The sequence below is a fragment of the Pseudoalteromonas sp. genome, from assembly GCF_036960685.1.
Lineage (GTDB): Bacteria > Pseudomonadota > Gammaproteobacteria > Enterobacterales > Alteromonadaceae > Pseudoalteromonas.
On sequence record NZ_JBALXK010000005.1, the window covers coordinates 57,672 to 115,342 of the forward strand.

At 41.4% G+C, this 57,671-nt stretch carries 52 protein-coding genes and 2 tRNA genes (2 of these 54 cut by a window edge); 21 read left to right on the top strand and 33 right to left on the bottom strand.

Annotation, left to right across the window (positions count from 1 at the left end):
- The 3 genes from V7783_RS06440 to V7783_RS06450 form a co-directional block, all read right to left on the bottom strand.
- Positions 1–350 carry the start of a DUF3472 domain-containing protein gene (locus V7783_RS06440; RefSeq protein ID WP_335678024.1) on the bottom strand. It extends 943 nt beyond the left edge of the window, so the window shows 350 of its 1,293 coding nt (coding positions 1–350); the start codon lies at positions 348–350; its stop codon lies beyond the left edge, outside the window.
- Between the two features lie 53 nt (positions 351–403).
- A complete protein-coding gene (locus tag V7783_RS06445) occupies positions 404–3,241 on the bottom strand; it encodes a TonB-dependent receptor (protein ID WP_335678025.1) in 2,838 nt (945 codons plus the stop codon).
- A gap of 96 nt (positions 3,242–3,337) precedes the next feature.
- Complete coding sequence (locus tag V7783_RS06450) at positions 3,338–4,711, bottom strand: Gfo/Idh/MocA family protein (protein WP_335678026.1); 1,374 nt, start codon at positions 4,709–4,711, stop codon at positions 3,338–3,340.
- A 264-nt stretch (positions 4,712–4,975) separates the two neighbouring features.
- Here V7783_RS06450 and agaR point away from each other — a divergent pair, with 264 nt between their 5' ends.
- From agaR to V7783_RS06485, 7 genes are all read left to right on the top strand, one after another.
- Entirely contained in the window at positions 4,976–5,746 is a 771-nt protein-coding gene (gene agaR, locus V7783_RS06455; protein WP_335678027.1) for a transcriptional repressor AgaR, read from the top strand.
- 46 nt (positions 5,747–5,792) lie between these two features.
- Entirely contained in the window at positions 5,793–7,076 is a 1,284-nt protein-coding gene (locus V7783_RS06460; RefSeq protein ID WP_335678028.1) for a D-tagatose-bisphosphate aldolase, class II, non-catalytic subunit, read from the top strand.
- 17 nt (positions 7,077–7,093) lie between these two features.
- Positions 7,094–8,230, top strand: coding sequence for an SIS domain-containing protein (locus tag V7783_RS06465; RefSeq protein ID WP_335678029.1), 1,137 nt, complete (start codon positions 7,094–7,096; stop codon positions 8,228–8,230).
- Positions 8,223–9,152: an ROK family protein gene (locus V7783_RS06470; protein WP_335678030.1), complete on the top strand. Its 930-nt coding sequence runs from the start codon at positions 8,223–8,225 to the stop codon at positions 9,150–9,152. Before V7783_RS06465 ends, V7783_RS06470 begins: the two co-directional genes overlap by 8 nt.
- Complete coding sequence (gene nagA / locus V7783_RS06475; RefSeq protein ID WP_335678031.1) at positions 9,149–10,321, top strand: N-acetylglucosamine-6-phosphate deacetylase; 1,173 nt, start codon at positions 9,149–9,151, stop codon at positions 10,319–10,321. Before V7783_RS06470 ends, nagA begins: the two co-directional genes overlap by 4 nt.
- A 145-nt stretch (positions 10,322–10,466) precedes the next feature.
- Positions 10,467–12,551: an elongation factor G gene (fusA, locus tag V7783_RS06480; protein WP_335678032.1), complete on the top strand. Its 2,085-nt coding sequence runs from the start codon at positions 10,467–10,469 to the stop codon at positions 12,549–12,551.
- A gap of 412 nt (positions 12,552–12,963) precedes the next feature.
- Positions 12,964–13,395 (top strand): hypothetical protein, encoded by a 432-nt coding sequence (locus V7783_RS06485; RefSeq protein WP_335678033.1) that lies wholly within the window; start codon positions 12,964–12,966, stop codon positions 13,393–13,395.
- Positions 13,396–13,476: 81 nt separating this feature from the next.
- On the opposite strand, the gene V7783_RS06490 is transcribed toward V7783_RS06485, so the two are convergent.
- The 12 genes from V7783_RS06490 to V7783_RS06545 form a co-directional block, all read right to left on the bottom strand.
- Complete coding sequence (locus V7783_RS06490; protein ID WP_335678034.1) at positions 13,477–16,224, bottom strand: ExeM/NucH family extracellular endonuclease; 2,748 nt, start codon at positions 16,222–16,224, stop codon at positions 13,477–13,479.
- A 135-nt stretch (positions 16,225–16,359) separates the two neighbouring features.
- A complete protein-coding gene (gene hemB, locus V7783_RS06495; protein WP_335678035.1) occupies positions 16,360–17,370 on the bottom strand; it encodes a porphobilinogen synthase in 1,011 nt (336 codons plus the stop codon).
- 9 nt (positions 17,371–17,379) lie between these two features.
- Positions 17,380–19,230: a sensor domain-containing diguanylate cyclase gene (locus tag V7783_RS06500; RefSeq protein ID WP_335678036.1), complete on the bottom strand. Its 1,851-nt coding sequence runs from the start codon at positions 19,228–19,230 to the stop codon at positions 17,380–17,382.
- 2 nt (positions 19,231–19,232) lie between these two features.
- Positions 19,233–20,015: a TatD family hydrolase gene (locus tag V7783_RS06505; RefSeq protein ID WP_335678037.1), complete on the bottom strand. Its 783-nt coding sequence runs from the start codon at positions 20,013–20,015 to the stop codon at positions 19,233–19,235.
- Positions 20,015–20,545 carry a hypothetical protein gene (locus V7783_RS06510; protein WP_335678038.1) on the bottom strand — a complete coding sequence of 177 codons (531 nt, stop codon included), beginning with the start codon at positions 20,543–20,545 and terminating at the stop codon, positions 20,015–20,017. The genes V7783_RS06505 and V7783_RS06510 overlap by 1 nt, the downstream gene beginning before the upstream one ends.
- On the bottom strand, positions 20,546–21,289 hold the full coding sequence (gene tatC / locus V7783_RS06515) for a twin-arginine translocase subunit TatC (protein ID WP_335678039.1): 744 nt from the start codon (positions 21,287–21,289) through the stop codon (positions 20,546–20,548).
- 47 nt (positions 21,290–21,336) lie between these two features.
- Entirely contained in the window at positions 21,337–21,669 is a 333-nt protein-coding gene (gene tatB, locus V7783_RS06520; RefSeq protein ID WP_335678040.1) for a Sec-independent protein translocase protein TatB, read from the bottom strand.
- 5 nt (positions 21,670–21,674) lie between these two features.
- Positions 21,675–21,914: a Sec-independent protein translocase subunit TatA gene (tatA, locus tag V7783_RS06525; protein ID WP_064666784.1), complete on the bottom strand. Its 240-nt coding sequence runs from the start codon at positions 21,912–21,914 to the stop codon at positions 21,675–21,677.
- A gap of 67 nt (positions 21,915–21,981) precedes the next feature.
- Positions 21,982–23,589 (bottom strand): ubiquinone biosynthesis regulatory protein kinase UbiB, encoded by a 1,608-nt coding sequence (ubiB, locus tag V7783_RS06530; protein ID WP_335678041.1) that lies wholly within the window; start codon positions 23,587–23,589, stop codon positions 21,982–21,984.
- Between the two features lie 17 nt (positions 23,590–23,606).
- Positions 23,607–24,212 (bottom strand): ubiquinone biosynthesis accessory factor UbiJ, encoded by a 606-nt coding sequence (locus V7783_RS06535; RefSeq protein ID WP_335678042.1) that lies wholly within the window; start codon positions 24,210–24,212, stop codon positions 23,607–23,609.
- Positions 24,213–24,252: 40 nt separating this feature from the next.
- Positions 24,253–25,008: a bifunctional demethylmenaquinone methyltransferase/2-methoxy-6-polyprenyl-1,4-benzoquinol methylase UbiE gene (gene ubiE / locus V7783_RS06540; protein ID WP_335678043.1), complete on the bottom strand. Its 756-nt coding sequence runs from the start codon at positions 25,006–25,008 to the stop codon at positions 24,253–24,255.
- A 102-nt stretch (positions 25,009–25,110) separates the two neighbouring features.
- Complete coding sequence (locus V7783_RS06545; RefSeq protein WP_335678108.1) at positions 25,111–26,097, bottom strand: GGDEF domain-containing protein; 987 nt, start codon at positions 26,095–26,097, stop codon at positions 25,111–25,113.
- A 355-nt stretch (positions 26,098–26,452) separates the two neighbouring features.
- Between V7783_RS06545 and V7783_RS06550 the strand changes: the two genes are divergently transcribed.
- Together V7783_RS06550 and V7783_RS06555 are read left to right on the top strand one after the other, a co-directional pair.
- Complete coding sequence (locus V7783_RS06550) at positions 26,453–28,231, top strand: DUF885 domain-containing protein (RefSeq protein ID WP_335678044.1); 1,779 nt, start codon at positions 26,453–26,455, stop codon at positions 28,229–28,231.
- Positions 28,232–28,411: 180 nt separating this feature from the next.
- Positions 28,412–29,893, top strand: coding sequence for an FMN-binding glutamate synthase family protein (locus V7783_RS06555; RefSeq protein WP_335678045.1), 1,482 nt, complete (start codon positions 28,412–28,414; stop codon positions 29,891–29,893).
- A gap of 88 nt (positions 29,894–29,981) precedes the next feature.
- Here the strand turns inward: V7783_RS06555 and mtnK are convergent, their stop codons facing one another.
- Positions 29,982–31,199, bottom strand: coding sequence for an S-methyl-5-thioribose kinase (gene mtnK / locus V7783_RS06560; protein ID WP_335678046.1), 1,218 nt, complete (start codon positions 31,197–31,199; stop codon positions 29,982–29,984).
- A 132-nt stretch (positions 31,200–31,331) separates the two neighbouring features.
- Between mtnK and mtnA the strand changes: the two genes are divergently transcribed.
- Entirely contained in the window at positions 31,332–32,357 is a 1,026-nt protein-coding gene (gene mtnA / locus V7783_RS06565; RefSeq protein WP_335678047.1) for an S-methyl-5-thioribose-1-phosphate isomerase, read from the top strand.
- Here the strand turns inward: mtnA and V7783_RS06570 are convergent.
- From V7783_RS06570 to V7783_RS06585, 4 genes are read right to left on the bottom strand one after another with little or no spacing between them, the layout of a single operon-like run.
- Positions 32,354–32,692, bottom strand: coding sequence for a gamma-glutamylcyclotransferase family protein (locus V7783_RS06570; protein WP_335678048.1), 339 nt, complete (start codon positions 32,690–32,692; stop codon positions 32,354–32,356). The two genes, mtnA and V7783_RS06570, sit on opposite strands and share 4 nt — an antisense overlap.
- A gap of 13 nt (positions 32,693–32,705) precedes the next feature.
- Positions 32,706–33,248, bottom strand: a complete 543-nt coding sequence (locus tag V7783_RS06575) for a 1,2-dihydroxy-3-keto-5-methylthiopentene dioxygenase (protein WP_335678049.1) — start codon at positions 33,246–33,248, stop codon at positions 32,706–32,708.
- Complete coding sequence (gene mtnC / locus V7783_RS06580) at positions 33,245–33,931, bottom strand: acireductone synthase (protein ID WP_335678050.1); 687 nt, start codon at positions 33,929–33,931, stop codon at positions 33,245–33,247. The genes V7783_RS06575 and mtnC overlap by 4 nt, the downstream gene beginning before the upstream one ends.
- Entirely contained in the window at positions 33,928–34,545 is a 618-nt protein-coding gene (locus V7783_RS06585) for a methylthioribulose 1-phosphate dehydratase (RefSeq protein WP_335678051.1), read from the bottom strand. The genes mtnC and V7783_RS06585 overlap by 4 nt, the downstream gene beginning before the upstream one ends.
- 90 nt (positions 34,546–34,635) lie before the next feature.
- On the opposite strand from V7783_RS06585, the gene V7783_RS06590 reads away from it, so the two are divergent.
- Both V7783_RS06590 and V7783_RS06595 read left to right on the top strand, forming a co-directional pair.
- Positions 34,636–35,778: a methionine aminotransferase gene (locus V7783_RS06590; protein ID WP_335678052.1), complete on the top strand. Its 1,143-nt coding sequence runs from the start codon at positions 34,636–34,638 to the stop codon at positions 35,776–35,778.
- Positions 35,766–36,542, top strand: coding sequence for an amidohydrolase (locus tag V7783_RS06595; protein WP_335678053.1), 777 nt, complete (start codon positions 35,766–35,768; stop codon positions 36,540–36,542). The genes V7783_RS06590 and V7783_RS06595 overlap by 13 nt, the downstream gene beginning before the upstream one ends.
- Before the next feature lie 21 nt (positions 36,543–36,563).
- Here the strand turns inward: V7783_RS06595 and V7783_RS06600 are convergent, their stop codons facing one another.
- The 4 genes from V7783_RS06600 to V7783_RS06615 all read right to left on the bottom strand — a co-directional run bounded on the left by V7783_RS06600 (position 36,564) and on the right by V7783_RS06615 (position 38,310).
- Entirely contained in the window at positions 36,564–37,130 is a 567-nt protein-coding gene (locus tag V7783_RS06600; protein ID WP_442961347.1) for a sugar O-acetyltransferase, read from the bottom strand.
- Positions 37,131–37,723: 593 nt separating this feature from the next.
- A tRNA-Ser gene (locus V7783_RS06605) sits at positions 37,724–37,816 on the bottom strand.
- A 51-nt stretch (positions 37,817–37,867) separates the two neighbouring features.
- A tRNA-Ser gene (locus V7783_RS06610) sits at positions 37,868–37,958 on the bottom strand.
- 211 nt (positions 37,959–38,169) lie between these two features.
- Positions 38,170–38,310 carry a hypothetical protein gene (locus tag V7783_RS06615; RefSeq protein WP_167542975.1) on the bottom strand — a complete coding sequence of 47 codons (141 nt, stop codon included), beginning with the start codon at positions 38,308–38,310 and terminating at the stop codon, positions 38,170–38,172.
- A gap of 322 nt (positions 38,311–38,632) precedes the next feature.
- On the opposite strand from V7783_RS06615, the gene V7783_RS06620 reads away from it, so the two are divergent.
- Positions 38,633–39,487 carry a diacylglycerol/lipid kinase family protein gene (locus tag V7783_RS06620; protein ID WP_335678054.1) on the top strand — a complete coding sequence of 285 codons (855 nt, stop codon included), beginning with the start codon at positions 38,633–38,635 and terminating at the stop codon, positions 39,485–39,487.
- 72 nt (positions 39,488–39,559) lie between these two features.
- On the opposite strand, the gene V7783_RS06625 is transcribed toward V7783_RS06620, so the two are convergent.
- Positions 39,560–40,495, bottom strand: coding sequence for a DMT family transporter (locus tag V7783_RS06625; RefSeq protein WP_335678055.1), 936 nt, complete (start codon positions 40,493–40,495; stop codon positions 39,560–39,562).
- A 128-nt stretch (positions 40,496–40,623) separates the two neighbouring features.
- Between V7783_RS06625 and V7783_RS06630 the strand changes: the two genes are divergently transcribed.
- Entirely contained in the window at positions 40,624–42,066 is a 1,443-nt protein-coding gene (locus V7783_RS06630) for an aminotransferase-like domain-containing protein (protein WP_335678056.1), read from the top strand.
- 50 nt (positions 42,067–42,116) lie between these two features.
- On the opposite strand, the gene V7783_RS06635 is transcribed toward V7783_RS06630, so the two are convergent.
- Positions 42,117–42,914, bottom strand: coding sequence for a YggN family protein (locus tag V7783_RS06635; RefSeq protein WP_335678057.1), 798 nt, complete (start codon positions 42,912–42,914; stop codon positions 42,117–42,119).
- 407 nt (positions 42,915–43,321) lie between these two features.
- Between V7783_RS06635 and V7783_RS06640 the strand changes: the two genes are divergently transcribed.
- Positions 43,322–43,510, top strand: a complete 189-nt coding sequence (locus V7783_RS06640) for a PA3496 family putative envelope integrity protein (protein WP_335678058.1) — start codon at positions 43,322–43,324, stop codon at positions 43,508–43,510.
- A gap of 42 nt (positions 43,511–43,552) precedes the next feature.
- Here V7783_RS06640 and V7783_RS06645 read toward each other — a convergent pair whose 3' ends face one another.
- A complete protein-coding gene (locus V7783_RS06645; protein ID WP_335678059.1) occupies positions 43,553–44,050 on the bottom strand; it encodes a glutathione peroxidase in 498 nt (165 codons plus the stop codon).
- A gap of 67 nt (positions 44,051–44,117) precedes the next feature.
- A complete protein-coding gene (locus V7783_RS06650; RefSeq protein ID WP_335678060.1) occupies positions 44,118–44,984 on the bottom strand; it encodes a LysR family transcriptional regulator in 867 nt (288 codons plus the stop codon).
- Positions 44,985–45,150: 166 nt separating this feature from the next.
- Here V7783_RS06650 and V7783_RS06655 point away from each other — a divergent pair, with 166 nt between their 5' ends.
- On the top strand, positions 45,151–46,305 hold the full coding sequence (locus tag V7783_RS06655) for an iron-containing alcohol dehydrogenase (protein WP_335678061.1): 1,155 nt from the start codon (positions 45,151–45,153) through the stop codon (positions 46,303–46,305).
- Here the strand turns inward: V7783_RS06655 and V7783_RS06660 are convergent, their stop codons facing one another.
- From V7783_RS06660 to V7783_RS06670, 3 genes are all read right to left on the bottom strand, one after another.
- Positions 46,306–46,605, bottom strand: a complete 300-nt coding sequence (locus tag V7783_RS06660) for an AzlD domain-containing protein (RefSeq protein WP_335678062.1) — start codon at positions 46,603–46,605, stop codon at positions 46,306–46,308.
- A complete protein-coding gene (locus V7783_RS06665; RefSeq protein WP_335678110.1) occupies positions 46,602–47,264 on the bottom strand; it encodes an AzlC family ABC transporter permease in 663 nt (220 codons plus the stop codon). The genes V7783_RS06660 and V7783_RS06665 overlap by 4 nt, the downstream gene beginning before the upstream one ends.
- A gap of 114 nt (positions 47,265–47,378) precedes the next feature.
- Positions 47,379–48,230: an AraC family transcriptional regulator gene (locus V7783_RS06670; protein ID WP_335678063.1), complete on the bottom strand. Its 852-nt coding sequence runs from the start codon at positions 48,228–48,230 to the stop codon at positions 47,379–47,381.
- Between the two features lie 197 nt (positions 48,231–48,427).
- Between V7783_RS06670 and V7783_RS06675 the strand changes: the two genes are divergently transcribed.
- The gene (locus V7783_RS06675) at positions 48,428–49,084 is read left to right on the top strand and encodes a cytochrome b/b6 domain-containing protein (RefSeq protein WP_335678111.1); all 657 of its coding nucleotides are present in this window, start codon (positions 48,428–48,430) and stop codon (positions 49,082–49,084) included.
- Between the two features lie 63 nt (positions 49,085–49,147).
- On the opposite strand, the gene V7783_RS06680 is transcribed toward V7783_RS06675, so the two are convergent.
- Together V7783_RS06680 and V7783_RS06685 are read right to left on the bottom strand one after the other, a co-directional pair.
- Positions 49,148–49,600, bottom strand: coding sequence for a c-type cytochrome (locus tag V7783_RS06680; RefSeq protein WP_335678064.1), 453 nt, complete (start codon positions 49,598–49,600; stop codon positions 49,148–49,150).
- Positions 49,601–49,724: 124 nt separating this feature from the next.
- Positions 49,725–50,195: a DUF2721 domain-containing protein gene (locus V7783_RS06685; RefSeq protein WP_064666812.1), complete on the bottom strand. Its 471-nt coding sequence runs from the start codon at positions 50,193–50,195 to the stop codon at positions 49,725–49,727.
- Between the two features lie 240 nt (positions 50,196–50,435).
- Between V7783_RS06685 and V7783_RS06690 the strand changes: the two genes are divergently transcribed.
- The 4 genes from V7783_RS06690 to V7783_RS06705 form a co-directional block, all read left to right on the top strand.
- A complete protein-coding gene (locus V7783_RS06690) occupies positions 50,436–54,491 on the top strand; it encodes a S8 family serine peptidase (RefSeq protein ID WP_335678065.1) in 4,056 nt (1,351 codons plus the stop codon).
- Positions 54,492–54,646: 155 nt separating this feature from the next.
- Positions 54,647–56,839, top strand: a complete 2,193-nt coding sequence (locus V7783_RS06695) for a S9 family peptidase (RefSeq protein ID WP_335678066.1) — start codon at positions 54,647–54,649, stop codon at positions 56,837–56,839.
- Positions 56,840–57,107: 268 nt separating this feature from the next.
- Entirely contained in the window at positions 57,108–57,479 is a 372-nt protein-coding gene (locus V7783_RS06700; protein WP_335678067.1) for a DUF4870 domain-containing protein, read from the top strand.
- Between the two features lie 65 nt (positions 57,480–57,544).
- Positions 57,545–57,671: the 5' portion of a YqaA family protein gene (locus V7783_RS06705; protein ID WP_335678068.1), read on the top strand. Its footprint extends 308 nt past the window's final position; only the first 127 of its 435 coding nucleotides appear in the window; the start codon lies at positions 57,545–57,547; its stop codon lies off the right edge, out of view.

A 57,671-nucleotide genomic window follows, 5' to 3' on the forward strand; every position in this document is an offset into this window, starting at 1 on the left:
TTAAATATGCCAAGATCAATATCTTGAAACTGCTGGTTTTTAAGCGTGATTATTTGGCTTTGCTGGTGGTAATCAACTCTAATTTTACTAATGCCGGTTGCTACTTTAGCACGTAGCTTTAAATTAAATGAGCTGTTGCTAGGTAAGTAAAAATAGTGGCTAATTGGTGTGCTTGCACTGTGCCAGTTTTGAATGCCTGAGTCGGTTATAAGGGTTTTATTTTCTTCAATGCTACTTTGTGTTGCGCTATTGCCGTAGCTGGCAATGAAATACTCAGTATGAGTATTGGCACTAGTTAATGGGGCGAAAAGTAGCCAAATAAAGAGGTTGATGATTAGTAATAATTTCATTATTCACTCTAATAAAAAAGCGCCGTTAAACGGCGCAAGCAGGAGGGGGATAGTTAAAATGAAGCTGAAAAACCAAGGCTTAACGAGCGACCATAGCGAGCTAAACGACGGATCTGTTCTTCGTTTTTCACATATGACCACTGTCTTTCATTAGTTAAATTAGTGACGCTTAAGTCTAAACGTATTTTTTCGCTAATATTGTAGCTGGCACTAAAATCATACTGACCATAATCAGCTGCCCATTCAGGACCACCCCAAGCATCAGGATAAACTAAATAATCATCGCGCCAGTTATAAGCTATACGCGTTTGAAATGCTTCTTTTTCATAGTAAATAACGGCGTTATATGAGTGTTCAGACATACCAACAAACGGGAGATCATTTAGTTCATCATCGTCATAGCTACTGTCTGTGAAGGTGTAATTTATTTGCACGCCTAAACCATCAAATGGCGCAGGTAAAATATCGTCAAATGATTGTTGATAGGCAGTTTCAAAGCCTAAAATTTCTGCGCCACTTTCTGAAGTTGGTGAAATCTTTGTGAATGTAGGACCTTCAATTTCAACACCATCTTTAAAATAGTTACCTACTTGCGTAGTACCAACACGGCCACGAGCAATCACAGACTCAATATCTTTATAGTAAGCGGCGAAGGTCAGTGCACCATAATCAGAAAAATACCATTCAATCGTTGTATCAAACTGGTTGGCTCTTAATGGCTTAATACCAGGGTTAGATGCATGGTATTCAGAGCTATTGAAATCTAGATAACTGTATGGAGAGAGGTAATCTAAATTGGGCCGAGTGATCACTTTGGCGGCACTAAAGCGATAAAGTAAATCATCACGTAAATTCAGCTTAAAATTTAAACTTGGCAAAACGTCTGTGTAACTTTCTTCTGTGGTTGCACGGGTGTAGTAGTCTTCAATTTCACCATCAACACGGTAGCTCAACGCACCATCTTTTTCGGTTACATTGTAGCGAACATTATCAACATCAAACGTATAGCCATCAGAAGAAACATCGGTTTGGATCACCCTTACGCCCATGTTAAGTGCGAAAGGCAGCTTACCTAAGTCTCCTTGTAAATTCGTTTCAATAAAAGCGGCTAAGGTTTGCTCTGTTAAGGCAAACGAATCATTTGGGCTACTCTTAGCGGTGATCTTATCTTGTGCAGCTTGTGGGTTAATTGACTCATAAAAAGCATATAATTTGTCGTAATCAAAACTTGCCCATGGGTCAGGGTGTTTACCTGGCTCACCGTCTAAGAAGTTATCAAAGTTTGCTGGCACTAATACATCTGCAGGTAAGCGAAATAAATTTAAGCCGCCAAGTTCTTCAACACTGGAGTCATCAAAACTAGGGTATTCTGAGTTTTTAAAATACGCTCCGCCATTACTGAACATTGAAGCATTTTTAGATTTAAATACGCTACGCTCTTTGGTTTGTTTACCGTAGTGCAGACCAAATTGCACATCTTTCACCAACTCAAAAGTAGGGATGTAAGTTGCTGCTAGGCGTATTTCTTCGATTTTGTCTTTAACATCGGTGCCGTAGTTGTAGCTATAGTGCGCACCAAAAGGCTGCTCGGCACTAAGAGCTGGAGTCATGGTTACATCGGGCAGCATATTACTACCTGTTTGGTCGATTGTAATACCATCAACAAAACCGCGCGCTACAATGAAGCGATTATTACCATTGCTCACATTTTTAGCTTGTGACTGTGAAATATCTAAATCAAATGTGAGAGTTTCTGTGGCATACCAAACGGTATTAAAGCCCCATTGCCAAGTATCCGTATTACGTGGCACAGATACATTAAGTAGTTCTGCCATGGCACCATCAACTAGCTCTACATAATTTACATTGCCATCGTCATTGAACTTCACTTCGCCAATCGCTGGGATCCCGGGGGTATGCGATTCATCAAAAGTAACAAATGAAATTTGATATTGCTCACCATTGGTCTCGTACTGTGAATACATGCTGTCAAAGTTTACATCTACACTATCTGAAGGTCGCCATTGCAATGCCAAGCTTGCACCAAGTCGTTCACGAGTATCTTGCCAGTTTGAATAGCGTACGTAGCCTGGAATAACCGACGGATATGATTGCTCGTTATCTTCCAAAGTACCGTTACCATTACTATCAATGGGAATACGTACATCCACATTCTCGTCAGGATCATAAAAACCTTCACCTTCGTATGAATCGGCACGTTGTGTTCGTTCAGAATAAACGGCAGTGAAGAGCGCACCAAAAGTATCATCAAAAAAGGTGTCGCTAATTAAAAATGAAGCTTGCGGGTTAGTGTCGCCAGTGCGTTCTTCGTAAATTCCTTTGGCACTGCCTGATAAGGTAAAACCATCTAAATCAAGAGGCTTACGAGTTTTAATATTGATAACCGAACCAATGCCACCTTCTTGGGTTTTACTTTGTGGAGATTTATATACTTCAAGGGACTGCACTATTTCGGGGGCGATTAAATCAAAATTAAAGTTACGGCTAGAATGCTCTGATGCCATGCGTCGGCCATTAACGGTGGTAACGTTGTAGTCACCACCTAAACCTCGCACGGTAACATTTTGGCCCTCGCCGCCGTTACGGGTAATTGCAATCCCCGTCATCCGTTGCAATGCCTCGGCAATGTTTTGGTCGGGAAACTTACCGATATCTTCAGCAACGATAGCATCCATAACCCCCACAGCTTGTTGTTTTAAATACAGGGATTCTTTAATACTCGAGCGAACACCTCTAACTTCAATTACTTCGACTTGCCCTGCTTCGGCTTCTTTTTCTTTTTTTTTGTCTTCATCAGCTGCCAGCGAGGTGCCACTGAAGATGGCGCTCATAGACAAAAACAGTGTGGACAGTTTTAGTTGTGCTTTCATAATAGTTACCTGTATTTTACTTGTTGATGGTTGTTTTTTTATTGAGTTATTGCCACGCGTGTTGAGTGTATTTTTCTCCAACACGCGTGAGGTTAATTACGAAATAATGCCAAGTGGTTTTGCTTGCTGCCAAAGACCACGGGTGAAATCTGGGAAGTCTTTGCTGTTACTTCTATCGGCTACAGAATCAACAGATAGCGGGAAAACAGCTGACCATGCGGCTGCGTCATACACATCTTGATCAAGTGGTTCGCCATTGCGTAGGCAAAAAATAATCCGCCAAAACATCAAGAAGTCCATGCCACCATGGCCGCCGTTGCGTTCAGCCTCAGCGCCCATTTTTTGCCAGAGCGGATGATCGTATTTGTTATACCAATCAGCCATGTCGTAATCCCACTCGTGATAGCTTTTACTGCCACCTTGCTCAAGTGCGATCCTATTTGGAAAGCCAGCAAACACACCGTTAGTGCCTTGAATTAAGTTATGACGAGAATAAGGACGTGGGGTGGTGGTATCGTGTTGCACCATAATGCTGCGACCTTTAACCGTTTTAATAATGCTGGTATTCATATCACCCGCAATATAGTTAAGTTTGTTGCGGCTATGATCTGCGGGGAATTCTTTTTTAGCGTAGGCTGCACGGCCTAATGATGGCGAGCTCATCGAGCTTATATAGTCAAAACGATCGCCACGATTGATATTCATATATTGTGAAACAGGGCCTAAGCCATGAGTTGGGTATAAATTACCATTAACCGCTGCATGCCATGGTGTACGCCAAGAACCTGTTTTATGGTCAATTTCTTTCATTTGCCAGCGTAGCTCATGGATATATGCTGCTTCACCATGGAGTAATTCACCAAAAACGCCTTGGCGAACCATATTAAGAACCATTAATTCGTCGCGTCCGTAGCAAACATTTTCCAACATCATGCAGTTTTTCTGAGTTCGCTCAGAGGTGTTTACTAGTTGCCATGCTTCTTCAACGGTCACTGCTGCTGGTACTTCAACAAAAGCATGCTTGCCGCTTTCCATGGTATCGACAGCCATCGGCGTATGCCACTGCCATGGTGTTGAAATAATAACAATATCAATATCTTGTCTCTCTAGCATACGGCGGTAATCGTGATCGTTTTTGCCATAGGTATCTGGCTTTTTAAAGCCTTTATCAACCACTATTTTTACTGCTCGCTCTACAACGGCTTGATGGGTGTCGCAAATTGCTTTGATTTCAACGCCGTCTAAATGACAAAAATGTTTAACTGCACCAACACCTCGTTCACCCACACCAATAAATCCGACTCTAACCACATCCATTTTAGGTACAGTTAAACCTAGTGTTGAACGTCCTTGTGTCGCTGTTTTTAGCATTGAGTTGGCATTGGTTGTGGAGGCACAACCTAACGCTGCGCTAGTTGCTGCAATTGCGGCCATTGATTGAAGAAATCGTCTGCGGTTTAGATCGCCCATGATAGTGCCCTTATGTGTTGATTATTTGTAAATTTGTTTTCACAGGCTTTTATTTGTACACGTAAGAAAATGGCAATGCAAGATAAAAATCTTTCGTTTGCTTTCGTTTGTTTCTGTGCTTAATTATTTTTATATTTTAATTTCATTTATTTCATATGTTTATTGTGTTTATTGACGGTTTGATATGAAATGTAAAAAAATTGAATTGAAAGTAAACGAAAGCTGCGTACAATGAATGAAAGTTAATTATGAAAGAGAGCGGGCATGCTTAACACTATCGAAAGACGACATGAAATTGTGCAATTGGTTTTCAAGCAAGAACGTGTTCAGGTTCCTGAGCTTGCTCAGCTGTTTGGTGTATCAACTGTAACTATTCGCAATGATCTTAATGAGCTCGATGAAAAAGGCTTGTTAGTCCGCTCCCGTGGCGGAGCTGTGGCGAGTAATCGGCTAACTCAAGAGTTGTCATTAAAAGAAAAACATGATGCTAATCGTGGCATTAAGGAACGATTAGGAAAGTTTGCCGCAAGCCTAATTAAGGATGGTGAATCGATTATTCTAGATTCAGGGACCACGACCGAAGAAGTCGCTAAAAATTTAACCAACCATCATGGTGTTGTAGTGATGACGAATGGCTTGAACGTCGCACATTCTTTGCTCAACGCGCCTTCTGTGGAAGTGCTAATGACAGGAGGCACTTTACGTAAAAAATCACTGTCTTTTTATGGTCGCCAAGCCGAGCAGCACTTGCAGCAATATCACTTTGATAAGTTGATTTTAGGTGTGGATGGTTTTGAAAAAGATATCGGTATTACCACGCATTTTGAACTTGAGGCCTTGTTAAATCGAGTGATGTGCGAAGTATCACGAGAGATCATAGTTGTCACCGACTCGAGTAAATTCAATCGAAAAGGGGTGCATAAAATAATTTCTGCCAGTGAAGTAAATACAGTTGTGACAGACAGCGGTATTCCAGCCGATATTAAAACCGCTCTCGAAAGTGCGGGTGTCCAGCTACACATAATCGACCTTTAATTTTCCATAGTAATTATACAAAGACTAATCAATATAGAGGCTTGCAATGACAATATTACAGCAATTAATCGCAGCGAATAAACGAGGTGATAAACAGGGGATTTATGCCGTTTGTTCGGCGCACCCATTGGTGCTCGAAGCCGCCATATTGCAAGCCAAGCAAGACAATAGTTACTTGTTAATTGAAGCGACTGCGAATCAGGTCAATCAGTTTGGTGGTTATACCACAATGCTACCAGCAGACTTTATGGCATTTGTCCAAAGGCTTGCAACAGAGCAAGCATTTGCTACTGATAAGCTGATCCTCGGAGGTGACCACTTAGGCCCAGTGTGTTGGTGCGATGAAAACGCAGTAGTGGCAATGCAAAAGGCAGAACAACTAATCGCCAGTTATGTAGCGGCAGGATTCAAAAAAATTCATTTAGATACCAGTATGCGTTGTGCTGATGATGAGTTGATATTAGCTGATGAGACGGTAGCAACGAGAGCCGCACAGCTGTGTGCAGTAGCTGAAAAAACTGCGCTGGATGCTTTTGGCCACAGCGATTTAGTTTATGTAATTGGTACTGAAGTGCCACCACCAGGTGGAGCCGATGAACACATTGATACGCTCGCGGTGACAGAAACTAACCATGTAGCGAGTACATTGGCGCTGCATCATGATGCATTTTTACAGCTTGGCTTATCAGCTGCTTGGCAACGTGTAATTGGCTTAGTTGTTCAGCCGGGTGTTGAATTTGATAATACCCAAGTATTTGATTATGACAGTAGTAAAGCTCAGCAGTTAAAACACTATATACAAACAGTGGATAGAATTGCTTTTGAAGCACATTCAACTGATTACCAAACCCCAATTGCCTATAAACAATTAGTGAATGACCATTTTGCGATTCTCAAAGTAGGCCCTGAGCTCACCTTTGCTTTGCGTGAGGCGTTATTTGCATTAAGTCATATTGAAGATGCGTTGGTTGATACTGAGCAATGCTCACATTTACGTACAGTTATTGATGCTGATATGCAGCAATTTCCAAAGAATTGGCAACGTTTTTATCAAGTTGATAGTTCATTGCAGAAGCTATATCGACGCTTTAGTTTTAGCGATCGAATTCGTTATTACTGGGGACAGCAAGGAAATCAAAATGCGGTTGAAACGTTATTCAGCAATCTGCAAAAACAGCCGATCCCGTTACCGCTATTAAGCCAATACATGCCATTGCAGTATCTGGCTGTACGGAATCAATCAGTACAAAACAGTCCTAAATCTTTGGTACTTCATCACATAATGCAAGTAACCAGCCGCTACGCAGATGCGTGCTTTAAACAACAATAGACGTAGGTGAGGTAGTTATGTCGAATTATTTAGCAATTGATGATTCTCTTTTAGAAGCTAGAAATAGTTTATGGACCGCAAAAGAAATTTTGCAACAGCCAGCTTGCTGGCGAGAAACGCTCAAGATAGTCAATGCGGCGCGTTTGCAGCTAGATACCTGGTTAGCAACGATATTAGATCAAGCAAATGCGCAAATAATTTTTACAGGCGCAGGTACGTCTGCTTATGTTGGTGAGGCGGTGGTTGGCTATTTAAATCAGCAGCTAGATATCAGTTGCCGCAGCGTAAGCAGTACTGAGCTAGTTGCCTGTCCACAGCAGTATTTACAACAAAATAGGGCCACTTTACTCGTGTCGTTTGCGCGCTCAGGTAATAGCCCCGAAAGTGTTGCAGCTGTTGATGTGGTAAATAATTATGTAAAGCAATGTGCGCACCTTTTCATTACCTGTAATCCCGAAGGCGCGCTGAATCAGCAAGCGCCAGAACACAAAAATTGTTTTTCGTTACTTATGCCATCACAAGCGCTCGATCAAAGCTTTGCAATGACCAGCAGTTTTACTTCGATGCTGATAGCAAGTATTGCGGTGTTTAGTGAAGCAGATAATGCAGTATCTATAATGGCTGACTGTGTTGAGAAAGATATCCCGCAACAGCTCGCTCAGTTAAAAGCATTAGCTGAATTACCTATGCAGCGCTTAGTGTATTTAGGTGCAGGGTCACTAAAAGGTTATGCGCAAGAAGCCGCTTTAAAGCTGTTAGAACTAAGTTCAGGCCAAGTGATGGGTTACTTTGAGTCGCCGTTGGGTTTTCGCCATGGACCAAAGTCACTGGTTGATGAAAAAACCTTAATTGTTTTGTTTGGCTCAAATAATAGCTATACCAAACAATACGATAAAGACTTATTGAATGAGTTAAACGGTGATAACCAAGCGCTTGCTGTAAAAGCATTAGTTGTGCCGCAGGAAGTGCAGACACAGCAGTTAGATGATGTTTTTTATGGTTTGTATTATATGGTATGCGCGCAAGTAATCTCTTTTTATAAAGCATGGCAATTGGGTATTACAGTTGATAATCCGTGCCCAACAGGAGAGGTCAATCGCGTAGTACAAGGTGTGACTATTTACCCGTTCACACAAGGTGATATTAATGACTGAGCAGTACATTTATGGCATTGATATTGGCGGTAGTAAAATTGAACTTGCCGTGTTTGACGCTACCTTAAAGCAGCTTGAATCATCACGAATTGCGACTCCACAAACTAGCTATCAAGATTTCTTAAATGCATTAGTGAATATGATTTTAAGCGCTGATCACAAGTATCAATGCCAAGGTGCGGTAGGCATTGGTATGCCAGGAATTATTAACGCAAACCAGCAAGTGTTATCGGCGAATGTACCCCATGCAACCGGACATAATGCCGCGCAAGATTTAGCTGAGCTTATTAATCGCCCTGTAGCTATTGAAAATGATTGCCGTTGCTTTGCATTATCAGAAGCACAAAGTAACGTAGGTATAAAGCATACACGAGTGTTTGGTGCAATTATAGGCACTGGCGCTGGTGGTGGATTATGTATTGAAGGTAAGCTCTATAAAAGTGCTCAAGGTATTGCAGGTGAGTATGGACACTACGCACTGTCTGCCGTGTTACAGCAAAAGTATCAACTGCCTATTTTAAAGTGCGGCTGTGGCTTAACGGGTTGTGTTGAAAGTTATATTGCAGGTCCTGGTTTAGCAAAAATTTATCAGCATTTTTCTGGCGAAGTACTGACTACGTTTGAAATCGTTGAAGGGCTTAGAAAAGGTGATGTGTTATGCCAACAAAGCTTCGCCTGTTATGTTGATTTGATCGGCAGTACGTTTGCAGCAATCATTATGGCCTACGATCCTGAAGTGATCGTGATTGGCGGTGGTATGTCGTTAGTAAGCGAGCTAATGGATAAGCTTGAGCAAGCAATAACACCGTACGTTTTTACAGGTATTCGGGTGCCAAAAATTGTACTTGCTGAATTTGGCGATGCGAGCGGTGCCCGCGGTGCTGCCATTTTAGCAAAAGAACAAATTGGGGCGTTGTCATGAGTGAATCAGCATATTATGTCAAAGCTGCAGCTATTTATTGCCAAGATCGTGTGCTTAAGGATCATTATATGCTGGTAGAAAATGACCGTGTCAGCGCTTTTACCCAAACACCGCAATTGGCATTTCCTATACATGACTATGGTGATGCTGCGATTATTCCAGGATTAATTGATTTACATATTCATGGCCGCGAAGGTTGTGATGTGATTGATAGTAAAATGAGCAGTATTGAAACAATCTCAAATTCATTAGTGCAGCATGGCGTTACGGGGTTTTTAGCAACGACAGTAACAACTGATTGGCAGCAAACCTTAGAGGCAATGGCTATCATTGGTCAGGCATACATACAACAACCTAGTGGTGCGCAAGTGCTTGGTGGTTATAGTGAAGGGTTGTTTTTTAGTGAGGTTCATAAAGGAGCGCATAATCAAGATTATTTTTTAGAGTTATCGCAGTCGCATTTAGAGGCTATGATCAGTGCGGCAGCTGGTAGCTTAAAAGTTGTTGCCTTAGCGCCAGAAAAACCTGGCGCTAATTCGTTAATCAAGTTCCTAACAGAGCAAGGTATTAAAGTGATGTTGGGGCATTGTGACGCAAGTTATGAACAAACTCAAAGCGCGCTTGAGCATGGCGCATGCGGTGGAGTGCATGTATTTAACGGCATGCGTGGTATTCATCACCGAGATCCCGGTTGTGCGGGGGCGGTATTGATGAATGATACTGCTTTAGTTGAAGTTATCGCCGATGGCATACATCTTCATCCTACTATTTTACAGTTAATTTATAAGCTAAAAGGCCCGCAAAAAATTGCTTTGATCAGTGATTGTATTAATGCTGGTGGCCTAAATGATGGTCAATATAAACTGGGACAAATGGATGTGTTTGTTGAAAATGGAGTTGCGAGAACCGCATCAGGCTCTTTAGCTGGTAGTACATTAACTCTTGAATTGGCCGTAAAAAACATGCATCAACTAGGCTGCGTAAGTCTGTTAGAGGCTATAAACATGGCCAGTATTGTTCCTGCTAAATTTTTAAATATTGCAGATCAAGTGGGCTCTTTAGCAGCTGCGAAACAAGCAAACTTTGCTATTCTAGATAGTAATTTTACTATTCAGGCAACCTATGTAAAAGGACAAAGATGCTTTTTGAGAAGCGCTGATAATGGTTAAAGTGTTCAGTCATCAGCATTAAAAACCATGGAAAGTAAAATATTATAAAATTGATTGCATTTTAAGCGACTTCTATGGTGATGTTCGCATTAAGTAATGCTATACTCCCGCCGAATAATTTTTCGACTTTATTAAGAGTAAAATAATGGCAGATTTATCGAAGTACAGAAACATTGGTATTTTCGCGCACGTTGATGCGGGTAAGACCACGACTACTGAGCGTATCCTAAAGCTTACTGGTCAAATCCATAAAACTGGTGAGGTTCATGATGGTGAATCTACAACTGACTTCATGGAACAAGAAGCTGAGCGCGGTATTACTATCCAGTCTGCGGCTGTAAGCTGTTTCTGGAAAGATCACCGTTTTAACGTTATCGATACTCCTGGACACGTTGACTTCACTGTTGAAGTATACCGTTCACTTAAAGTACTAGATGGCGGCATCGGTGTATTCTGTGGTTCTGGTGGTGTTGAGCCACAATCAGAAACTAACTGGCGTTATGCTAACGAATCAGAAGTTGCACGTGTTATTTTCGTAAATAAATTAGACCGTATGGGTGCTGATTTTTACCGTGTAACTGAGCAAGTACGTAAAGTACTTGGCGCAAACCCACTAATCATGACTCTTCCAATCGGTATTGAAGATGAGTTTATTGGTGTTGTTGATGTTTTAACTAAAAAAGCATACGTATGGGATGATTCTGGTCTTCCAGAAAACTATGAAATCACAGACGTTCCTGCAGACATGGTAGAAAAAACTGACGAATACTATGAAATGCTTGTTGAAACTGCTCTAGAGCAAGACGACGAACTTCTTGAAGCATACATGGAAGGTGAAGCGCCTTCTTTAGAAGATATCAAGCGTTGTATCCGTAAAGGTACTCGTGACCTTGCTTTCTTCCCTACATACTGTGGTTCTGCTTTCAAGAACAAAGGTATGCAGTTAGTACTTGACGCTGTTGTTGATTACTTACCGTCTCCTACAGAAGTTGATCCTCAACCTCTTATGGATGAAGAAGGTAACGAAAACGGTCAATTCGCAATCGTATCTACAGATGAACCATTCAAAGCGTTAGCATTCAAAATCATGGATGACCGTTTTGGTGCATTAACATTCGTACGTATCTACTCAGGTAAACTTAACAAGGGTGACACTATCCTTAACGCGTTTACTGGTAAAACTGAGCGTGTTGGCCGTATGGTTGAGATGCAAGCAGACGACCGTAACGAATTAACTAGCGCACAAGCTGGTGACATCATTGCAATCGTAGGTATGAAAAACGTGCAAACTGGTCACACTCTTTGTGATCCTAAGCACCCAGTAACACTTGAGCCAATGGTATTCCCAACTCCAGTAATCTCGATTGCTGTACAGCCTAAAGATAAAGGCGGTAATGAGAAAATGGGTGTTGCTATCGGTAAAATGGTTGCAGAAGATCCATCTTTCCAAGTTGAGACTGATGAAGATTCAGGCGAGACTATCCTTAAAGGTATGGGTGAGCTTCACTTAGATATCAAAGTAGATATCCTTAAGCGTACTTACGGTGTAGACCTTATCGTTGGTCAACCACAGGTTGCTTACCGTGAAACTATCACTCGTGAAATCGAAGATAGCTACACGCATAAGAAACAATCTGGTGGTTCTGGTCAGTTTGGTAAAATCGACTACCGCATCAAGCCAGGCGAAGTTGCTTCAGGCTTCACGTTTAAATCATCAGTTGTTGGTGGTAACGTACCTAAAGAATTCTGGCCTGCAGTTGAGAAAGGCTTCAAGTCAATGATGAGCGAAGGTGTGCTAGCTGGCTTCCCTGTGCTTGACGTTGAAGTTGAACTTTTCGACGGTGGCTTCCATGCCGTGGATTCATCTGCAATCGCATTCGAAATCGCTGCTAAAGGCGCTTTCCGTCAATCGATCCCTAAAGCGGGCGCACAACTTCTTGAGCCAATCATGAAAGTTGACGTGTTCACTCCAGAAGATCACGTTGGTGACGTAATCGGTGACCTTAACCGTCGTCGTGGTATGATGAAAGACCAAGAAGCTGGTTTAACAGGCGTTCGTATTAAAGCTGACGTTCCGTTATCAGAAATGTTCGGTTACATCGGTTCATTACGTACAATGACATCAGGTCGTGGTCAGTTCTCTATGGAGTTCTCACACTACGCACCATGTCCACAAAACGTAGCTGAAACTGTAATCGCAGCAGAAAAAGAGAAAAAAGCGGCTAAGTAATTAGCTCTTTACCTCTTAAAAAACCCGCACTTGTTGCGGGTTTTTTGTTGCCATAATTTGAACAAACAGCAGGCCAATAGCTACGTTTCATCCCTTTCTTATGATGATTTTCAACTTCGCGACAGCGTCCTTGATTCTCCACTGTACACCTTATATAGCCTGACTAACGAGCGGCTAATCATTTATTATCTTCTTCTAAAATTACAGTAGTTAATAGGTATTAGCTTAAAAAGTAATTATTCAGAAAATAAAAACTAATTGTTTGTTACTAGGGAAAAAGTAGTGCAAATACTTGAATGAGGGTAGCTAAAACGGGTAAGATAGCAGCCTATGGCCATCTGTATGGTCATAGAGGAGAAACGGAAGTCTCTCTAAGAAAGAGACATATACATGTACTGTTTAGGACGTTTATATGAACGCAATTAAATTGAGCCCAAATTGGTTGTTACAGCTAGTAATAATACTTATTGTTACTATGGTGGCTTTATCATCAACACTTATCTTTACTGTTGATCAAACTGTTTTAGCTTTAACTATCGCTGTGATTGTATTTATGATCTCCATTGTGAATATAATTAATCTGCGGTTTTTGCACTGTTACAAAGCGGGGATTTATTATTCTCAAGGTCTCGGAAAGCAATATATCAACACAGACGAAATAGTTGATATTCACTTTCATTCATTAAAGTTATTGACCGTGCTTGTAGTAACGTTAGAAGATCAAAAGGTAGTTCGCTTTTATAACTGGCAGTTTGATGCTCAAGCGCAGCAGTCAATTAAGTGTTGGTATAGAAAAAAGAAAACAAGTTGTAATAAGTTACAACAAACACCATGTAATGCATAAAAAGAAGGCCGCTGTTTAGCGGCCTTTTTTATTAACCTGAACTCTGAATAATAAACCTATTACAATCAGAGTTTAGTTATATTACGCTTTTCTACGGCGCAGGAGTGCTAGCGGTAATGCTAGTAATGTTAGCCAAAACAGTGAGCCAGAATCATCATCATCTTCGTCATCTGATTTATCATTATTGATATTAATATAGACTAGTTGTGCATTTGATAAGTTACCAGCACTGTCTTTAGCTTGTACCATCAATGTGATTTTTCTTTCAAATTCGAAATCCAAATCGCCCGCCACAATTAACTGTCCTTGTTGGTTAATAGTGATGGCATTATGTCCTTGGACTATAAATTCAACAACAGGTGTGTACTCAGCGTCGGCATCCGTGAATTCCAATTGACCAATAACAGTACCGATAGCGCTGTTCTCTAATACGCTGAAGCTTTGCTCTGGCGTTAGTACAGGCGCTTGTGGTTCTGGAATAGGTTGCTCAGCAGTTGCAGATTTTATATCAACAATAACAGGATCATGATCCGAGGCTCTATATGCATCGCTTGCATATAAACTTGCTTGTTGTGCATCCGATTTAAACTCAACATTATAGTCTAAGCTGATTGGCTCATCAGCATTGATATGCCAGTCTGTTGCAGCCACTACTTTGGTTAGTAAGCTTGGGCTAGCTACAGCGTGATCTAGGCTACCCAGTCGGCCTGAGAAGCTATATGAATAACCAAGGGTATTGCCGTCTAACTCTGCAACAACATTCTTGAACCCTTTATCAGCAAACGCGCGGATTGGATCTTCCATTGCGTAGGCGTTCATATCGCCGACTAAGATGATATCTTCATCATCGACACCAGTCGGAGCACTGTTTAGCCAGTCAGCGTAAGCATTGGCACCAGCCACTCGAATTTCATTCCAACATGCTTGGCCATCGCCTAAATCAGCATTGTTGCCATCGGCGCTGCCGCAGCTACCTTTTGATTTTAAGTGCGCAACTGCAACAGTAAACACTTCATCAGTTGTTAATGACTTAAAGCTTTGCGCAATAGGTGCGCGGTTACTGTAATCAAACGGTGCTTGTGTAGTAATCGCAGCGTTACCTACTTCGACGACTTTATTCGCACGGTAGATTAATGCCGTGGTGATTTGATCAGTACCTATTTGATTTACGTTAAAATCAACAAATGCGTAGTCATTTACAGAATCTTCGTCATTAAGCGCATTTACCAAACTTGCAATCGCGCTAAATTCGTCAAAGCCATCATTTTCGATTTCCATTAAACCGATAACATCTGCTTCTAATGCAACAATTGCACTGACAATTTTTGCTTGTTGGCGAATAAACTCAGCTTCACTATCTGCACCACGGCTAGTTGGGAAGCCTGCACCTTGACCGTCACCATTAAAGTAGTTTAGAACGTTAAAGCTTGCGACACGTAAGTCAGCATCGGCATGCAGCTCTGGAGCCTCGGTACGCGGATTTGTAGCAATAAAAGTCGGTTGTACTGTGGGGTGAATACGATAGCGATCAAAGCTGTAACCGAGAACACCAGTAACAGTATTTACGGTATCACCTAGACGCAGAGTATTGTATGCATCTAAGCCTGTGCCAGGGTAGGCGATTGGATCAAGGTTTTGTTTGGTCGAGCCATCATCGAGTAAGATTTGTTTTTTGCTGTTTTCGACTTCAGTGGCATTAGCGGCATCACCTGGAAGCGCAACTTGCGTTCCTTGATATAAACGCTCTGTTGCTAAGTCAACTTCACCGTAACGACCTAAACCATAGTTATTGGTCACAACAAGAGGTTGCTCTAAAGTAACTAGCATGCCTTCATAGGCTTCTAAATCGGCAACTTCGGTAACAGGCAATGATATTTTAGTTGCTGTGGTTGCCAGACCTGTTGCGCATATTTCCACTTGGCTGACATCGCCAATTTGGGTTGCGCTATAGTACTCAGCAACACTGCCTTTCACGCGCACGTGGTCACCGACATTGACATTGGTATCTGCAAAGTAAACAAAGACTCCTTCAGAAGTTAAAGGGTTTGTATCAATATCAGCATCAAGTGATGTAATAAAGAAGCCACTTAATTGCTCTGCACCTTGAAAATCAGCAGTTACAACGCCTTCCAGCTCAACTTCAGTATTCAATAATGGGCTATCACCCCCTTCACCTTGAATTGCGTTGATAAGCGTTTTAGCTGCGCCACATTCCAGTGGCGTAACTGGCTCTGGCTCAGGATCTGGATCAGGTTGATTGTTTTCACCATGAAAACCAAGACCACTGAAATCATCTTTATCGAATTGTAGCCATTGCTCACTGGGATCAAACGCGCTAGTTGCATCAGTGCGACCAGAGGTGATAACTGCTTTACGGCGTAGGGTTTTATCTTTAGTTGCAACACCACCAGCTGACCACTGACCATTATCAGGACGTGTGCCTACTTGGCCAAAGCTATCCACGACAGTATCATCTAGCGTAAGTGTAAGGGCATCATCACCATTAAAATTAACGGCACCGCTGAATATGTCAGCTTTAGCCTTGAGATCATCAACAGCGCGTGTGTCAGAAGTCACAATGACAAACGTACTCTCAGCAGCAACGGAGCCTGATAATTCTTCGCTTGTTGAAACAGTCTCACTGCCATTTGAATATAAATTGATGGTATAACCGTCTAGAGATACAGCTGCTGATGAGGTGTTATAGATTTCAATCGCTTTATTGTAACCGCCGCCTTCAACATATTCTGAAATAATTAAATTAGCGGAGGCTGGTGCACTGAGGCTTGCAATAACAAGCGCCAATGGCGTTATTTTTGTATTAAACATTTTTATTTTTTCCCGTGTATTGTGTCCCGAATGGGACAGTCAGTGTAAGGAAAATTTATTACAAATAAAATACATTAAGTTAATAAAATGAAAATATAAAGAGCGCATCAGCGCTCTTTGTCTATTACAATAAAACTATTGCTTTTTAAGCAACTGAGCCGCTTGTTTAGCGAAGTAAGTTAAAATGCCATCTGCGCCGGCGCGTTTAAATGCCAGAAGTGACTCCATAATGGTTGCTTCTTCTGCGAGCCAGCCATTATCAATCGCCGCTTTATGCATTGCATACTCACCGCTGACTTGATAAGCGAAGGTCGGTACGCCAAATTCGTCTTTAACTCGACGAACGATATCTAAATAGGGCATGCCTGGCTTTACCATTACCATGTCTGCACCTTCTTGTAAGTCTAAGGCTACTTCACGTAATGCTTCATCAGAGTTTGCTGGATCCATTTGGTAGGTTTTTTTATCAGCGCCTTTTAAGTTGCCAGCCGAACCAATTGCATCTCGAAATGGGCCATAGTAACTAGAGGCGTATTTAGCCGAGTAAGCCATGATCCGAGTATGAACAAAACCATCTGCTTCAAGGGCTTCACGAATTGCACCAATGCGGCCATCCATCATATCGGAAGGGGCAATAACGTCTGCGCCAGCTTCTGCATGAGATAGCGCTTGTTTCACTAAAATCTCAGTAGTGACATCGTTTATTACATAACCTTCATCGTCAATAATGCCGTCTTGGCCATGCGTAGTAAAGGGATCAAGAGCACCATCAGTAATCACTCCCAACTCAGGGAAAGCTTCTTTGAGAGCGCGAACAGTTCGTTGCACCAAACCATCTTTGTTATAAGCTTCTTCGGCAAGTAATGACTTTTTGTCGCTTGGTGTTACTGGAAAAAGTGCGACTGCAGGAATGCCTAAGTCGACCAGCTCTTTCGCTTCAAGTAATAATAAATCAATTGATAAGCGCTCGATACCCGGCATTGATTCAATCGCTTCACGACGATTGTTGCCTTCAAGTACAAACACTGGGTAAATTAAGTCATTTACAGTGAGCTGGTTTTCAGCCATCAAACGGCGCGAGAAATCACTGCGGCGCATACGGCGCATACGAGTATAAGGGAAAAGGTCGAGACCTGATTGGGCCATTATTTGCTCCTAGTCTAAAATTGGAAAGCTAACGATACGATTACGACCACTTTGTTTGGCATGATAAAGTGCTTTGTCGGCGCAGCCTGTGAATAATCCTGGGTTATTAATATCTTCAGCGATGGCGCTATACACACCAGCACTAATGGTGAATTTAATCTCAGTATTTGCTACAGTAATAGTAGCATCCATGATTGCTTGGCTAATTTTCTCTGCTAATTCAATGGCACCGCTGAGAACGGTGTTAGGTAATAAAACGACAAACTCCTCGCCCCCATAGCGGGCTACTTCGTCAAGTGGGCGCTTTAGGTGTTCTTTAATAATGTCAGCTACAGCACGAATCGTTTGGTCGCCAATTAAGTGGCCGTAAGTATCGTTAATATTCTTAAAGTGATCAATATCAAGCATTATGACACTCAAAGGAGTTTGCTCGCGACGAGAGCGGCGTAAATCCATAACGAGCTTTTTATCAAAGTAGCGACGATTTTTTATTTTTGTCAGTGGATCTTCCATATTAATTTGCTCAAGTTCGCGGTTTTTGTCTTCCAGCTCTCGTAAGGTAACTTGTAGCTCAAAAGTACGCTCTTCAATATTTGCTTCTAGGTCTAACCTTGCTTGCTCTTGTAATACTAAACGTTCTTGTAATAACGCATCATGGGCTTCACTTTGAGCAATTTTACTTTGTTGTGTAGCAACTTGCGCATCACGTTCGATTAAAAAATGTTTGATGGTGGCAAAGCTTAGGCTGAGCGCGCAAATTAAGAAGCTAAAGAAAACAAACGGTAAACCGCGGGTATTAAAATCATAAATATCAAATACCACAATTATCAGATATAGCTGCGCGGCAAAGAATACTAACGTGCCACATAAAAGTGCATTTAGAGGTTGTGTTTGCTGTTTGCGAATATCGATTACTAATGAAGTAATATGCATTAGCATGATAATAGGAGGCACAAATAGACAGTAACTCAACATGATATTTGTAGGCAATAACCAAATAAAGAACAAGCTAATCAAAAGTAACCTGTTACCCCATGTCGATAAGAGTTGTATTAATGTGTTTACTGGCTGGCGTATTTGTTCGAATAATGGAGCGAATAAGCAAGTTGCCAGAATGAGTAAACTTGGCACTGTTAATTGCTGTAAAGCAGGCAAAGACGGGTTGAAATAGCGATAGCCAAAGCCATATAAATAGATTAATAGTAGCCATAAAGTGATTAAAATAGTGCCGCACAGAGCAAAGTAACGTTTTCTTGAAAAACTAAACATAACTAAGCTTGTGATTGCCAAAGATAAAATAAACCCGACTAGTAAGCCATACAGTAAATTAAACTTACTTTTATCTTTTAAATACTCATCTTGCTGCCACAGGCTCAGTGGTACCCTGACACCATCTAAACTTTCAACACGCAGCAATACCGTTGAGTTACTCGAAGGCGGTAGCGTGAGCTTGACGAGTAATGATTCAGTTGCAATTTGTCGGTTGTTTAGTGGCAATGCATCGCCAATTTCTTTAACTAATAAAGTGCGCTGCTCGATGAAGTGGTGTACAGCGACCTTATCTAATAATGGATTATCAATAGACAATAAAACAGCTAGCTCTGAATCTTCAGTATTAACTAGTTGTAGTCGCAACCATACCGCTTGGCTGGTTAGTCCTAAATTGAGCGCTTGCTCTGTAAGCTGTTGCCATTGCGGATCCGTTGCTTGCTTAGCTTGCTCGAGTGTTAATGGCTGCTGGGAATACTCAAAAGGAATATCTTGTAAGTGTTTGAAGTGGTTATCTAAGACAATATTAGTGGCATGAGCGGTAAATGAAATCAAAAGCAAGCTACATAGCAGCAACCAAACACGCTTCATTATCAGCCCTTGTGGTTGAATAACTGTTGGAAGTTAAGTGTAGTTTGCTTTGCAACGGTTGCAAATTCTAGGCCTTTTAAGGTGGCAATAGTTTCGCAAATATGTGGTAAATAACTTGGCTCATTACGATGAGACTTTGGTTTCGGTGTTAATGAGCGAGGGAGCAAAAACGGCGCATCTGTTTCTATCAGTAGTCGTTCAAGAGGAATCGTTGGGATAAGCTGTTGCAACTGTTTGCCTCGGCGCTCATCACATACCCAGCCCGTAATACCTATGTATAAACCTAACGCTAAATACTGCCCAAGTGCTTGTTGGTTGCCTGTGAAGCAGTGTAATACACCACGAACAGAATATTGCTGCAAAATTGCTAGCATATCTTCACTGGCGTCGCGTTCATGTAAATAGACAGGAAGGTCTAATGCTACCGCTAAGGCTAACTGTCGATGTAATACAGAGCGTTGAGTTTCACGGGGTGAAAAGTCGCGATTATAATCCAATCCACATTCGCCTATAGCGACTACTTGTGGAGCTGCTGCAAGTGCACGTAATTGTATTTCAAGTTGTTCATCGGCTGACTTGGCATCATGTGGATGAACTCCCGCTGTTGCGAGTAACTGGTATTGTTTTGCTAAATTCAACGCTTGTTGGCTAGAGTTGAGATCACAGCCAATTAACAGCATTTGACTAACATTATGTGCTTTAGCACGGGTAATGATAGCCAAATGTTGATCATCAAATTGATGATTGGTGAGATTTACGCCAGCATCAATGAGATGTGTGGTCATTAATTAGTGCGCTTTACGCGGATCGAACGATTCTGACCAGCTTTTTTCAATAAAAATGAGTTGAACATACCGCGTTCAATCACAACGGTATCATTGGTTGCCAGACGTAAACGATCAGAGCCAACTTGACGCCATTGCTGGCCATTGTCTAAGGTGATAATTAACTCGCCATAAGGGGCCTCTTCCACGCTAGTTACCACGGCAGAAATTTCATCGTCGTTATCTTTGCTCACTTTTTTATGCTCAAGGCCAAAGTCTTCATTTTTAGCTTTCACGCTCTGCTCAGTCGCGGCAACTGTGCCCGCTGTTGCGGCAGCCACTGGTGCTGCACTATTTGTAGGTGGCGTTAAGGTTTTCGAAGTCGTCGGTTTACTTAACGATTTACCTGCCATGGTGTTGTCGTAACACAAGAGGCGGTTAAAATCATTTTCAACAAATGTACAGGCTTGTAACGCTTGAAGATTCACTTCGTCGGCATGAACTGTTGGAATACTTAGCAAAGCAAGTATTGGCAGTAGTTGTTTTTTCATTTATTCCTCTGACTCATCTTGCTGAGGTTTAGCGCTATAAAAGGACGCTAAAATTAACCCCAATTCAAATAACAGTAGCATGGGAAATGCTAGTAATGATTGTGAAAGTACGTCTGGCGGTGTTAAAAACATCGCGACGACAAAAACACCTACCACAATATAAGGGCGTTTTTCTTTTAAGCTTTGTGTAGTTGTAGCGCCGCTGAAACACAGCAGCATGATGGCTACCGGGATTTCAAAGGCCACCCCAAAAGCAAAAAATAGCTTTAACGCAAAGCTTAAGTAGCTACTGATATCTGGCGCCAAAGTCATCATTTCTGGGCCAACACTGGTAAAAAACCCCAGAATGATCGGTAGCACTACAAAGTAACAAAAGGCGATACCACTATAAAACAAGATAATGCTTGATGCCAAAATAGGCATCAGCATACGTTTTTCATGTTGGTACAACCCAGGTGCAATAAAGCCCCATATTTGGTGTAATATCAACGGAAAAGCTGCAAATAAAGCGACAAATAAGGTTAACTTAAATGGTGCAAAAAATGGTGCCGTTACATCTGTGGCAATCATAGTTGCGGTGCTTGGTAAATGCGCAATTAAAGGCGCTGCAACAAAACTGTATATATCGTTTGCGAAATAAACTAATGCTATAAAAAATAGCAAAATAGCTAGTAAGGCTTTCATCAGCCTGTTTCGCAATTCAATTAAATGACTTACAAAGCCTGATTTTACTTGTTCAGTCATAATTTAACTCGTTACCGATATATAGACCACAGCTAACAAAAATAATTTCATTTTTGTTCATCAATATTCGCTTTTTTGGTTAGATCTGAGGTGTTTTTTTTATAACTATGGGTGACGGAGTCAGCCGCTTTTTGCAGCTCGTCAACTGAGTCTTTGAGTGCCGGGTTGAGATCTTGCATGCCTTGCTGTTCTGCTTTTTTTAAATTTTGGTGCAACTCATGCACTCTTAATTCTTCGTTGACCTCAGCCTTCACCGAGTTCGCTAAAGATTTTATCGTCTTTATCCAGCGGCTTACCGTGCGGATCGCAACAGGTAACCGCTCAGGGCCAAGCACCACTAAGCCGACGATCAACACCACAACCAGTTCCCACATACCCATGCTAATTAAGCCTTATGGTCTTCTTTGCTTTTATCAACAGATTCTTTATTTTGTATTGGGTTGTTTGCTTGCTCTATAGGTTCTGCTGGTTTATTTTGCTCATCTTCAGAGACCGCTTTTTTAAACCCTTTAACAGCATTGCCTAAATCACCGCCAATTCCACGCAACTTCTTAGTGCCGAAAAGTAATACGATGATCGCTAATACAATTAATAATTGCCAAATACTAATACCGCCAAAACCCATGATTTACTCCAAATTTCATTGTCTGTGTACGCTGATTATACTCAGCAGAATGTAAATAGCACTTAGTTTATGCGTTTCGCCACGCTAAAATAAAGCCAATTATTGAACAGCTTGCAGCAACACTAGCAGCTATAAAATCATGCTGTAAATAACATAATCCCGAGACTATCATTGCAGCGCCTGCAAATACGCCAAGTAACAACGGCTTATGTGATGGCTGCGGCAATGGTGCTTGGTTGTGCTGCTGTTGTTGCTGCTTTAGGTTCTGATAAATTAAATCAGGCAGCTCAGGCATCTTTTCAGCCCAAAATGGTAAGTTTGCATACACTTGCTTGAGCACCGACCAAGGACCGACTTGCTGTTTTACCCATTCTTCTAAAAAAGGTTTGGCTGTTTTCCATAAATCTAATTGTGGATACAGCTGTCGCCCTAGACCTTCAACATACAGTAAGGTTTTTTGTAGTAGAACTAATTGCGGTTGAACCTGCATATTAAAGCGACGAGCGGTATTAAATAGATTAACTAGCACATGGCCAAATGAGATCTCAGCGAGCGGTTTATTAAAGATTGGCTCACAGACAGTGCGAATGGCAAATTCAAACTCTTCGACACTGGTATCTTTTGGTACCCAACCTGAATCAACGTGCAATTGTGCCACTTGACGGTAGTCGCGATTAAAAAAGGCGATAAAGTTCTCCGCCAAATAGCGTTTATCTTCTTTATTTAAAGTGCCAACAATACCGCAGTCGATACCGATGAACTTGGGGTTTTCTGGTGTATCGTAAGAGACGAACACATTACCAGGGTGCATGTCAGCATGAAAAAAACTATCACGGAAGACTTGGGTAAAAAACACCTCGACGCCACGCTCTGCGAGTAATTTCATATTGGTGTTTTGTGCAACTAATGCATCTGTATCAGACACTGGAATACCATAAATCCGTTCCATTACCAGTACATTTACACGGCTGTAGTCGCTATAAACATAAGGAATATAAAGGGATTCAGAGCCTTCAAAATTACGCTTTAACTGAATTGCATTAGCGCCTTCACGCAGTAAATCTAATTCATCAAGTAAGGTTTTTTTATACTCTTTAACAACTTCAACTGGACGTAATCTTTTTGCTTCATTGATTAACTTTGCCACTACTTTGGCAAATTGTTCCATTAATGCTAAATCAGCGTCAATTTGTTCTCTGATATCAGGGCGAATGACTTTGATAACCACCTTTTGTGGTTGGTTGTGTTCATCCACTAAAGTGGCGGTATGTACTTGGGCAATGGATGCTGAAGCTAAAGGGGTTTGTTCAAAGTCACTAAAGTATTCGCTGATATTATCTATTTCAAGCGCATTTTCAATCAGCTGTTGCGCTAGCACGCCATCAAACGGCTGTACTTGATCTTGCAATAAGGCCAACTCTAAAGCGATATCCAGTGGTAATAAATCGCGTCGAGTAGATAGCATTTGGCCGAACTTTATCCACACCGGCCCTAATTGCTGCAATGCTAAGCGCAGCCTTAAACCGGCTGGCTTTTCTGGATGTTTGTTCTTTAACCAAAACAAACATGCACGACTCACTTTGCCATACCAAGGTATTTTTTTCGGTGGTATTAATTCATCTAAACCATAGTTAAGAAGGGTCTTAGTGATGTTATATAGCCGAGCAGCTGACACAAATAATCCTTACTGATTTATTTAGCTTGAAGTAATTGGTTAATTCGCAACTCAAGTTGCGCAGTATGACTTTTCAGTTGACGTGTGTGTTGCTTAAACTGTTCAAGCTCTAAAGGATGAATAGTCACTTTAAGCTCGTCTTGACATAATGTTGTTAGCGTTGTCGCTAGTTGCTTGCTGGTTTTTTTACCTTGTTGCTGCGCTTGCTTAAGTAACTGCCATAATTGCTGAGCTGGCGCATCACCAAGGTACCCTGATAAATGTTCAGGCCAGTCGATATCAAGCGCAGCAAAGGCACTACTAAACCCCTGCGCTATGTGCAAGTCGCCTTGTAAATCAAGCTTGTCTTGGCGGATTAACTGAGTGAGCATGGCCGGATTTTTAAGTGCCATTAATGTTTGAATATCAGCACTGATCATGCAATCAAATTGCTGCTCAGTGGTGTTATAGAGGTGCAGTTGCTGGCCCGTGAATACGACTAGAAACTGTTGCTGCCAATCACGTATATCAATTAATAAGCGTTGTTGAGCAATTGGGGCGAGTCTATCGCTAAGGCTTGGGTCGAGCTTAAGCGCTGTATTTAAAATACGTTCTACTATAGCGACAATGAAATTATTTAACATACCAATACCTTAGCAATAAACGTTACGAGCTTGGCGGCAGTTAATATTTAAAGCCGCGGTGCAATGCCACAATCCCACCGGTGAGATTTTGATAAGTAGTTTGCTCAAACCCTGCGTCATTCATCATTGCTTTTAATGTTTCTTGATCTGGGTGCATACGAATAGATTCAGCTAAATATTTGTATGATTCGCCATCACTGGCAACAAGTTCACCCATTTTAGGTAATAAGTTGAATGAGTAAAAATCATAGGCTTTACTGAGGACTTCATGTTCTGGTTTAGAGAACTCTAATACCAGTAAACGCCCACCAGGCTTTAAAATACGGTACATTGAACGCAGCGCTTTGTTTTGATCCGTTACATTACGTAGACCAAAGGCAATGGTAATCAAATCAAAGCTGTTGTCAGGGAAAGGCAGTGCTTCGGCATTCATTTGCACGTAGTCGATGTTACCAACTAGGCCTAAGTTATGCAGCTTTTCACGACCTACTTTAAGCATTGATGAATTGATATCACCTAAAATAACTTGGCCAGTATCACCAACAAGTTGACTAAACTTTGCCGTTAAGTCACCGGTGCCACCAGCTAAATCGAGTACATGGTGGCCTTTACGAACGCCCGAGCTGGCAATGGTTTGGCGTTTCCATAAGCGGTGAATACCAAACGACATGAGATCATTCATTACATCATATTTAGTTGCCACAGAGTGAAACACATCGGCAACCATGGAAGCTTTTTCGGTTTCGGCAACGGTTTTATAACCAAAATGTGTGGTCTTTTCTGGATTCTCGTTCATGATTAATCTCTATCGTGGTAATAAAGACTAGTGTACTTGATTGTGCCTGTGAGGTGCAATTTGAATCTGGTTAAATTGCTTGTGGATCAAACTGATTAACGACTATTGACCGGCAATAAAGCTGCTTTGGCCAAGTGATCTTGCTTTATGGGCGGCATTGGATGCTTTACGGGCAAGATTATTAAAATCTTTTTCATCTTGATGTTTAGCAATACCTAATGAAAGATTTATTGTAGGAAGTTTAATGCCATTTTTAGAACTGACAAAGCGAAGTTTCTCTACACCATTACGGACTTTTTCGGCAATCACATTCGCTGTTTCTGGGTCAATATCAGCTAATAATATGGTAAAAGCGTCTTTGCTGGTACGCCCTGGTAGGCCACTTTCAAATACATATTTTTGAATTTGCTTAGCGACTTTACTTAAAATCACTTCACCAATTACATCACCATAGTTATCAATAAAATGATCTAAATTATCGATTTGGATGGCAATGGCACACACCGATTTATTTTGGTCCAGCCATAATTGGGTTTGTTGATTCAAATAATGGCGCTTAAATAAGCCGGTTTGCTGATCGGTAATATGTTGTTTGCGTAATTGCACGAGTTGCTGTTGGGTTTTCTCTTGTAATCGTTTTGCTTTGATCAGCTCTTGTTTAAATTGTTTATGTTGCGTGAGTAAGTGGGCTGTTTGTTTATTTAATGTCTCAAGCGCTTGACGACTTTGAGACACATTATTTTCATCGAGCGAATGTACACAGTCACTGACTTGACTTGCAAAGCGAATAATATCTTTTTCGGTTGAGTTCGCACTACGTGACAATGAATTTATAATACCGTCCACATTGCGAACCATGCTTGTTTCGGCTTTGTGAGCGTGATCCATATAATCAAAATACAATTGCTCGATATAGACGCAGTCAATTTCTTGGCCTTGAGCAAGAGCGCGATCAAGGGTGGTGTTTAAATTTGTATTAGCTTGACTAACGTAGGTATAAACGACGTGATAATTAAGTGGGGTCGGTGGTAATACGTGATGTTCTAAAAAGATACATACCTTGGTCATTTTTTCTTGAGCAATAGCCATGGAATCATGGAACATCATTGTATACACCAATTAAATATACGTAACAGTGAAATTAAAGACCTCCCTCCATGAGATTATTACGCAATCCTAGCGTTTGACATTAGCTTACATTAATCTGTATCGGTGATATTTAAAAGTAAAAAGATGTAATTTGGCGCCGAAAATTCGATTTTTCTCGTTCAATCGCTGGTTTTCTCGACAATCACGTTCAATCATTTTGAGGCTGATTAACTACTAGACAATAACAGCCGTTAATTTAACCTTGCATTTATTGTCCTTGGTCGCATTTTTTTGGTTATTTCACTTTGCTAGGTTAGGTTAAATACCACGTTTTATGTAGCAGACCCTTAATATTATGAAAAAATCAGCATCATTAGTTGTGCGACATTCACTGTTAAGTATCGCCTTAGCATGTACATTAACAGCTTGCCAAATGACCACAGTAGATAGCGATCAACAATTTACGCAAGTGGCGCAATCAATCGTTGATTACCGAGAAAGTATCAGCCCGTATAGCCACCCTGAAGGTGTTGATGGTTATTTGTTAACGAATTTATCTGCTGAGTTTCTTGAAAAAAAATACCAACACAACACCGAATTATTGGCGCAATTAGATGCTATTGATAAGGATAAACTCAGTGACGAAAATCGCATTAATCTGACGATAATTCGCGGCCAAGTACAAAATAGTGTTGATGAGTATGTATTTAACAGTCATTATATACCATTGACTTCAGAATATGGCTTTCACTCAAGCTTATCGTTTATGGTGTCGCGTTCAGATTATAAGAAACCAGCTGACTACCAGCTTTATCTGCAACGTTTGCAGCAAGTTCCTCGATTTTTTCAGCAAAATATTGGCTGGATGCGCAAAGGTTTAGAGGTTGGCCTAACTCAACCTAAGGCGGTACTCGTTGGTTATCAAGATTCGATCAGTGCTTATATTGTTGATGATGTCACTAAATCTGAATTTTATAAGCCCTTTTTAAATAATACGGCAGGTTTAACTGACAGTGAGTTTTTTGCGTTACAGCAACAAGCTAAAAAAGTCATTAAAGAGCAAGTGATCCCTGCTTATCAAGGCTATTTAACGTTTTTTAATGACGAATATCAGCCCGGGGCGCGTACTGACATTGGTATTTCGTCGACACCTAACGGTGAGGCTTTTTACGCTAATCGCGCTAAATATTACACCACCACCGATATGACCCCGAAAGAAATTCATGAGCTGGGTTTAAAAGAAGTGGCACGTATTCGCGCTGAAATGGATGAAGTGATCAAGCAAGTCGGTTTTAAAGGCACGTTCGCTGAATTTGTACACTTTTTGCGTACCGATCCACAGTTTTATGCAAAAACACCTGAAGAGCTTTTGAAAGAAGCATCGTATATCGCTAAAAAAATGGATGCTCAACTTCCGAAACTATTTCATACCTTACCTCGCATGCCTTATGGCGTAGCGCCAGTGCCTGCAAGTATTGCTCCTAAATACACCACTGGGCGTTATTCCGGTTCGAGTCGTGATGATCAGGCGGGTTATTATTGGGTAAATACTTACGCACTTGATAAGCGACCTTTATATGTATTAGAAGCGCTCACTTTTCATGAAGCGGTGCCTGGGCATCACTTACAGATCTCGCTTAATGCTGAGTTAGAAAATCTGCCAAGATACCGTCAAGATGCTTATTTATCTGCATTTGGTGAAGGGTGGGGTTTATATTCTGAATATTTAGGTATCGAAGCGGGGTTTTATCAAGACCCATATAGTAACTTTGGCCGCTTAACTTATGAAATGTGGCGTGCTGCGCGTTTAGTGGTAGATACCGGTATGCACATGTACGGTTGGAGTCGCGATCGAGCAATGAAATTTATGAGCGAAAATACCGCGCTTTCATTACATAATGTAAAAACGGAAACCGATCGCTACATTTCATGGCCTGCACAGGCGTTGTCATACAAAATTGGTGAGTTAACGATTAAGCGTTTACGCAAAGAAACAGAGCAAGCATTAGGGCAAGATTTTGATGTGCGCGAGTTTCATCATCAGATACTTCGTCACGGCTCTGTGCCGATGTCGGTGTTAGAAGATCAAATTCATCAATATATTCAAACTGAGCTGGCTAAACAAAAAAGCTAACATTCACATCGATGGATCACTGCTATAACTGCAGTGATCCATTAAAACCCTTTGCTTGAAATTTAATCTGCTTATATGCTCTCTACTGTAATATGATTTTTACTAATATATTTCGCTACTTAGCTTAGGCATTTAGTTTCAGTATTGGTGAAATGGAAAATAATCAGCAAGGGGTGTTGCATGAGTAATTTTATAATTTTTAGTATTGATGTGTTTGCCAGTTTATTTATTGTAGTATTTGGTTGTTTAGTGTTACTGGTTATTTATTTTTACATTAGTGATGTTACTCAATCAAAACAAGCAATTAGGCGTAATTATCCGGTGATTGGCCGGTTTCGCTATTTTTTTGAACGCCAAGGTGAGTTTTTCCGTCAGTATTTCTTTGCTATGGATCGCGAGGAAATGCCATTTAACCGCGCCGATCGCAGCTGGGTTTATAAAGCGGCTAAAAATGTTGATCGTACTACCGCGTTTGGTTCAACCCAAAGTCTAGAAGTTACCGGTACAGTGATGTTTATGAACTGTGCGTTTCCTACTCTAGATGAAGAGGCGCTTGAGCCAAGTGCTGTTACTCTAGGGCCTTATTGTGCAAATCCATACATTACTAAATCGCTGTTTAACGTTTCGGGAATGAGTTTTGGTGCTTTATCAAAACCAGCAGTGCGTGCGTTATCAAAAGGTGCAAAGCTTGCTGGTTGTTGGATGAACACCGGTGAAGGAGGGTTAAGCCCATATCACTTAGAAGGAGGAGCCGATATTGTATTTCAAATTGGCACCGCTAAATATGGTGTGCGCGATGAGCAAGGTAAATTAAGCCATGAAAAGCTCAAAAAAATAGCCGCCCATGAACAAGTAAAAATGTTTGAAATTAAAATGAGCCAAGGAGCGAAACCAGGTAAAGGCGGTATGCTACCTGGCAAAAAAGTGACTGCTGAAATTGCCGCTATTCGTGGGATCCCTGAAGGCCATGATTCAATTAGTCCAAATGGCCACCCAGAAGTTAAAACCCCTGCCGACTTGCTTGATATGATTGCATCCGTTCGTGAGACCACTGGCAAACCGACCGGTTTTAAAGCGGTGATTGGTGCTTATGCCTGGCTGGAAACGCTATTTGCCGAAATTAATCATCGTGGTATAGAGTCTGCCCCTGATTTTATTACCATCGATAGTGCTGATGGCGGCACCGGTGCTGCACCGCAACCGCTGATGGATTCAGTAGGATTACCGCTAAGAGAAAGTTTACCCTTAGTTGTTAACATGCTTGAAAAGCATGGTCTGCGAGAGCGTATTAAAGTTATTGCATCAGGTAAACTCATTGTGCCGTCAAAAGTTGCTTGGGCATTGGCGCTGGGCGCTGACTTTGTTGTATCAGCTCGTGGCCATATGTTTGCATTAGGGTGTATCCAAGCGTTGCAGTGCAATAAAGATACTTGTCCAACGGGTATTACTACGCATAATGAGCGCCTACAGCGTGGCTTAGATGTTACAGATAAAGCCCAGCGAGTCGCCAACTATAATAAGTATATCCATTACGGTGCGGGTTTAATCGCCCACTCATGCGGGGTATTTAGTGCCCGTGAACTTGGTCGCCAACATGTACGCGTTGTGCAAGAAAACGGCCTGTCAGAGCCGCTTGATAAAATGTATGAGAATTATCAGTAACTTAAAGTGGCTAGGTAATAGGATCTAGGGTTTGATATGAAATTAATAATAAGGCACTTACTAAAGTGCCTTTTGCTATTTTATAAACTTAATTCAACTGGCTGATCAACAAAGAGAAAAACGCTTCTTTGTTATTGCAGGTGTGGGCATTTAGTACTAATTGCTCACCTAGCGCTAAAGTGTGGCGTTGGACATCTAAACGCGCCTGTGCATCTTCAATACCATCAATGTCGGCAACGTGTGCTAAGCCTATGGTGCGGCGTATAAGCTCGGTCCCGCAGTAACCAATCGCATCTTGCAGTACTTGTTGCATAAAATACTCACCATAACCGGCGACTTTTAAATTATTATCTGTGGTTTGCTCTGTAATTAATCTCAGCCACTGTTGCTCAAACAAAGAGTAACTTTCTTGAAGGCAAGTCAGTAAATGGGAGTGGTAGTTACGGCGACTAACAAATTCATTAATACGGGCATTTTGCGCGCAGTAGTTTAGTAATAAGTTGCCGATAAATGAGCCAATATCAAAACCTACAGGGCCAAAAAATCCAAATTCAGGGTCGATCATCTTAGTGGTCGTGTGATCGACAAAAATACTGCCACTGTGCATATCACCATGTAATAGTGTTTGTGGGCACGATAAAAATTTCGCTTTTAGTTTTGCGATTGCTAAATGCAGCGCGGTATTATTTTGCAATTTGCTAACCGTGCTTTGTAGTTCGCTTGGGTAGTTATTGCGTTCATGTTCACGCAGAATATCATTAAAAAATAAGTCTTCAGTAATTTGGCACAATTCGGGGTTAGTGAATTGACTGACTTTGGCTTTTTTATCTTGCGCAGTGAGGTAAAAATCTGAGTTATAAAAACCTGTGTGACTTAAGTAGTGAGCCACATGCTGGCCGAGTAGTGGGAATTGCTCTGCGTTTATTTGTGCGCTACGCAAAATTTGTAAGTGGCCGAGATCCTCTAAAATGGTCAGTGCTTGCTCTGGATTATGATGCAATACTTTTGCCGTGTAGTCAGGACTTAATGCGCCGTGGTTGAGTAAAACCTCAGCTTCAATGCGTGCTCGATCAAGCGTTAATGGCCATGATTCACCCACACAACGGGCATAAGGCAAGGCTTGCTTTAAAATAACGCTATTATTTTGCTTGTCGCTTATTCTAAATACGAGATTTAAATTGCCATCTCCAAACTCATACGCCGATAACGTTTGGTCAGGATCAAACAAATCATATCCATCTTTAGTTACAAGATTTTTAATATAATCAATTGCATGCTGCGCATTAAAAGCAACGTATTCGGCCATGTGCGTACTCTCAGAAAATGATAAACGATAGCATTCTATACCTACAACCGTTTAGATGTCTACACTTCTGGCTTGTGCGATTTAAAAACTACTGTAAAATAGCCGCAGCCAAACGATTATTCAGGATCAACCATGCAAGATCTCATCGCGAGTAGTTTAAAATATCAAAACAATACACTCAGTGTGTTAGACCAATATTTATTGCCGCATCAGCAGGTATGGCATGTGTGTGATGATGTAGCCACTATGAGAGACTTAATCTTAAGCTTAAAAATACGTGGCGCGCCGTTGATTGGCTTAGGAGCGAGCTTGCTGGTAGCCCATTTGGCGGAGCAAGGCAATGCAAAAGCGACCTTAGCTAAGGCTATTGATGATCTAGAAGCCACCCGACCAACCGCAGTTAACTTAATGCATTGCATGGCAAAGTTACGCATTGCGTTGCAACAAGGTGATTTTGTAACGGCAATCGTAACTGCTGCGGTAACTTTGTTTAATGAAGATATCGCCTTGTGCGAAAGCATGGCAAATCATGGCGCAGCACTGGTTAACAGTGGTGATAATATTCTTACCCATTGTAATACAGGAGCGTTAGCGACTGCGGGTATTGGTACTGCTTTGGGGGTTATTTACAAAGCGCAGCAGCAATATGGCGATATTCATGTATGGGTGGATGAAACACGGCCATTGCTACAAGGCGGGCGATTAACCGCGTTTGAGCTCGAGCGCTGGCAAGTACCTTATACTTTGATTTGCGATAATATGGCAGCAAGTTTAATGGCTGCAGGCAAAGTAGATAAAATTTTTGTTGGTGCCGATCGTATCGCCGCCAATGGTGATTTTGCTAACAAAGTAGGCACTTATAATTTAGCGGTGTTGGCGCATTTTCATGATATCCCATTTTATGTAGTTGCCCCACTTACCACGCTCGATGTAAACACAGCATGCGGTGCAGACATTGAAATAGAACAACGTAACAGCGCTGAAGTACGCGGTGTGAGTGGTAGTTTTGGTGAGGCGCTTTGGGCACCGATTAACGCGAATGTTTACAATCCAGCATTTGACGTAACGCCTGCAAAGCTCATTACCGGCTGGGTGTTAGATACTGGCGTTTATAACCAACAACAAGTGTTAGCTGGTCAATTAAAAAGGCTGGTTTAATAGCCTTTTGCAACATACACCCATGCATTAATACCGCTGCTAAATGACTCTGCTACACGAACGTAGTCGTCAACTTCATAGCTGTCTGCATTGGCGAGTTCTTGCTCGGTGATGATAAAAATAGTGCCGGTTACGGTATCTGCTGCAAGGCCAGTTTTAATTAATGCTGGATGAAACCGCTGGCCGCTGCTTTTTAACACAGCGGCGTCGGTGATCTCAACTTCGCCTACTACGTAACCTTGTAGTATATCGGCTTGGCCCTCAAGTAAACGGCCAAAGGTATCAAGTTGGACTTGCTCAAGTTGTAGCGTACCGTACGAGAATAGCTTTTCCATTTAAACACCTTTATTAGTCCAATAACGGAAATTGCTTAGCAATCTCAGACTCGGTACTTTGTGCCACCCAGCCTTCAGTATTATTGAATAAGCGAATCGCGGTGAACTCAGGATCGCTGCCCATATCAAACCAATGTGGGGTCAGCTCAGGAACTGAAATTAAATCACCCTGCTGGCAAAGCACTTGGTATACCTTGTCGTTAATATGTAGGCAAAATAGCCCTTGGCCTTTTACAAAAAAGCGCACTTCGTCTTCGCTATGGGTATGTTCAAATAAAAACTTAGCACGTAACTCGGTGGCATTTGGGTTGCCTTTTGCCAACGAAATAACGTCTACAGTTTGATAGCCGCCTTGTTGTTTTAAGCGCTCAATATCTTTGCTGTAGGCTGCAATAATATCTTCATGGCTGGTATCTGCGTTAATAACTGCGTTTGCTTGCCACTGTTCAAATTGTACATTTACTTTATTCAACTCAGCGGCAATTTGTGCTGCATCTTGGCTATCTAATAATGCATTGCTGGCGTTACAATCGGCAAAAATAGTCAGTTGGCTCATGCTAAATGCTCCGCAGTAAATTGGCTGAAATCGTTAATATAATTATGTGCAGGCGAGTTTGCTTGACCATCACGAATTAAGTGTAGGGTTTTTAAACCAGCGGCTTTAGCGGCATCCAGCTCTGCGGCAACATCACTTAAAAATAACACTTCATGAGCGGCAAAAGGTAATTGTGCAATGATGTTCTCATAAGCGGAGGCTTCTTGTTTAGCGCCTACGTTAGTATCAAAGTAATCAGTAAATAAGGAGCGAATATCACCAAAGTCAGAGTAGTTAAAAATTAAATGCTGGGCTTTTACTGATCCTGAGGAATATACATAAAGTTGCTGGCCAGCTTGTTGCTGCGCCACTAAGAATTGGTAGGCATCTGGGTATAAATGACCAGTAAAATCGCCATTTTCATAGCCAGTTTGCCAAATAAGGCCTTGTAATTGTTTTAATGGGGTGATTTTTTTATCGTCACGGATCCATTCAAGCAAAGTGTTAATTACCACGTCGATATTGGCATTTGGCTGTTCAATAATCGCTCTTACGGCAGTAATTTGCTCTGCTACCGCACTTTGTGTTTGCTGAGCTTTTACAAATTCAGGAAGTTGTTTTGCTGCATAGGGGAAAAGCACCTCTTTAACAAACGAAATACGGGTAATTGTGCCTTCAATATCGGTCAGTAGTGCTTTGATCATGATTCTAATCCTACTAATTTTAAACGTTCTAATTCACATGCAAATAAGAACTCAAGACCTTCTAGTTGGCGGCGAACTTCACCGATTGTACGACCCACAACATACAAACCGTGGCCGCGAATAAGTACGCCATGCTCGATCGGGATATGTAAGTGGTGATCGCTGACTAATAAGCTAAGGCGGTCAATGTCTTGGTCATTATCAAAAATAGGAATGCTTAAAGTGTCTAAATGCGAAGTGATGCCAGTTAATGACTTTTGCATTTCGTAGCCGTGTAAATCTAGGCTGTGGCCTTTAATAACTCGTGATAATACTGTTGCGGCGACAGAATGGGTGTGCAATACATAATTAGCTAAGGGAATTAGTTTATACATGCTTAAATGCAATTCAGTCTCGGCCGATGGTTTGGCTGCACTAGCACTGCGATTACCTGCGTGATCTAGTTCAATAAAGGTATGCGACCCTAATTGGCCTTTGTCAAAACCACTGGCAGTAACGACAAAGCCGGTATTAGTTCGTGCTGAAAAGTTACCACCTGTGGCCGGTACCCAACCACGTTGGCTGATCCACTTTCCTGCTTCTATAAGTTCTGAAATAGCGGTATTGTTATGCATACATTCCTCTAGCTAATTTAGACGGCTATACTTCTGTTAGCAGCAATGATAGCATCGCTTTGGGCGCAAAACCATCATTAAGGGTAACCAGTGTTTGAAAGTAAATTGCCAAATTTAGGCACCAGTATTTTTAGTCAAATGACCGCTTTAGCAAATCAATTTGAAGCCATTAATTTATCGCAGGGTTTTCCTGAGTTTGATGCGCCAGAGTTACTTAAAAAGCAGCTTAATCATTATGTATTAGAAGGGGTTAATCAATACTCCCCTTCATCAGGTGTACCGCGCTTGCAGCAACAAATTGCCCTGCTGGCAAAACGTAAGTATGCAGCGGAGATAGATGCGGCGCAGCAAGTAACCGTCACCTCAGGTGCAACCGAAGCCTTATTTGTAGCCATTCAAGCATTAGTGCGCAAAGGCGATGAAGTTATCGTATTTGACCCCGCCTATGACTCATATCAACCTGCGATAGAACTGGCAGGTGGCAAGTCAATTAATATTGCGTTGCAGGCCCCAAGCTATGCAATTGACTGGCAAACGGTAGCTGCGGCTATTAACAGTAAAACGCGGGCTATTATTATTAATACTCCACACAACCCAAGCGGCAAAACGTTAAAGCAACACGATATAAACGCCCTGAAAGCCTTGGTCTGCAAGCATGGTTTGTATGTAATAAGTGATGAAGTATACGAGCACATTACTTTTGATAACCAGCCACACTTAAGTGTGCTACGTGATGAAGAATTGTTTGCCAAGAGCTTTGTGATCTCAAGCTTTGGCAAGACTTTTCATAGCACTGGTTGGAAAATGGGTTACTGTATTGCCCCAGCAGCACTTACGGTGGAGTTTCGTAAAATTCACCAATATGTGACCTTTTCAAGTTTTACGCCTGCGCAACATGCACTCGCCGATATGCTAGAGCAACAAGGTGAGCATGTAGATGAACTCAGTGCGTTTTATCAACAAAAACGCGATGTGTTGAGTAATGCTCTCAAAGATAGCCGCTTTACTATTTTGCCTAGTGAAGGCACTTACTTTTTACTACTTGATTACAGTGATGTATCAGATCTCAATGATGTAGAATTTTGCCACTGGTTAGTAGAGCAAGCAGGGGTTGCCGCCATTCCATTGAGCGTGTTTTATCAGCAACCAAGCAACGATAAAGTGATTCGCCTTTGTTTTGCTAAAAATGAGGCCACACTATTACAAGCGGCGGAGATTTTATGTCAACTTTAACCATAGCACTGATACAAACATCGCTTTATTGGCTGGATAAAGATGCTAACTTGGCATACTTTAGCAATAAAGTAGCTGATATAGATAAATCAGTTGAACTCATTTTATTGCCAGAAACATTCGCCACAGGGTTCGCTATTAACCTTGATTGCGCAGAGCCCGAAAATGGTGCAGTGCTTAATTGGATGGTTGCGACGGCCAAGTCAACCAATATGGTGATAGCAGGCTCGGTGCTCGTGCAACAAGGTGATAAAAAAGCTAATCGCTTTTATTGGGTGTGGCCCAATGGCGAGGTTAAATTTTACGACAAGCGCCACTTATTTTGCTTAGGTAAAGAAGGCGATTTTGTGAAGGCGGGTGAGCGTCGAGAAGTGTTTACGCTCAATGGGTTTAAAATTTTACCGCAAGTGTGTTACGACTTACGTTTTCCGGTATTCCAGCGTAATCGTAACGACTACGATGTGATGGTGAATATTGCTAACTGGCCTGCCGCACGACGTAAAGTATGGGATACCTTACTGATGGCGCGTGCAATGGAAAACCAATGCTATGTAATTGGTGTTAACCGTATTGGTGATGATGGTAATGGTGTTGCACATAATGGCGGCACAGCCGTGTATGACTTTAAAGGCGATACGCTGGCAGCCGCTACAGATAACAGTGCTGATGTGGTTATGATCACTTTAGACAAACAGCCGCTAGAGCTCTTTAAGCAAAGCTTCCCCGCGCATTTAGATGCCGATGGGTTTCGTTTGCAGGATTAAACCCGTTAACAATCATAGAGGCTATTTAGCCTCTATTTTTCTAATCACTTTACATGGATTTCCCACCGCCACTGAGTTGGCAGGAATGTCTTTGGTTACAACACTGCCTGCGCCAACCACACAGTTATTACCAATACTCACCCCTGGTAATACTGAGACGTTGCCACCAAGCCAAACATCGTTTCCAATAGTTATAGGGCGGCCTGATTCAGTGATGCGTCGCTCAAGAGGGTCTATCGGGTGAGTGGCTGTTGAGATCATCACATTCGGACCAAACATCACGTTACTACCAATAGTCACTTTGCAGACATCTAAAATAGTTAAATTATGGTTGGCATAAAAATTATCGCCCAGCTCAATATTAAAACCATAATCACAGTAAAACATTGGCTCAAGATAGGCTTTACCTTTAAGTTTTAATAACTCGGCAATAAATTTAATTCGTACATGAGGTGTTGTTGGATCTGCTAAATTAAATTGATGGCAGAGTAACTTTGCATGTGTACGTGCTTTTGCGAGTTCTGGATCTGAGGCTATATAAGATAAGCCCAGCTGCATTTTTTCAAGTTCGGTCATGGTGTTAGTCATAGTTTCTAGTGCTTAAATTGAGTTATCTAAGCACACTAGCAAAAAGAAGTGGTAGGGCATAGTTTTCGTTATAAATGACGTATCTACAGAATCACGGTAGATACTACTTGTAGGCGAGTGGCTTACCACCGTGAATGTCATAAAGCTTGGAGAATTTATACTGAGATGCGAGTCAAACGTGGGGATGGGCTTGCTTACGTCCATGTAATCAATCGCGGGAGGCGCTTGCAGCGGCCCAAAATGTTCCAGACATTTGAAAAAATACATCCCTATATTTTGCCCTTCGGGCCGCACTGCGTGCGTTTAACTTTGTTCCTGACAAAGTTTGGTCTCACCTGGTCGAGGGTTCTCACCCTCCTTCATTGGTGTAAAGGTTACGGACATAAAACGATAGGCTTTTTAGACTGGTATTAGTGTCAAACGTGGGGATGGGCTTGCTTACGTCCATGTAATCAATCGCTTCGCGACGCTTGCAGCGGCCCAAAATGTTCCAGACATTTTGTCGAACCCTAGTCGAGGGTTCTCACCCTCCTTCATCGGTGTAAAGGTTACGGACATAAAAAAACCGCAATTAAGCGGTTTAATTTAATAAATGGCGGAGAAGGAGGGATTCGAACCCTCGATAGAGCTACAAACCCTATACTCCCTTAGCAGGGGAGCGCCTTCGGCCACTCGGCCACCTCTCCGGCGCATAAACTGTCATTTTGATGATCGAGTGAACCACCAAAAAGTAATAATGGTGGAGAGATAGGGATTTGAACCCTAGAGGGGCTATAAACCCCTGCCGGTTTTCAAGACCGGTGCATTCGACCACTCTGCCATCTCTCCGTTGGGAAAGAATAATACGCAGGTGATTGGGGTGTGTAAATAGGAAAAAGATCGTTTGCTGTTTTTTTGTTCTAAAAAATGGTTTTTTTTATAAAAAAGGTGTTTTTAGGGAGTTTAAAGAAGGGGTTGCAGCAAACGAGGGAGCTAAATAAGTAGTTTCATTTAGTGGTTGGGTGTTTGCTGCACCGCTAAAGTAATCATGGTTGGGTGATTACTTGTATTGAACTGCGCCGCCAAGAGCTAGCTTTTTGCCGAAACGGTTTAGTCTGGCAAGCATTTTTGCTTTGCGATTGGTCGGTTTTACTGCAACATGGGTAGCTGCACTTTCGTTTAAAGTATTTACTGGGTTCATTACTTTGCTCCGGGTTATGTCTGTTTTGACAACACGGCTATTTTGACTCTAAATTGCACAAAAATAAAACGATAAAAATTAGGGTGGTCGGATAGAAATAACTAATGTGAAGTGCGGTTATTAACTTGCGGTTAAGTTTATTTTATTAGTTCGTTTTGCATGGTTATGAATATTTTAAATGTATTAATTCTTTAAATATAATGACTTTAGTTTATCTTTGATATTTTTTATGCATTACAAAATACAAAAAGTGAGTAAGTATTCAGATTAATTTATTTTTTGAAAAGTCTATTTTTATGTTTTTAAGTGGTCGGGTAGTCAGATGCTAATAATTATTAAACCAAGCACGCAAAAAAAGCATAAAAAAAATTGCGCTTGGTTATTAGATCAATGTCAAAAACGTGGCATTGATTACACTATTTTTTATACAACAGGCCATTTTAGTGATGATTGCCAAAAAATAGCGGTTTTGGCGCAATCACAAAAGCGTGTTGTTGTGCTCGGTGGTGATGGGAGTTTACATTTAGCTGTGAACGCCTTGATGGCATTAAATTGCTCATTAGCGTTATTACCACAGGGAACAGGCAATGATTTTGCCCGTGGCTTTGGCTGTACAAACTTGGCTTGGCGTAATGCTATTTTTAGTGATCACGAAGTAAAAATTGATATTGGGCAAATAAATAACCGTTACTTTATTAATATTGCAGGGGTGGGCTTTGATGCGCATGTCGTACAGGCATTGCAAATCAAGCCTAGATTATCCGCGTTAGGTTATAGCTTTGCAGGTTTTAAACATTTATTGACTTATCAGGGTCAATGGTTAAAGGGGCGTTTTGCTGGGCAGCAATCTCAGTATCATAATTTAATTACGGTATTTGCTAATTATCATTATTTTGGTGGAGGATTGAAAATAGCGCCCAAAGCACAATTAAATAATGGTTATTTAGAGTGCTACAGTATGGCTGCGCGGGGGTTACTAGGTAACTTATATAGCTTTATACGCTTATTACTGCGCAATCACCATGATATGAAAGGGCTTAGTTATCAGCGTTTAACAACGGCGTATATCGATACCCCGGATTTACCAATAGAGGCTGATGGTGAACTGCTTGGGGTAACGCCTGCAACCGTGACAATTTATCCGCAAGCGCTGCGTTTTTGCATACCGCAGCGCTAAACTAATACGTTAGCAATAAAAAAGCGCCTAACAAGTAGGCGCTTTTGGCGTTAGTTACGCTCAAAGCGTACTCTAACTGGGGATGGAGCGTTTATTGGCAAGTGATGCCTTATAAGACTCGATAAACGCTTTAATTCTTTTTGTGGGCGTTAGTACAATAGCGTTACCCACTAGCACCAAACTAAAACCGATAAATGTATTGGCCTGCCAAATAAAACCTTCAAATAATGTGCTTAAAATCACGGCAACCAATGGAAATAACACAATGACATAACTGGCGCGCTCTGGGCCGATATTTTTCAATAACGCAAAGTAACAAGCAAATGCTATTACGGTGCCAAACACCGCTAAATAAACTAATGAATACCAGTAACTAGCAGGGGCAGTGAAGCTCAAGCTAGCATCAGTCATTAATACATAACATAGCAACCCAATCGCACTGTAGAGCATGCCCCAGGCATTGCCTTGCATAACACCAATTTGCTGCTGTGAGTTACGCACACTCACCATATTACCCAATGAAGCCACAAAGGTACCGGCTAAGGCAAGTAGTAAACCGACCAACGCCCCATTACTCAGGTCGAACTGCTGTAATTGTGGCCAAAATAAACTTACGATACCCACAACGCCAATTAATGCGCCGCTGTAAATTCGTTTTGCTATGGGTTTACCAAAGAATAAGCGGGTATTTACTATATTCATTAGCAGTAACATTGAAAATGCGATGGACGCCATGGCAGAGGTTAAATAATTTTGCGCCCAATACAGTACTAAGTAATTTAGGCCAAAGTTACACAACGCCAGTAATACAAAAAAACCGTGATCGCGACGGCTATAATTCATAGGTAACTTTTTAACGCTTACCCAAATCCACATTAATATGGCCGCTAAACTAAAACGATAAAACAGTGATACTTCAACTGCAATATTGCCTAATTGAAATTCGATTGCGAGCCAGGTAGAGCCCCAAATCAAAACTGTTAAAGTATAAAGCGCAATGCTTCTCATGGCCGATCCTAGCGTGTCGATTAAGTGTTTATTTTAATGTGCTTCTGTATACTTAACATATACAGAAAACTAGAAATGCAACCTGTACAGATTTTAACGATTGATAAAACTATTTTGAGAGGCATCAGATGTCGTTAGTAGTAAGTAAAAGTAATCACGATTTTTTATACTTGCAAGTGATGCAGCTGATCCGCGAGCTATCAGAGCAAGGCACTTTACTACCCGGTGAAAAGTTACCTTCGCTGCGTAAAATGGCCGACAAACTCAAAGTCAGTATTCCAACAGTTAAATTGGCTTATCAATCGCTTGAAGCACAGGGATTAGTAGAGGCACGTGAAAAATCAGGTTATTTTTTAAAGTCATCGACTACCCAATTAGCGCGACCAAAGCGTGTAAAACTCAGTCGTGAGCCCGTTGCGGTGAATATGCAAGTGTTGATAGAGCAAGTTTATGATGCAATTCACCAAGCGGGAGTGGTGCCATTTGGCATTGCTAATCCGGTGGCGGCAGCGCCAACCGATAAAATGCTCAGCCGTACAATGCGCCGAGTTATGTCGATTGCCGGCAGTCGTGCCATCAATTATGGGGCAATTGACGGGTTTGCTCCGCTAAAAAAACAATTGATCCATCGCTATTTAGATTTTGGTATTGGAGTTGATCCACAAGAGTTGGTGATCACAAATGGCGCGCAAGAAGCATTGGCTATTGCGCTTAAGTGTGTAGCAAAAGCGGGCGATGTGATTGCCATAGAGTCACCTTGTTATTTTGGCATTATTGAATTGATCGAAAGTTTAGGGCTGAAAGCACTGGAGATCCCGCTATGCCCTGATGATGGGATCTGGCTTGATGATCTCAGCCAAGCTTTGCAAGATCATGATATTAAAGCGTGTGTTTTCTCTACCTCAATTAATAACCCTGTAGGCAGCTTTATGCCAGATCAAAAGCGTAAAGATCTGGTCGCGTTATTAGAGTCTCATAATGTGGTATTGATTGAAGATGATGTTTACGGTGATTTACATTTTACAGCACAACGAGGCACACCTGCGCAAGCTTACTCAACAAAAGGGCTTGTGCTTACTTGTGCATCTTTTTCAAAAACGGCTGCACCGAGCTACCGTGTTGGCTGGTTGATTGCTGGTAAGTTTGCAGCTAAAGCTCGACGCTATAAACGTGCATTAAGCTGCTCTACGTCGTTGATCAATCAGTGGACGTTGTACGAGTTTGTACAAAGCGGCGAATACGAACGCAACCTTAAGTTACTTAAACAGCGTTTACGAAATAATAAAGAAAGGATGATCTGGTGTTTGCAGCGAGCGTTCCCAAGTACTGCGCGGATCAGCGATCCACAAGGTGGCTGCGTGATCTGGATTGATTTAGGCAGCGGGTATGATAGCGTCAAACTGTTTCGGCTAGCGCTCGATAATGGTATCAGTATCACTCCGGGCTATATTTTCTCTGCTACTAATAAATATCGTAGTTGTATTAGGTTAAGCTATGGTTTGCCATGGAGTGAAAAACTTGAACAAGCTATAACAACGCTGGGTGAGCTTGTGCATTTAGCTAAAAAATAAAAAAGCAGCACCTTAAAAAGAGTGCTGCTAAAGGGATATCAAACTTGTAGTTAGTTATTTTTTTTATAACTAAATAATTGGTAATCTTTTAACTCAGGCACTAGTTTAACCAATTGTTGTTCTTGCTCTGCAATTGTCGAAAAGTTACCGCATAACGCGTCAGCACGTTTTTCTAATTGATTCGCTTGTTGCTCAACTTTGGCTTCGATTTCTGCACCCATGTTTTCCATGCGTTGTTCAAAGGCTTGCATATCACCACCTGAGCCCATTAGTTCTGAGCCTACTGCCATCAAAATGCTGCCCATTGACTGCATCATGGCAGATTGCACAGCACTTTCTATTTGCTCATCAAATTGGTTTTCAAAGTTTTCACCAAACTGGTTAAAACTTTGCTGGCCCATTACGAATGTACCTTGCTGATAAAAGGTATTTTCAACTTCCACTTTTATATCAGCCATGAGTTCATTAATGCTATCTAGCCCTTCAATGTTGAATGCATTAGCCACTTCTTCAATGGCGACGCCTGCAATCTGTACACCTTCAAGAGCAATATTCGCAACTTCTGGCAATTGGCTGCGCAAACTATTCGAATACGCCGTGATGGCTTGGCGCTGTTGGCCGTTAAGTGCCACAGTCTGGCCATTTATTTTTAGCTCACCTTGCTCGACAAAGCTCATTGTATTGTTGTCTGCGGTGAAGATTTCTAGCTCATTTGGTTTGATGCGTACGTCATTTTTAAACTCAACGTCGCAAGAATCGCCACTGAAAGAAATATTAGTCTCATTATCAGTGTGTGCCATTGCCCCTGTGGCAATAAATAAAGAACCGATTAATAGTAATTTTTTCATTTTAATATCCTGCTAATTTGTTGATTTTAACGAGTACGTATTTTTTGTATTTAATACTTATCAAGTTTGATGCCAAAAATTTTTAGTGTTTAAAAACAATGTATTAATATATTTTTGGCGATTTTTAGCAGAGTTAAAAAATAACAATAAAGCTATTTTTTAGTCATTTTGACTAACTTTGCCACATTAATAAAATATGTTTATCGTTTCGATAAAAAACTCTCACTTTCCAGAATTAAAATTTAGCGCTATTTATTCACAATATTGACATGACACCATTTTAAGATTGGGTTGTGGCTTTATTTTGGTGCATTTTCGAGCTATGAAATTGTGCTGAACACTTTTAATTTCACCAATGACAGTGATAAAAATCCTTAATTGGTCTCAAACACTTTATGGAGTGGGTTGTGGGTAAGACATTTAGTTACGATGCGCTAGATGACGATTTTGTTGAAGACGAGTACGAAATGGTTGGGCGTAATCAACACGACAAGAATAAGCAAAAGGTTAAGAAAAAGTTGGAAGACTACCTTGAGCAAAAACGCTTGCGTAAAAATTTGGGCGATGATGACTTAGATGAGTATTTAAAAGACTAAGTGATAATTTAGATAAAGAGGCAACTTGCCTCTTTATTGCTTTTAGCTACTCACAGGGTTGCTTTTAAGGGCTTTGATAATTGCGCCTTCGATTTGCTGCGGCTTGGTAAATGGTGCAAAGCGTTTAATGGCTTCACCGTCACGGCCGACTAAAAACTTGGTGAAATTCCACTTTATTTTACGGGTTAAAAACCCCGGTAATGCAGACTTTAAATGTCTAAATACAGGGTGGGCATGCTCGCCATTGACATCAACTTTGCTCATCATCACAAAATCTACACCGTAATTAATTAAGCACCCTTGCTCAATATCTTTGGCACTGCCAGGCTCTTGCTTGCCAAATTGATTACACGGAAAACCAATAATTACTAACCCTTGCTCGGCGTATTTTTCATGTAATTGCTGTAAGCCTTCATATTGTGGCGTGAAACCACATTTACTTGCTGTATTGACAATTAATACGACTTTGCCTGTGAAGTCTGAAAAATCAATGGGCTGCCCCTGAAGGTTACTGGCTGAAAGTTGGTGAAAGTCGTTCATGTTAATCACTTATTATTGTTGTTTGTTAAATTCTATCCTGAGTTGGCGTAGACTTAAAGCTTAAACTTTAGTCATTAAATTGCGCAAGCAAGTGCTCGATCAGTAATCGTACTCTATAAGGCATTAAGTCTTTACGAGGATAGACCAGCCACGAAGCGTTGTCTGTTACTTGGAATTCATCAAGTAAGGTAATTAATTGCCCTTGTTGAACATACTCATCAACAATGTCAGTGGCTAGATGGGCAATCCCTAAGCCTGCTAGTGTTGCGCTAAGCAGTGCGCGAGGATGATTGCTGCGCCAATTGCCCGCAACTTTTACTTCTTTTATTTCATTATTAAAATTAAAACGCCAACGTTTACCCATCGCGATTAAGCAATTATGCTCTGCTAATTGATGTGGCGTAGTTGGGGTTGAGTGATTGGCTAAATACTCTGGGCTGGCAACGAGCGTCATTATGCGAGGGCTAAGTGGTCGTGCAATTAAGTTGGAGTCTTGCATACGACCAAAGCGAATTGCTAAATCAAAGCCTTCTTCGACTAAATCGACATTGCGATTATTAAAGTCCATATCTACTTCAACCTCAGGGTAGCGTTTTACAAACTCTACAATCTTAGGGGCAACATGGCAGGCAACAAACTCGCCAGCGCCAGAGATTCGAATTAAGCCTTTGGGTTTGCGCTGCTCGCCTTGCAGTTGATTATTGGCGTCGATTAACTCTTGCTTGATTGCTTTGAGTTTTACGGCGTATTCGCGGCCAGTATCGGTAAGGCTTATTTTTCGCGTGGTACGTTGAAATAATACTGAACCTAAGCGGTTTTCAAGCTGTTGCACTTGGCGACTAATATGGGATGTGGATACTTCCATGGCTTTTGCCGCTTGGGTAAAGCTGCCATGTTCAACTACATGCAAAAATTCATCGAGGCCTTGCCACATTTTTAGTTCTCAAAAAGTTAAGTAATACTCGTTTATAGCATCTATTGTTGCAGCTGTGCAAAAGTGATTCTCCGATCTTGCTCTTTTAATAAATCATTAAACCCCTACAATTATTAAGTCACCTAATTTGGCTCATGAGAGCAAACTGTCAAGCAATGGAGCAAGCATGTTAAATTTTAGTTTTGCAAACCCAACCAAAATTCATTTCGGCGAACAACAAATCGCTTTAATTAAAAATGAGATCCCAGCAGACGCAAAAGTACTGGTTACTTATGGCGGCGGTAGTATTAAAAGTAATGGCGTTTATGATCAAGTTGTTGATGCGTTAAGTGAGCATACGTGGTTTGAGTTTGCCGGTATTGAGCCTAACCCAAGTTATCAAACATGTATGAAAGCCGTTGCTTTAGTAAAAGAAAAACAGATTGATTACATTCTTGCTGTGGGAGGCGGTTCAGTCGCTGATGGCAGTAAGTTTATCGCTGCGGCGGCAAATTATGATGGTGAGCCATGGGATATTTTATCAAAAGGTGGCGAGATTAAATCTGCTATTGCGCTTGGTGTGGTATTAACCTTACCTGCAACCGGTTCTGAGTCAAACGGTAATAGTGTTGTTTCAAACCTGGATACTCATGAAAAACTTGCCTTTGCCAGCCCACTGGTATTGCCAAAGTTTGCAGTGCTTGATCCTGCAGTGACTTTTTCATTACCGAACCGCCAAGTGGCGAACGGCATTGTTGATGCATTTGTGCATACTATGGAGCAGTATTTAACTTATGATGTAGGTGCTAAACTGCAAGATCGTTTCGCTGAAGGTATTTTAATGACCTTAATTGAAGAGGGTCCTAAAGCGTTCAGTGAGCCTGACAACTATCAAGTACGTGCAAACATTATGTGGTCAGCAACGATGGCGCTCAATGGTTTAATTGGTGCAGGAGTACCGCAAGATTGGGCTACTCATATGATAGGCCATGAAATGACCGCGATGTATGGTCTTGACCACGCGCAAACGTTAGCGATTGTTTTACCACGTATGATGGCTGAGCAAAAAGAAACTAAGCGCGGCAAAATCTTACAGTACGCAGAGCGCGTATTAGGATTAGATATTAGTGATGAAGATGCAGCAATTGAACAAGCAATTACTGCCACTGAAGCGTTTTTCCACAGTGTGAATATGCCAACTCGTTTAAGTGATTATCAGTTAGGCGAAGAAGTTGCTGATAAAATTGTTCAGCAACTTGAGCGCCATGGTATGACCGCTATAGGCGAGCGCGGTCAGGTTACACTAGATAAAAGCCGCGCTATTTTATTAGCTAGCGTTTAGCTAGTTAAGTATTAAAAATAGGCCCATACCGACCAGTGTTGTGTAGTAAATATTGTGTGTCTTGTAGGCGACAATAATTGCAGCCACTGCAGCGCTGAGGTATGGGTTTTGCCAATCTAAATTTACCCCCTCGTCTGTCACAAATACAATCGGCACCCAAATCGCGGTTAAAACTGCGGGAGCACTAAAGCTTAAAAACTGCTGCATTTTTGGACCAACTTTAAACGGTAGAGCGCGGTGCAAAAATAAATAGCGGGTAAAAAAGGTGATACAGGCCATAAGTAAAATAGTGGTCATCATAGGTTGTGCTCCGCCTTATTTTTTATGCGGCTAATAACATAGCCCACGGTCATCGCAGTTAATGCTGCGGTTACCAGCCATAATTCAAAGCCTTGGCTTTTAAGTAGCGTTGCCATCACTCCCGCGGTGATGACCGTTGCTAATGTGGCAAGGTTTTTAATGCCTGGGATCACTAAAGCAATAAAAGTTGCGGCGATAGCGAAGTCGAGGCCAAGATTAGTTAAATCCGGTAGTAAACTGCCCGCCACGATGCCAATTAAAGTCCATAAATTCCATGCGATATAAAAGCTAAATCCAGCACTGAGGGCATAAACTAATCGCAGTTTAGTGCGATACGCTTTGCGGTGATGTGAAAACGCAAATAACTCGTCGGTCAGTACAAAGCTGACCGGTAACCGCCAGCGCATAGGCTGATCAATCACTTTGTGACGCACAGCTAAACCATATAGAAAGTGCCGTGAGCTAATAATAAAAGTGGTAAATAAAATGGTCAGTAATGGTGTGTTGCCTGCTATTAGTTCAATGGCAACGAGCTGCGCTGAGCCGGCAAATACCAGTAATGACATCGCTTGGGTTTCAACAGCAGTGAAGCCATTTTGAATTGCCAAAGAACCACATAATATCCCCCACGGGATCACCGCTAAACACAGCGGTAGCATATCTAAGAACCCTTTTAATAACGCCTTTCTCACTGTTTTCCCCTTTATTGCTCTAAGCTGATTTAGTTTTGCTGCTTGTTAATGTTGAACTGGTTATAGATTGCAATAATAACGTTAGTTGATGTTTGCAGGTGCACTTTTGTTAGGACTAAAGAGATTGCGATACTGACCCGGTGTTATGCCAAGCCGAGATTTAAAGTGATGGTGTAAATGGCTTTGATCATGAAAGCCACATTCGTTAGCCGTTTGGCTAACGTTTAAGCCATGTTTTAATAATGTTTTTGCCCGCAATATACGACGCTGTATTTGATATGCGTGCGGGGTTGAGCCATATTGTTTTTTATATTGGCGAATAAAATGAAATGGGCTCATATGGCTAAGTGCAGCTAGTCGCTCTAGGCTAATTTCTTCACAACAAAAAGCATCAAGGTATTGTTGCGCATGTGCAAGGTTTGCTTTGGCTTTTAGTTGTTTTAATTGTCGGCAGTCTTGTTTAAACGACAGCATTAACTGAGTCATCACACTATAAAATAAGCTTTCTGTGTGCAGTTGGTTATTACCATTGCTGGTTAAGCCGTTTAATAATTGGTTTAACTGATGGGTTAAAGCTTGATTGCTATAAACAGCACTATCAAAATACGGTGCGCCACAGCGGATCCCGTTTAGCTCTTGGGAGAGTGCAGAAAATTGCTCTGGGCGAGGGTACATGGCACGATACGCCCAACCCGATTCAGTGGCTGTTTGGCCGTTATGAATTTGATCTGCATTGACTAAAATAATACTATTTTTCGGTGCTATATGATTACTACCGCTACGATAAAATTTTTGTGCCCCACAATCAATCAAGCCAATGGTATAGCCTTCATGACTATGACGAGAAAAATTTTGATGCGTAAAGCTTGCCTGTAAAGCCTCTAACCCTCCTAATTTTTCATGGTAAAAAAAAGTTGATTGTTCATCTTTCATTAGCACCACTTTTGTTATTTTAAGTTAATTCAGATTGAGTATATCTAAACTGATATACAAAGCTTGTAAAAAATTGCTCGTTGTTGGCGGCATAATAAACTGCTGTTCGACGAGTTCAATAGGTGGATAAAGTTGTCTGTGGCATTATTACGTAAGAGACACATTTTAGGGGGATAATTTCGATGGATCAGCAAGTTTTGCAGAAAATTACAGTATGGGACGGGTTTATCCGCAGTTTCCATTGGTTATTAGTGATTGCTATTACAACGCTCTATTTTAGTGCTGAAGAAGGCATGATGGAATTGCACTTTGTCGTTGGGTATTTCACATTAGCCTTGCTGTTAACTCGGCTTATTTGGGGAGTAGTAGGTAGCCAAACGGCTAAATTGAGCGCTCTACTTCATTCACCTATTGCTGCACTAAAATCATTTAAGCAAACAGATAATAAACCTGGGCACGGTGCTGCGGGCAGTTATATGGTGTTAGCATTTTTTGCTTTATTGCTAACTCAACTGGTTAGTGGTTTGATGACCACTGACGATATTTTAACAGATGGACCCCTGGTGCAATATGCATCAAGCCAAGTAGTTGAGTGGGCAGGATGGGTTCATCATAACAACTTTGACCTGCTGTTTTATGCGATTATTCTACACGTCGTGGCGATTGTTATTTACCGTCTAAAAGGTAAAAAGCTCGTCAAAGCTATGGTGACCGGTTACGCCGATAAAGAGGATTATGGCAGTGACGTTAGGGTAACTAAATCACCTTGGCTGGCGGTTGTTATTTTTGTGCTGTTGTTAGCTGGTTTAATGATGACATGGGGCGCAGAGCCGCTAAGTTATCTGTTTGGTTAATATAAAAAGTAAATCAAAAACGGCGCTAGTTAGCGCCGTTTTAGTGTGAAAATCTGCTAGAGATTAATCTTTAAATGATGAATGGCAATCTTTACAACCTTTAGCCCATGGGCCAAATGCTTTTGCGATTACTTTTTTATCGCCGGTTTGTGCAGCAACCGCAAGCTCGTCAGCGTATTGCTGGAAAGCGACCGCTTTTTTCATGAACGTTTCGTTATCACTCCAAATGGCAGGCAACGCAGATGTATCACCCTTGTCAGAGCCTTCAACAAACGCTTCCCATGGCATTTTCGCTAATGCAGCAGCATTATTTGCGCGGTGTTTAAAGCGTTCAGCATCAAAAGGCACTTTGCCTTTTAACATATCGCCCATATCGCCAATTTGTACGCGGATCATTGAAAACGCAGCTTGACGATATTCAATTGCATCACTTGGCTTTTCAAATGCTGTATTGGCAGTTGCACCAAACGTCAGTGCACTCAGTGTTGCACCTAAAAGTAATTGCTTTAATTTCATTCCTTTTGCCCCTTATTAGTCATTCATTGCTTGAATAGCTGCTGTTGTATATCAGCACGTTCGATTATTCAAGTTTATTGCGGTTAAACTGAACTGCTATTGAATTCAGTAACAAAGATTGTACTTAGTCATTGATATCAATATCGGCAAATATCATTCCTCTGCGCATACTGCGGGTTGCTAAGAATACTTCACCAAGCAAAGACATAAAGGCACAAATAAGCAATGCCATTGCGCCTACGAAGCAGATGCCAATTGTAACACCTAAATTAATAGATTGAATATGCGATAAAAACAGTAGCATGACCACGGCACACACAAGCACGGCACTTAATACACTTAAGCTAAAGGCGATATGAATACAGCGAGAGCGTTTCAACAATGCTCGCAGCTCGGTAGTTAACGATGAATTAAATTCTTCATCGGTGCTGACTTTTAATTTTCGCTCAAGCTGCCTAGCTCGATCCGTGATGCGCGCTAAACGATTAGAAAGCACCCCGAGTGTAGCAGCGATGCCGGTAATTAAAAAAACGGGCGCAACAGCTGTTTGAATTACTTTGGCCATTGTTAGAATATTTATAACATCGGAGTTCATTGGTTCCCTTTTAGGTGTTTTCGGTTACGTTTGTTTACAATGATTTACATTTTGTGGTTTTAAATTTTAACTATATTTTACAATGTCTTGCTCTGTATTCTAGATGATTGCAGCTGATGTATGTAATTTGTATGTAATCGAATTGTTGTTATTTTTGGTTGCGAAGTTCTATATTAGACCCTCACTTAATTTCTAAACATCAATAAGTACAATAATACATAACATATCCCAGGGGAAATTATGGCTAACAATCTTATAAAAAGAACGGCTGTTGCAACTGCTGTATCAAGCATCTTAATTGCTGGTACGGTAAATGCGAATACAATATCTAACAGTGCGCTTAAGCATACCAGTTACACAGCGATATCACAGGCTGATGTTGCTAATAAAAACGAACCTTCAGCATACTTAGTTGTACTTAAAGCAACAACAGCCGCTGATATGATGGAGCAAGGTGTATACCGTGTCTCTGAGGCTCGTCAAAGCTATGATGATGTTGCAATGTTACAAGGGCAGGTTCAAGATAAACTTTTTACTCTTGATAGCAATGTAAAAGTACTTGGCTCAACCAAAATACTTGCACCTACACTTATCGTGCAAGCTAGCCAAGGTGCATTAGATCGTATTGCACAAGATTCTCGCGTAGATCGCGTATTACCAATGTTTGATTATGATTTACATGTTGCGGCTACAGCTGATTATATCAAGGCATCACCGGTTGTAACCAGTGGAGCGCATACGGGCTCAACACAGACAGTTGCTGTATTAGATACCGGTATTGATTACACTCATAAAATTTTTGGCGGTGAAGGTACTGTTGAAGCGTATGAAGCGGCTCAAGCAGATCCAACTGCTGTCACTTGGCCACAAGGTCAAGTTATGGGCGGTTATGACTTCATGCGTGACGATGCCGACCCAATAGAGAATGATCCATCAATTGCACCAGCAACTGGTGATGCTACTAGTCACGGTACATCGGTTTCTCACTCTGTAACCGGTATTGCTCCTGAAGTAGAGCTTTATGTGTATTCGGTGTGTGGCGGCGGTTGCCCAAGTGCAGCACAGGTTTCTGCATTAGAAGCTGCAATGGATCCGAACGGTGATGGTGATTCAGCAGATCGTGTTGATGTTATCAATATGTCTTTAGGTGGAGAATTCGGTGACACATACATTGGTGGCGGCACTCAATTTTTAATCCAAAAAGCTGTAGAAGCAGGCGTAAACGTTGTGATTTCTGCGGGTAACGATGGTGATCATCCGTTCCGTATAGGTGGCCCATCGACAACGCCTAATGCGCTTTCTGTCGGTGCAATGACTCACCCAGCAAATGATGTTGCTGTTGCTTCGGGTACTATTGAAGGTGAAGAAACGATTATTCAACCTTCAGGGTTTGGTCCACAAACTGCCTTTGTAATGACGGATGCTGATGCTGAAGTTGTTTACCCAGCTGAAAACCAAGATGGTTGTGTTGAATTCTCTGCAGAAACTGATTTTACCGGTAAAGCAGTAATTATTGACCGTGGTGCATGTAACTTTACACAAAAAGTATTAAGTGCTCAAAACCGTGGTGCAGCATTTGTATTTATTGCTAATAATACCGATGATGGCACGCCAGCACCTATGGGTGGTTTTGATGCGGAAGTAACAATTCCAAATGTTGGGATCAATTTTGCAGCGGGGGCGGCAATGAAAGCTGCACTGACTGCTGGTGAAATGCCTACTTATAATATCGTAGTTGAACGTAAAGTAACCGCCGGTGCTGTAGCTTCTTTCTCTTCACGTGGCCCATCAATGGATGGTTTATTAAAACCTGAAATTACCGCGCCTGGTACAGCGATTATGGTTGCTGCTACAGGTACGCAAGATCAATTGGCACCTGCTACAGGTACTTCATTCTCAGGCCCTATTACAGCAGGTGCAATTGCACTTGTGCGTGAAGCGCACCCAGAACGTAGCGCGCTTGAAATTAAAGCGACGATCATGAATGCAGCAGACTTAAACGTGACTGTTGAGCCGCTCACTCTAAACCCTGACTCGCCGCTTGCGCCAATTAGTTTAATTGGTGCTGGTTTGGTTAATGTTGAAAAAGCAGTTAATCTTCCGGTTGCTGCATGGGTTGAAGATTCTGTGTTTGACACCCATCAAGCTGCATTATCATTTGGTTTAGAGCGTATGACAGAAGTAACAAGCTTTACTAAAACAGTGACGCTGAAAAACTTCTCGGATGAAGATAAAACATACGACCTTCGTATTGAAGAGCGCTACATGAACGATGTTGACAGTGGTGCCGTAAGTTTTGATATTCCTCGTAACGTTACAGTGGCAGCAAATACAGTAACAACATTTGATGTAACTATGACTGTAGATCCAACTAAGTTACCTGCTTGGACTCTAGATAATCCATTTAGCCAAGATGATCTAGCCGCTCGTAGTCCGTCACTGACTATGGCTGAGTTTGATGGTGCCTTAGTGTTCGATGACACTTCAACAGCAGATACAGACCATGATCTCCATATTGTTTACCATGCATTGCCGAAAGCGGGTGCAGAGTTAGCTTTCTCATATGAAGAAGTGAATGGCATTGGCGAGTTAGTAGTAACTAATATAGGTGCATCAGTTGCAATGCCAGGCGCCGAGTCTGTGATTGCTACAAGTGTAGAAAACCGTGATGCAGACTTTGATATTCTCACAACTACATTTGCTGCTTATGCGTCTGAGACATGTGATTCAGGTGTTTTCATCACCTCTTCAATTCAATTACGTGATGAGATTACCCATATGCGTCAAATCGGTGTTCGGATGAATCTCGATATTGATAATGACGGTGTTTACGATCATTTCATGATGAATCTAAATGATGTTGGCCGTGATGCCGCAATTCCTGGGCGCAGTCGCACATTAATTGGTGAAATTGATGCTAATGGTGAAGATGTATGGCAGTGGGGCACGCCAATGTATCACTCAGCTGGCGAAGATACCGTTACCTTCTCTGGTTGTAGTGAATTATTAGGATTAGATGCGAATATGTTGGGTGGCACAATTAATATCGCTGCTTCTGTAGGTTACCCAAGCTACCAAGCTGGAGTGTTCTTTGAGACTGATAGTGTAGTTGGTTCTACCGTATTTACAGGTAACCCAGCAGTTTCTCTAGAGTCGACAGAAGATGCCGAAGTTAAATTGTCACAGCTAGCTCCAGGACAAAAAGCGGTTGTTAGAGCCAATGGTAACTTTGCATTGACCTCTGCTACAGGCACTGATGTTTATATTAATTCTGTAACGGGTGTACCAGCAGTCCCTGTTGTGCCTAATATTGTAGCTAGTGAGTTTGCTATAAATGAAACTGCGCTTGATGGTATTACTATTGGCCGTGTTAGCTTTGAAGAAACGCCGGCTTTACGTATAGCAAACTTTGCCATTGTGAGTATGTCTGCTCCAGGCTTGATGCTTGATGCTGTAACTGGCGATATCATGGTTGAAGATACTAGTTTGTTGGATTTTGAGTCTGACGTTAAAGAAATCACTTTAACAGTGAAAGCAACTGATTTGCTTGGTACTGAATCAGCAGCTGCTGATATTAAAGTAACGATTACTAATGATGCTGATGAGTTGCCTGTTGTCGCTAAAGGTCAAAACTTCAGTGTTATTGAGTCTGCAGCTGAAGGAACTGTGATTGGTCTTCTTGAGCACAGTATATTTGAAAGTGCTGCGACGACTGTTACTGGTGGCACCGTGGCAAACACAAATTCAATTAGCATCAATGAAAAAGGTGAATTAGTTGTTACCGGTAGCCTAAGTTACTACGAGACTCCAACTCTGACTCTTGATGTAACAGTAATGGATGATAGTGGTTTAGAGTCTGAAATCGTTCAGGTTATGCTAAATGTTACCGCTGATCCTAAATCTCATGCTCCAGTCATAGAAGGTGGTCAAAAATTCAGAACTGATGAAAATGTTGCCATTGGCACTGTGCTGGGTCAATTAGCCTTCTCTGATCCAGATATGGATATTTCACCAATTACTCGCTTTATTGTATCGGGTACAACATTAGTTCGCGTTGAGCTGGACGGTTCAATTGTAACTATGGGTGAAATTGATTATGAGTTTGATGAAGAGATTGTCTTTAGTGTTCAAGCTGAAGATAGTAAAGGTTATGTATCGAAAGCTGTGAGCGTTGAGATTGACGTTAATAACCTTCGCTCTAACGATGACGATGATAACGATAGCTCAGGTTCATTAGCGTGGTTAACATTACTTGCAGCACCTTTCGCATTTATGCGTCGTCGCAAACAAAAGTAATCACTGAAGTAATTTTTACTTATCAGTAATTGAAAATGAAATACAAAGGGAGCTTAGGCTCCCTTTTTACATTGTTTTACAAACTGATATAGGTAACTAGACAGTACTTAGATATATTGCTAGTTGTGAAACAATAATAACTTTAGGGAAAAATAATGAAAAAAGGGTACTCATTTGGGTTAGCGATTTTGTCGCTTGCGGTCTTAGCGGGTTGTAATAAAGCACCAGAACAAAATTCAACAATCGTAGCCCAAAATAAGCAAGCTGCGGCACAAGAAAATGTAATGCAGGAAATTACAGCGCCAGTAGCCAATAAAATACCATTTGCGATGACTATTCATGATGATACACGTATCGATAATTATTATTGGATGCGTGATGATGAACGCCAAGATCCTGCGGTTATAGCGCATCTCAACGCAGAGAACACTTATACAGAGGCAATGCTCAAGCATACTGAATCATTGCAAGCCCGCTTGTTTGAAGAGCTTAAAGGGAGGATTCAAAAAGACGATGACTCAGTGCCAACAAAACGTGGTCAATATTATTATTCATCACAAACGCGTGGTGATAATGAGTACCCGACTTATGTGCGCAGTAGCGATGCAAAAGGTAGTGACCAGCAAGTTATTCTTGATGTTAATGAGTTAGCAAAAGGGCATGATTATTATGCGGCAACGGGGTTATCAGTCAGCCCTAATGGTAATTTATTAGCCTATGGCGAAGACACGGTAAGCCGTAGAATTTACACCATTTTAGTCAAAGACTTGAGCACAGGGAAACTGCTTGAGGATAAACTTGAAGGCACGGATGGTGATATCGTTTGGGCTAATGATAATAAAACCTTTTATTACATTAAAAAAGACTTACAAACCTTGTTAGGTTATCAAGTATATCGCCATACCTTAGGTACATCGCAAGCAGCAGATGAGTTGATCTATGAAGAGAGCAATACCAGTTACTATACAGGTATTGGTAAAAGCAAAGACCAGCAAGAAATTTATATTTTCCATGCAAGTACCAGTGCCTCTGGCGTATCAATACTTGATGCGAATGATGTTAAAGCACAACCTAAGCGCTTAATCGAACGCGAAGAAAACCTTGAGTATAGTATCGAAAAGTTGGCTGACACTTATTACATAGTGACTAATTTGAATGCCGTGAACTTTCAATTAATGAAAGTACACAAAGACAAGGCACACGATAAAGCAAATTGGCAGACGGTGATCCCAGCTCGTGATGAGGTGAAGCTTGAAGGGATTGATCTATTTGCTAATCACTTAGTTTATAAAGAACGTGAAATGGGTCAATCTCGGTTAACAGTGCGTAATTTAACCACAGCTGCTGAGCAACAACTGAGCTTTAACGACAGCAGTTATATGATCCATGCCTATGGTAATAATGAACTAGATAACCAAAGCTTACGCGTTTACTACACAAGCATGACCACACCCGCTAGTAGCTATGATATTGATTTAAATACGGGTGATAAAACCTTACTGAAACAGCAACAAGTTATTGGTGAATTTAACGCGGATAACTATGCATCAGAGCGGTTATTTATTACAGCGCGTGATGGCGTAAAAGTACCGGTTAGCCTGGTTTATCGTAAAGATAAATTTAGCAAAGATGGCACTAATCCGCTGTTGCAATATGCATACGGCTCGTACGGCGCAACTATGGATCCTAGTTTCTCAAGTGGCCGCTTAAGCTTACTCGACCGGGGTTTTGTGTTTGCCATAGCCCATATTCGTGGCTCACAAATGCTGGGTCGTCCTTGGTATGAAGATGGCAAGCTATTGAATAAAAAGAATACCTTTAATGATTTTGTTGATGTGAGTAAAAGTTTAGTTAGCCAGCAGTATGGCGCATCCGATAACATATTTGCTATGGGCGGTAGTGCTGGTGGCTTATTAATGGGTGCGGTGGCAAATCAAGCGCCAGAGCTTTATAAAGGCATGGTTGCCGCAGTGCCATTTGTTGATGTGGTGACAACTATGCTTGATGCGAGTTTACCGCTGACCACCAATGAGTATGGTGAATGGGGCAACCCAAACGACAAAGAGTATTATGACTATATGTTATCGTATTCACCATATGACCAAGTCAGCAAGAAGGCTTATCCAAATATGTTAGTAACCACAGGGCTGCATGACTCTCAGGTACAATATTTTGAACCTGCAAAATGGGTCGCAAAATTACGTGAGTTTAAAACGGATGATAATAAGTTACTGTTCAAAATCGATATGGAAGCAGGTCACGGTGGTGCATCAGGGCGTTTTAAAAGCCTTGCAGATACTGCTCTAAACTATGCCTTTATTTTAGATTTAGCCGGTATTAAAAAATAATGCTTAGCAACAAGCATTAACGTTGGGTTGATGCTTGTTTGCAGCGCCGTTGAGGCTGACATAGCAAGTTCAAATACATACTCTTCACTATTGATGATTCATAATGAGTATCAAATAGTCACATCAAGAAAACCTCACGACAATTCAATCGGCCTTATTATGCCCATCAAGCAAAGCTAAGCGAGACATCTCTTTATTTTCATACTGATTATAATCTAGACATTATGCCCTAAAACAGTCACTATAAACAAAAAACAAGGAGATGGTAATGGAAGAAAATCAACAGCTTGAACCAGTTGTGGTTGATAAAGAACAACGCACATGGGCGATGCTATGTCATTTAAGTGCATTAGCGGGATTCATCATCCCAATGGGTAGTATTATTGGTCCATTGGTTGTGTGGTTAATTAAAAAAGAAGAAATGCCATTAGTGGCGGAACATGGCCGTAAATCACTGAATTTTCAAATAACGATGCTGATAGCGTACATTATTTGTTTTATTTTAATGTTTGTAGTGATCGGTGCGATTTTGTTACCTGTAGTCGCGATTTTCTCGTTTATTATGGTGGTGATTGGCGCAATTAAAACCAATGATGGCAAATCCTTTAGCTATCCATTTAGTTTAAATTTGATAAAATAAGCCACGCTTTATTTTAATGAAACCCAGCTTCTGCTGGGTTTTTTATACGCTTTTAAAAGGTTTAGATGGCTTATTTAACGTTATTTTTTACCGCGTTTGTCTCTGCAACCTTGTTACCCAGTTCATCAGAAGTCGTACTGACGGCGATGGTCACAAAAGGCGAGTATTTACTTTGGTTGTTGTGGCTAAGTG

Excerpts from the sequence above, each read along its gene's own strand:
- V7783_RS06445 (WP_335678025.1), bottom strand. The coding sequence starts at position 3,241 with ATGAAAGCACAACTAAAACTGTCCACACTGTTTTTGTCTATGAGCGCC.
- V7783_RS06450 (WP_335678026.1), bottom strand. The coding sequence starts at position 4,711 with ATGGGCGATCTAAACCGCAGACGATTTCTTCAATCAATGGCCGCAATT.
- agaR (WP_335678027.1), top strand. The coding sequence starts at position 4,976 with ATGCTTAACACTATCGAAAGACGACATGAAATTGTGCAATTGGTTTTC.
- V7783_RS06460 (WP_335678028.1), top strand. The coding sequence starts at position 5,793 with ATGACAATATTACAGCAATTAATCGCAGCGAATAAACGAGGTGATAAA.
- V7783_RS06465 (WP_335678029.1), top strand. The coding sequence starts at position 7,094 with ATGTCGAATTATTTAGCAATTGATGATTCTCTTTTAGAAGCTAGAAAT.
- V7783_RS06470 (WP_335678030.1), top strand. The coding sequence starts at position 8,223 with ATGACTGAGCAGTACATTTATGGCATTGATATTGGCGGTAGTAAAATT.
- nagA (WP_335678031.1), top strand. The coding sequence starts at position 9,149 with ATGAGTGAATCAGCATATTATGTCAAAGCTGCAGCTATTTATTGCCAA.
- fusA (WP_335678032.1), top strand. The coding sequence starts at position 10,467 with ATGGCAGATTTATCGAAGTACAGAAACATTGGTATTTTCGCGCACGTT.
- V7783_RS06485 (WP_335678033.1), top strand. The coding sequence starts at position 12,964 with ATGAACGCAATTAAATTGAGCCCAAATTGGTTGTTACAGCTAGTAATA.
- V7783_RS06490 (WP_335678034.1), bottom strand. The coding sequence starts at position 16,224 with ATGTTTAATACAAAAATAACGCCATTGGCGCTTGTTATTGCAAGCCTC.
- hemB (WP_335678035.1), bottom strand. The coding sequence starts at position 17,370 with ATGGCCCAATCAGGTCTCGACCTTTTCCCTTATACTCGTATGCGCCGT.
- V7783_RS06500 (WP_335678036.1), bottom strand. The coding sequence starts at position 19,230 with ATGAAGCGTGTTTGGTTGCTGCTATGTAGCTTGCTTTTGATTTCATTT.
- V7783_RS06505 (WP_335678037.1), bottom strand. The coding sequence starts at position 20,015 with ATGACCACACATCTCATTGATGCTGGCGTAAATCTCACCAATCATCAA.
- V7783_RS06510 (WP_335678038.1), bottom strand. The coding sequence starts at position 20,545 with ATGAAAAAACAACTACTGCCAATACTTGCTTTGCTAAGTATTCCAACA.
- tatC (WP_335678039.1), bottom strand. The coding sequence starts at position 21,289 with ATGACTGAACAAGTAAAATCAGGCTTTGTAAGTCATTTAATTGAATTG.
- tatB (WP_335678040.1), bottom strand. The coding sequence starts at position 21,669 with ATGGGTATGTGGGAACTGGTTGTGGTGTTGATCGTCGGCTTAGTGGTG.
- tatA (WP_064666784.1), bottom strand. The coding sequence starts at position 21,914 with ATGGGTTTTGGCGGTATTAGTATTTGGCAATTATTAATTGTATTAGCG.
- V7783_RS06535 (WP_335678042.1), bottom strand. The coding sequence starts at position 24,212 with ATGTTAAATAATTTCATTGTCGCTATAGTAGAACGTATTTTAAATACA.
- ubiE (WP_335678043.1), bottom strand. The coding sequence starts at position 25,008 with ATGAACGAGAATCCAGAAAAGACCACACATTTTGGTTATAAAACCGTT.
- V7783_RS06545 (WP_335678108.1), bottom strand. The coding sequence starts at position 26,097 with ATGGCTATTGCTCAAGAAAAAATGACCAAGGTATGTATCTTTTTAGAA.
- V7783_RS06550 (WP_335678044.1), top strand. The coding sequence starts at position 26,453 with ATGAAAAAATCAGCATCATTAGTTGTGCGACATTCACTGTTAAGTATC.
- V7783_RS06555 (WP_335678045.1), top strand. The coding sequence starts at position 28,412 with ATGAGTAATTTTATAATTTTTAGTATTGATGTGTTTGCCAGTTTATTT.
- mtnK (WP_335678046.1), bottom strand. The coding sequence starts at position 31,199 with ATGGCCGAATACGTTGCTTTTAATGCGCAGCATGCAATTGATTATATT.
- mtnA (WP_335678047.1), top strand. The coding sequence starts at position 31,332 with ATGCAAGATCTCATCGCGAGTAGTTTAAAATATCAAAACAATACACTC.
- V7783_RS06570 (WP_335678048.1), bottom strand. The coding sequence starts at position 32,692 with ATGGAAAAGCTATTCTCGTACGGTACGCTACAACTTGAGCAAGTCCAA.
- V7783_RS06575 (WP_335678049.1), bottom strand. The coding sequence starts at position 33,248 with ATGAGCCAACTGACTATTTTTGCCGATTGTAACGCCAGCAATGCATTA.
- mtnC (WP_335678050.1), bottom strand. The coding sequence starts at position 33,931 with ATGATCAAAGCACTACTGACCGATATTGAAGGCACAATTACCCGTATT.
- V7783_RS06585 (WP_335678051.1), bottom strand. The coding sequence starts at position 34,545 with ATGCATAACAATACCGCTATTTCAGAACTTATAGAAGCAGGAAAGTGG.
- V7783_RS06595 (WP_335678053.1), top strand. The coding sequence starts at position 35,766 with ATGTCAACTTTAACCATAGCACTGATACAAACATCGCTTTATTGGCTG.
- V7783_RS06600 (WP_442961347.1), bottom strand. The coding sequence starts at position 37,130 with ATGACTAACACCATGACCGAACTTGAAAAAATGCAGCTGGGCTTATCT.
- V7783_RS06615 (WP_167542975.1), bottom strand. The coding sequence starts at position 38,310 with ATGAACCCAGTAAATACTTTAAACGAAAGTGCAGCTACCCATGTTGCA.
- V7783_RS06620 (WP_335678054.1), top strand. The coding sequence starts at position 38,633 with ATGCTAATAATTATTAAACCAAGCACGCAAAAAAAGCATAAAAAAAAT.
- V7783_RS06625 (WP_335678055.1), bottom strand. The coding sequence starts at position 40,495 with ATGAGAAGCATTGCGCTTTATACTTTAACAGTTTTGATTTGGGGCTCT.
- V7783_RS06630 (WP_335678056.1), top strand. The coding sequence starts at position 40,624 with ATGTCGTTAGTAGTAAGTAAAAGTAATCACGATTTTTTATACTTGCAA.
- V7783_RS06635 (WP_335678057.1), bottom strand. The coding sequence starts at position 42,914 with ATGAAAAAATTACTATTAATCGGTTCTTTATTTATTGCCACAGGGGCA.
- V7783_RS06645 (WP_335678059.1), bottom strand. The coding sequence starts at position 44,050 with ATGAACGACTTTCACCAACTTTCAGCCAGTAACCTTCAGGGGCAGCCC.
- V7783_RS06650 (WP_335678060.1), bottom strand. The coding sequence starts at position 44,984 with ATGTGGCAAGGCCTCGATGAATTTTTGCATGTAGTTGAACATGGCAGC.
- V7783_RS06655 (WP_335678061.1), top strand. The coding sequence starts at position 45,151 with ATGTTAAATTTTAGTTTTGCAAACCCAACCAAAATTCATTTCGGCGAA.
- V7783_RS06660 (WP_335678062.1), bottom strand. The coding sequence starts at position 46,605 with ATGATGACCACTATTTTACTTATGGCCTGTATCACCTTTTTTACCCGC.
- V7783_RS06665 (WP_335678110.1), bottom strand. The coding sequence starts at position 47,264 with ATGCTACCGCTGTGTTTAGCGGTGATCCCGTGGGGGATATTATGTGGT.
- V7783_RS06670 (WP_335678063.1), bottom strand. The coding sequence starts at position 48,230 with ATGAAAGATGAACAATCAACTTTTTTTTACCATGAAAAATTAGGAGGG.
- V7783_RS06680 (WP_335678064.1), bottom strand. The coding sequence starts at position 49,600 with ATGAAATTAAAGCAATTACTTTTAGGTGCAACACTGAGTGCACTGACG.
- V7783_RS06685 (WP_064666812.1), bottom strand. The coding sequence starts at position 50,195 with ATGAACTCCGATGTTATAAATATTCTAACAATGGCCAAAGTAATTCAA.
- V7783_RS06690 (WP_335678065.1), top strand. The coding sequence starts at position 50,436 with ATGGCTAACAATCTTATAAAAAGAACGGCTGTTGCAACTGCTGTATCA.
- V7783_RS06695 (WP_335678066.1), top strand. The coding sequence starts at position 54,647 with ATGAAAAAAGGGTACTCATTTGGGTTAGCGATTTTGTCGCTTGCGGTC.
- V7783_RS06700 (WP_335678067.1), top strand. The coding sequence starts at position 57,108 with ATGGAAGAAAATCAACAGCTTGAACCAGTTGTGGTTGATAAAGAACAA.